The sequence below is a fragment of the Kitasatospora sp. NPDC088548 genome, assembly GCF_044753005.1.
In the GTDB taxonomy this organism is placed as follows: domain Bacteria; phylum Actinomycetota; class Actinomycetes; order Streptomycetales; family Streptomycetaceae; genus Kitasatospora.
In genome coordinates this window covers 113,867-169,064 of the sequence record NZ_JBIVMI010000005.1, presented here as the reverse complement: position 1 = coordinate 169,064, position 55,198 = coordinate 113,867, and the positions used below count along the sequence as shown (strand labels likewise).

General features: G+C 73.4%; 49 protein-coding genes, 1 tRNA gene and 4 pseudogenes (2 of these 54 cut by a window edge). 24 read left to right on the top strand and 30 right to left on the bottom strand.

All coding sequences use genetic code 11. The features are described 5' to 3' along the window. From ccsB to ACIP82_RS09900, 3 genes and pseudogenes are all read right to left on the bottom strand, one after another. Positions 1 to 982, bottom strand: a pseudogene (gene ccsB / locus ACIP82_RS09910) (c-type cytochrome biogenesis protein CcsB); it reaches 4 nt to the left of the window's first position. Positions 983 to 1,480: 498 nt separating this feature from the next. Then, positions 1,481 to 1,885, bottom strand: a complete 405-nt coding sequence (locus ACIP82_RS09905) for a MarR family winged helix-turn-helix transcriptional regulator (protein WP_400652745.1) — start codon at positions 1,883 to 1,885, stop codon at positions 1,481 to 1,483. Between the two features lie 209 nt (positions 1,886 to 2,094). Continuing rightward, positions 2,095 to 3,294, bottom strand: coding sequence for an MFS transporter (locus tag ACIP82_RS09900; protein WP_363608185.1), 1,200 nt, complete (start codon positions 3,292 to 3,294; stop codon positions 2,095 to 2,097). A 139-nt stretch (positions 3,295 to 3,433) separates the two neighbouring features. On the opposite strand from ACIP82_RS09900, the gene ACIP82_RS09895 reads away from it, so the two are divergent. Further along, positions 3,434 to 3,802: a transcriptional regulator gene (locus ACIP82_RS09895; RefSeq protein ID WP_363608184.1), complete on the top strand. Its 369-nt coding sequence runs from the start codon at positions 3,434 to 3,436 to the stop codon at positions 3,800 to 3,802. Positions 3,803 to 4,078: 276 nt separating this feature from the next. Then, positions 4,079 to 5,308 (top strand): alpha/beta hydrolase family protein, encoded by a 1,230-nt coding sequence (locus tag ACIP82_RS09890; RefSeq protein ID WP_400652608.1) that lies wholly within the window; start codon positions 4,079 to 4,081, stop codon positions 5,306 to 5,308. A gap of 55 nt (positions 5,309 to 5,363) precedes the next feature. Here ACIP82_RS09890 and ACIP82_RS09885 read toward each other — a convergent pair whose 3' ends face one another. The 3 genes from ACIP82_RS09885 to ACIP82_RS09875 form a co-directional block, all read right to left on the bottom strand. Beyond that, positions 5,364 to 6,503 carry a peptidoglycan recognition family protein gene (locus ACIP82_RS09885; protein ID WP_400652606.1) on the bottom strand — a complete coding sequence of 380 codons (1,140 nt, stop codon included), beginning with the start codon at positions 6,501 to 6,503 and terminating at the stop codon, positions 5,364 to 5,366. Between the two features lie 215 nt (positions 6,504 to 6,718). Beyond that, positions 6,719 to 7,339, bottom strand: coding sequence for a choice-of-anchor C family protein (locus ACIP82_RS09880; RefSeq protein ID WP_400652604.1), 621 nt, complete (start codon positions 7,337 to 7,339; stop codon positions 6,719 to 6,721). Positions 7,340 to 7,888: 549 nt separating this feature from the next. Next, entirely contained in the window at positions 7,889 to 9,562 is a 1,674-nt protein-coding gene (locus ACIP82_RS09875; RefSeq protein ID WP_400652601.1) for a trypsin-like serine protease, read from the bottom strand. A 761-nt stretch (positions 9,563 to 10,323) separates the two neighbouring features. Here ACIP82_RS09875 and merB point away from each other — a divergent pair. Beyond that, on the top strand, positions 10,324 to 10,983 hold the full coding sequence (gene merB / locus ACIP82_RS09870; protein WP_400652598.1) for an organomercurial lyase: 660 nt from the start codon (positions 10,324 to 10,326) through the stop codon (positions 10,981 to 10,983). 162 nt (positions 10,984 to 11,145) lie between these two features. Here the strand turns inward: merB and ACIP82_RS09865 are convergent, their stop codons facing one another. After that, positions 11,146 to 14,979, bottom strand: a complete 3,834-nt coding sequence (locus ACIP82_RS09865; protein ID WP_400652595.1) for a phosphodiester glycosidase family protein — start codon at positions 14,977 to 14,979, stop codon at positions 11,146 to 11,148. Between the two features lie 789 nt (positions 14,980 to 15,768). Between ACIP82_RS09865 and ACIP82_RS09860 the strand changes: the two genes are divergently transcribed. Continuing rightward, positions 15,769 to 16,167, top strand: a complete 399-nt coding sequence (locus ACIP82_RS09860) for a nuclear transport factor 2 family protein (protein ID WP_400652592.1) — start codon at positions 15,769 to 15,771, stop codon at positions 16,165 to 16,167. Between the two features lie 729 nt (positions 16,168 to 16,896). Here ACIP82_RS09860 and ACIP82_RS09855 read toward each other — a convergent pair. Then, a complete protein-coding gene (locus tag ACIP82_RS09855; protein ID WP_400652590.1) occupies positions 16,897 to 17,373 on the bottom strand; it encodes an ATP-binding protein in 477 nt (158 codons plus the stop codon). 361 nt (positions 17,374 to 17,734) lie between these two features. Between ACIP82_RS09855 and ACIP82_RS09850 the strand changes: the two genes are divergently transcribed. Together ACIP82_RS09850 and ACIP82_RS09845 are read left to right on the top strand one after the other, a co-directional pair. Beyond that, positions 17,735 to 17,959, top strand: coding sequence for a DUF397 domain-containing protein (locus ACIP82_RS09850; protein ID WP_400652587.1), 225 nt, complete (start codon positions 17,735 to 17,737; stop codon positions 17,957 to 17,959). Between the two features lie 439 nt (positions 17,960 to 18,398). Continuing rightward, entirely contained in the window at positions 18,399 to 18,698 is a 300-nt protein-coding gene (locus ACIP82_RS09845) for a hypothetical protein (RefSeq protein ID WP_400652585.1), read from the top strand. A gap of 536 nt (positions 18,699 to 19,234) precedes the next feature. Here the strand turns inward: ACIP82_RS09845 and ACIP82_RS09840 are convergent. Further along, positions 19,235 to 19,588 (bottom strand): beta/gamma crystallin domain-containing protein, encoded by a 354-nt coding sequence (locus ACIP82_RS09840; protein ID WP_363606113.1) that lies wholly within the window; start codon positions 19,586 to 19,588, stop codon positions 19,235 to 19,237. 355 nt (positions 19,589 to 19,943) lie between these two features. Between ACIP82_RS09840 and ACIP82_RS09835 the strand changes: the two genes are divergently transcribed. From ACIP82_RS09835 to ACIP82_RS09815, 5 genes are all read left to right on the top strand, one after another. Continuing rightward, positions 19,944 to 21,707, top strand: a complete 1,764-nt coding sequence (locus ACIP82_RS09835) for an alpha/beta hydrolase (protein WP_400652581.1) — start codon at positions 19,944 to 19,946, stop codon at positions 21,705 to 21,707. 259 nt (positions 21,708 to 21,966) lie between these two features. Then, complete coding sequence (locus tag ACIP82_RS09830) at positions 21,967 to 22,863, top strand: neutral zinc metallopeptidase (protein ID WP_363606110.1); 897 nt, start codon at positions 21,967 to 21,969, stop codon at positions 22,861 to 22,863. Positions 22,864 to 22,972: 109 nt separating this feature from the next. Next, complete coding sequence (locus ACIP82_RS09825) at positions 22,973 to 23,338, top strand: hypothetical protein (protein ID WP_400652577.1); 366 nt, start codon at positions 22,973 to 22,975, stop codon at positions 23,336 to 23,338. A 304-nt stretch (positions 23,339 to 23,642) separates the two neighbouring features. After that, entirely contained in the window at positions 23,643 to 23,846 is a 204-nt protein-coding gene (locus ACIP82_RS09820) for a cold-shock protein (RefSeq protein WP_042388274.1), read from the top strand. A 253-nt stretch (positions 23,847 to 24,099) separates the two neighbouring features. Continuing rightward, a complete protein-coding gene (locus tag ACIP82_RS09815) occupies positions 24,100 to 24,471 on the top strand; it encodes a hypothetical protein (RefSeq protein WP_363606106.1) in 372 nt (123 codons plus the stop codon). A gap of 147 nt (positions 24,472 to 24,618) precedes the next feature. Here ACIP82_RS09815 and ACIP82_RS09810 read toward each other — a convergent pair whose 3' ends face one another. Beyond that, the gene (locus ACIP82_RS09810) at positions 24,619 to 25,161 is read right to left on the bottom strand and encodes an MOSC domain-containing protein (protein WP_400652574.1); all 543 of its coding nucleotides are present in this window, start codon (positions 25,159 to 25,161) and stop codon (positions 24,619 to 24,621) included. A gap of 385 nt (positions 25,162 to 25,546) precedes the next feature. Continuing rightward, positions 25,547 to 25,756 (bottom strand): annotated as a pseudogene (locus ACIP82_RS09805) (NUDIX domain-containing protein); the annotation flags it as partial. Between the two features lie 249 nt (positions 25,757 to 26,005). Between ACIP82_RS09805 and ACIP82_RS09800 the strand changes: the two are divergent. After that, a pseudogene (locus ACIP82_RS09800) lies at positions 26,006 to 26,269 on the top strand (Scr1 family TA system antitoxin-like transcriptional regulator); the annotation flags it as partial. 286 nt (positions 26,270 to 26,555) lie between these two features. On the opposite strand, the gene ACIP82_RS09795 reads toward ACIP82_RS09800, so the two are convergent. From ACIP82_RS09795 to ACIP82_RS09775, 5 genes and pseudogenes are all read right to left on the bottom strand, one after another. Next, complete coding sequence (locus ACIP82_RS09795) at positions 26,556 to 26,780, bottom strand: hypothetical protein (RefSeq protein WP_400652755.1); 225 nt, start codon at positions 26,778 to 26,780, stop codon at positions 26,556 to 26,558. Positions 26,781 to 26,785: 5 nt separating this feature from the next. Next, positions 26,786 to 27,160, bottom strand: coding sequence for a hypothetical protein (locus tag ACIP82_RS09790; protein ID WP_400652572.1), 375 nt, complete (start codon positions 27,158 to 27,160; stop codon positions 26,786 to 26,788). 270 nt (positions 27,161 to 27,430) lie between these two features. Beyond that, on the bottom strand, positions 27,431 to 28,657 hold the full coding sequence (locus ACIP82_RS09785) for a macrolide family glycosyltransferase (RefSeq protein ID WP_400652569.1): 1,227 nt from the start codon (positions 28,655 to 28,657) through the stop codon (positions 27,431 to 27,433). Between the two features lie 362 nt (positions 28,658 to 29,019). Further along, positions 29,020 to 29,697 (bottom strand): hypothetical protein, encoded by a 678-nt coding sequence (locus ACIP82_RS09780; RefSeq protein WP_400652566.1) that lies wholly within the window; start codon positions 29,695 to 29,697, stop codon positions 29,020 to 29,022. Then, a pseudogene (locus tag ACIP82_RS09775) lies at positions 29,619 to 29,861 on the bottom strand (helix-turn-helix domain-containing protein); the annotation flags it as partial. The pseudogene ACIP82_RS09775 and the gene ACIP82_RS09780, both read right to left, overlap by 79 nt. A gap of 126 nt (positions 29,862 to 29,987) precedes the next feature. Between ACIP82_RS09775 and ACIP82_RS09770 the strand changes: the two are divergent. From ACIP82_RS09770 to ACIP82_RS09760, 3 genes are all read left to right on the top strand, one after another. Continuing rightward, entirely contained in the window at positions 29,988 to 30,416 is a 429-nt protein-coding gene (locus ACIP82_RS09770; protein WP_400652563.1) for a VOC family protein, read from the top strand. 314 nt (positions 30,417 to 30,730) lie between these two features. Next, positions 30,731 to 30,922 carry a hypothetical protein gene (locus ACIP82_RS09765; protein WP_363606095.1) on the top strand — a complete coding sequence of 64 codons (192 nt, stop codon included), beginning with the start codon at positions 30,731 to 30,733 and terminating at the stop codon, positions 30,920 to 30,922. Positions 30,923 to 31,290: 368 nt separating this feature from the next. Then, positions 31,291 to 32,004, top strand: coding sequence for a chitinase (locus tag ACIP82_RS09760; protein WP_363606093.1), 714 nt, complete (start codon positions 31,291 to 31,293; stop codon positions 32,002 to 32,004). 74 nt (positions 32,005 to 32,078) lie between these two features. On the opposite strand, the gene ACIP82_RS09755 is transcribed toward ACIP82_RS09760, so the two are convergent. Continuing rightward, the gene (locus tag ACIP82_RS09755; protein WP_363606091.1) at positions 32,079 to 32,930 is read right to left on the bottom strand and encodes an isocitrate lyase/phosphoenolpyruvate mutase family protein; all 852 of its coding nucleotides are present in this window, start codon (positions 32,928 to 32,930) and stop codon (positions 32,079 to 32,081) included. Between the two features lie 156 nt (positions 32,931 to 33,086). Here ACIP82_RS09755 and ACIP82_RS09750 point away from each other — a divergent pair, with 156 nt between their 5' ends. Further along, positions 33,087 to 33,638, top strand: coding sequence for a hypothetical protein (locus ACIP82_RS09750; protein WP_363606089.1), 552 nt, complete (start codon positions 33,087 to 33,089; stop codon positions 33,636 to 33,638). A gap of 76 nt (positions 33,639 to 33,714) precedes the next feature. Here ACIP82_RS09750 and ACIP82_RS09745 read toward each other — a convergent pair whose 3' ends face one another. The 4 genes from ACIP82_RS09745 to ACIP82_RS09730 form a co-directional block, all read right to left on the bottom strand. Beyond that, a complete protein-coding gene (locus tag ACIP82_RS09745) occupies positions 33,715 to 34,044 on the bottom strand; it encodes a hypothetical protein (RefSeq protein ID WP_363606088.1) in 330 nt (109 codons plus the stop codon). Positions 34,045 to 34,263: 219 nt separating this feature from the next. Then, the gene (locus tag ACIP82_RS09740) at positions 34,264 to 34,980 is read right to left on the bottom strand and encodes a hypothetical protein (protein ID WP_400652558.1); all 717 of its coding nucleotides are present in this window, start codon (positions 34,978 to 34,980) and stop codon (positions 34,264 to 34,266) included. 136 nt (positions 34,981 to 35,116) lie between these two features. Continuing rightward, positions 35,117 to 35,815, bottom strand: a complete 699-nt coding sequence (locus tag ACIP82_RS09735) for a histone deacetylase (RefSeq protein ID WP_400652556.1) — start codon at positions 35,813 to 35,815, stop codon at positions 35,117 to 35,119. 40 nt (positions 35,816 to 35,855) lie between these two features. After that, on the bottom strand, positions 35,856 to 37,280 hold the full coding sequence (locus ACIP82_RS09730; RefSeq protein WP_400652553.1) for an FAD-dependent oxidoreductase: 1,425 nt from the start codon (positions 37,278 to 37,280) through the stop codon (positions 35,856 to 35,858). 247 nt (positions 37,281 to 37,527) lie between these two features. On the opposite strand from ACIP82_RS09730, the gene ACIP82_RS09725 reads away from it, so the two are divergent. The 3 genes from ACIP82_RS09725 to ACIP82_RS09715 all read left to right on the top strand — a co-directional run bounded on the left by ACIP82_RS09725 (position 37,528) and on the right by ACIP82_RS09715 (position 39,961). Next, complete coding sequence (locus ACIP82_RS09725) at positions 37,528 to 38,118, top strand: isochorismatase family protein (protein WP_400652550.1); 591 nt, start codon at positions 37,528 to 37,530, stop codon at positions 38,116 to 38,118. 77 nt (positions 38,119 to 38,195) lie between these two features. After that, positions 38,196 to 38,726: a SigE family RNA polymerase sigma factor gene (locus ACIP82_RS09720; RefSeq protein ID WP_400652547.1), complete on the top strand. Its 531-nt coding sequence runs from the start codon at positions 38,196 to 38,198 to the stop codon at positions 38,724 to 38,726. A gap of 41 nt (positions 38,727 to 38,767) precedes the next feature. Continuing rightward, the gene (locus tag ACIP82_RS09715; protein WP_400652545.1) at positions 38,768 to 39,961 is read left to right on the top strand and encodes a hypothetical protein; all 1,194 of its coding nucleotides are present in this window, start codon (positions 38,768 to 38,770) and stop codon (positions 39,959 to 39,961) included. A 115-nt stretch (positions 39,962 to 40,076) separates the two neighbouring features. Here the strand turns inward: ACIP82_RS09715 and ACIP82_RS09710 are convergent. Further along, positions 40,077 to 40,150: transfer RNA gene (locus tag ACIP82_RS09710), tRNA-Met, on the bottom strand. Between the two features lie 163 nt (positions 40,151 to 40,313). Here ACIP82_RS09710 and ACIP82_RS09705 point away from each other — a divergent pair. The 3 genes from ACIP82_RS09705 to ACIP82_RS09695 are packed head-to-tail and all read left to right on the top strand — an operon-like array spanning position 40,314 to position 43,944. Next, the gene (locus tag ACIP82_RS09705; protein WP_400652542.1) at positions 40,314 to 40,835 is read left to right on the top strand and encodes a (2Fe-2S)-binding protein; all 522 of its coding nucleotides are present in this window, start codon (positions 40,314 to 40,316) and stop codon (positions 40,833 to 40,835) included. Continuing rightward, on the top strand, positions 40,832 to 41,827 hold the full coding sequence (locus tag ACIP82_RS09700; RefSeq protein WP_400652539.1) for an FAD binding domain-containing protein: 996 nt from the start codon (positions 40,832 to 40,834) through the stop codon (positions 41,825 to 41,827). Before ACIP82_RS09705 ends, ACIP82_RS09700 begins: the two co-directional genes overlap by 4 nt. Then, positions 41,824 to 43,944, top strand: a complete 2,121-nt coding sequence (locus ACIP82_RS09695) for a xanthine dehydrogenase family protein molybdopterin-binding subunit (protein ID WP_400652537.1) — start codon at positions 41,824 to 41,826, stop codon at positions 43,942 to 43,944. Before ACIP82_RS09700 ends, ACIP82_RS09695 begins: the two co-directional genes overlap by 4 nt. Positions 43,945 to 44,151: 207 nt before the next feature. Here the strand turns inward: ACIP82_RS09695 and ACIP82_RS09690 are convergent, their stop codons facing one another. From ACIP82_RS09690 to ACIP82_RS09665, 6 genes are all read right to left on the bottom strand, one after another. After that, the gene (locus ACIP82_RS09690; RefSeq protein WP_400652534.1) at positions 44,152 to 44,988 is read right to left on the bottom strand and encodes a thiopeptide-type bacteriocin biosynthesis protein; all 837 of its coding nucleotides are present in this window, start codon (positions 44,986 to 44,988) and stop codon (positions 44,152 to 44,154) included. Positions 44,989 to 45,005: 17 nt separating this feature from the next. Then, positions 45,006 to 46,205, bottom strand: a complete 1,200-nt coding sequence (locus ACIP82_RS09685) for a lanthionine synthetase C family protein (protein WP_363606074.1) — start codon at positions 46,203 to 46,205, stop codon at positions 45,006 to 45,008. Continuing rightward, positions 46,202 to 49,126 carry a lantibiotic dehydratase gene (locus ACIP82_RS09680; RefSeq protein ID WP_400652530.1) on the bottom strand — a complete coding sequence of 975 codons (2,925 nt, stop codon included), beginning with the start codon at positions 49,124 to 49,126 and terminating at the stop codon, positions 46,202 to 46,204. The genes ACIP82_RS09685 and ACIP82_RS09680 overlap by 4 nt, the downstream gene beginning before the upstream one ends. A gap of 245 nt (positions 49,127 to 49,371) precedes the next feature. After that, positions 49,372 to 49,539 carry an FxLD family lanthipeptide gene (locus tag ACIP82_RS09675; RefSeq protein WP_363606072.1) on the bottom strand — a complete coding sequence of 56 codons (168 nt, stop codon included), beginning with the start codon at positions 49,537 to 49,539 and terminating at the stop codon, positions 49,372 to 49,374. Between the two features lie 48 nt (positions 49,540 to 49,587). Further along, the gene (gene fxlM / locus ACIP82_RS09670) at positions 49,588 to 50,805 is read right to left on the bottom strand and encodes a methyltransferase, FxLD system (RefSeq protein WP_400652528.1); all 1,218 of its coding nucleotides are present in this window, start codon (positions 50,803 to 50,805) and stop codon (positions 49,588 to 49,590) included. 190 nt (positions 50,806 to 50,995) lie between these two features. Next, positions 50,996 to 51,412, bottom strand: coding sequence for a hypothetical protein (locus tag ACIP82_RS09665; protein WP_363606070.1), 417 nt, complete (start codon positions 51,410 to 51,412; stop codon positions 50,996 to 50,998). A gap of 328 nt (positions 51,413 to 51,740) precedes the next feature. Between ACIP82_RS09665 and ACIP82_RS09660 the strand changes: the two genes are divergently transcribed. Further along, complete coding sequence (locus ACIP82_RS09660) at positions 51,741 to 53,075, top strand: hypothetical protein (RefSeq protein WP_400652525.1); 1,335 nt, start codon at positions 51,741 to 51,743, stop codon at positions 53,073 to 53,075. Between the two features lie 8 nt (positions 53,076 to 53,083). Here the strand turns inward: ACIP82_RS09660 and ACIP82_RS09655 are convergent, their stop codons facing one another. Beyond that, positions 53,084 to 54,100, bottom strand: a complete 1,017-nt coding sequence (locus ACIP82_RS09655; protein WP_363609642.1) for an NAD-dependent epimerase/dehydratase family protein — start codon at positions 54,098 to 54,100, stop codon at positions 53,084 to 53,086. 329 nt (positions 54,101 to 54,429) lie between these two features. On the opposite strand from ACIP82_RS09655, the gene ACIP82_RS09650 reads away from it, so the two are divergent. Then, on the top strand, positions 54,430 to 55,080 hold the full coding sequence (locus tag ACIP82_RS09650) for an RDD family protein (RefSeq protein WP_400652522.1): 651 nt from the start codon (positions 54,430 to 54,432) through the stop codon (positions 55,078 to 55,080). A gap of 94 nt (positions 55,081 to 55,174) precedes the next feature. Here the strand turns inward: ACIP82_RS09650 and ACIP82_RS09645 are convergent, their stop codons facing one another. Beyond that, on the bottom strand, positions 55,175 to 55,198 hold the 3' end of the coding sequence (locus ACIP82_RS09645; protein ID WP_400652743.1) for a putative PEP-binding protein. The gene runs 1,149 nt beyond the window's last position; the window shows 24 of its 1,173 coding nt (coding positions 1,150–1,173); its start codon lies off the right edge, out of view; its stop codon occupies positions 55,175 to 55,177.

The window sequence follows — 55,198 nt, the reverse complement described above, 5'->3', positions numbered from 1 at the left end:
CCGACTCCGGCGTACGAATGCTTGCCAGTCACGAAGATGTTGACGCCGTAGTAGTTGAAGAGAATGCAGAGGAAGGCGGCCAGCGCCAGATACGCGGCCTTCCGTCCCTTCCAGCCACTGGTGGCACGCGCGTGGAGGTAGGCCGCGTACGCGATCCAGGTAATGAAGGACCACGTCTCCTTGGGGTCCCACTCCCAGTACTTTCCCCATGCCGCCTCGGCCCAGATGGCGCCCGCCACGATGGTGAAGGTCCACAGAGGGAACACCACGGCGTTCATCCGGTACGAGAACTTGTCGAGGGTTGCCGCGGCCGGCAGACGTTCCCAGACATGTGCCGAAGTCCCCCATGGGCCGTCCGGCCGGCCGGAAGCGCGCCGGCTCTCGTACGAATCCTTTCCCAGGAACAGTAACGTCGCCGCGAAAGCGGTGGAGAAGGCGCCGGCGCACGCTGTCGCAGCAGTGACGTGAATGGCCAGCCAGTAGGAGCGCAGGGCCGGTACCAGCTGCTCTGTGTCCGTGTACAGCACGGTCACCGCGCGGCCGATATGCCCCGGGTGGCAACCCCGCCGACGTGGAGCAGCGCCCCCAGCACAGCGAGGGAGACGCCGATCCGGCCGGCGAGGTCACCCCTGGCACTCGTCCCCGCCGCACCGGGCCCGTCTGTTCCGCCGCCGTCCCCTCGGCCCGATGTCACGCTGGCGGCTCCTGCACCGGCCAGAAGAGGGCGGACGAGGGTGGTGGTTCCCCCATCGGACGAGGCAACGGTCACCGCTACCTCGCGGCGCGCGGCCCTCTCCGGGGCGGTAACCGCGTCAGCGAGGCCGGTCTGCTCGGCCGAGCGACGCGCGACCGAGCCCGAGCTGCCGAAAGTCCACTCGAAGATGTGAGCAAACATGGCCAGGAGGTACACGGATACCGCAGAGTAGATCAAAACATTGGAAAAGCGGGCGAGTTGAAGGTCAACTGTTGCAGCCAAGCTCACCATAGGCTCCCTGAATAGCAGTCAAAGAGCGGGCAGGTCCAGGTGGTTGCCCGCCGCTCCGAGGTGATTCTTGCACGCACCCCCGGGTGCCCATGCGGCGCCTCCTCGTTCGTCGAAGATGCTCAACTCGTTGATGCTGTAAGATAATTGATTTTTACTCTGCTGATTCCGTGACCGGGTCCGTCCGGCGGATCGTGCGGCCCGCCCTCTGTCGCCCCACCCGCCATGGGGGCTCGCCGCCGGAAGACGCCTGGGTCGGCGCGACGATCCGGATGTGGATCGCGACCGTGGAAGCGACCGGACCGCCCGGTACAGGAGCCGGGCCGACCTCTTCTCGCTCTACCCCTCCTGGCCCCGGGACCGTGTCCGGCGGCGTCTGAGCGCCGGCGGCCCGGGGGGCCTCCGGCCTGTCGTGCGGGGGCTTCCCGGGCCGCCCGGAACGGATCGTGAACCCCCGCCGCCCTGTCCTTCGGGCCGGCACGCCCCGGGGGCGGGGGCTCAGGGCCCGGTGAACGGGCCCTGCTTGACGAAGCGCCGCAGGCCGCGGGCGAACGCCTCGGCCTCCCCGGGGGGCCAGGAGGCGAGGGTGGCGGTGATCCGCCCGGCCAGGCGCCGGCGCATCACCGACACGGCGTCGTGCCCGGCCGGGGTGAGGGCTAGCAGGGTGGCCCGCTGGTCGCCGGGGTCGGCCTCGCGGCGCAGCAGCCCGGCGGCCTCCAGGCGGGAGGCACGCCGGCTGACACCGGAGCGGTCGAGGTCGATCTCGGTGGCGAGTTCGGCGGCGCTGCGCGCCCCGGTGCGGGCCAGGCCGCTCAGCACGGGGTAGGTGGCCTCGTCCACGGCCTCGCCCAGGCCCTCGGTCAGCTGCCGGTACAGGTAGGTGCGGGTGCCGCGCTTGAGCAGGAGGGCGAGGGCGTCGGCGACGGTGTCCCCGGGAGTGGTCGAGGGCGAGGGGCCGGGGGAGGGGGTCCGGGTGCCAGGGGTGTGTGCGGGGTCCACCCCCCGATCGTAGCGTGCGTGGCGCACGCGTTCCTCGGGTAGGGTGCGAGAAGCGTGCGTAACGCACGCATTTTTCCGCCGTCCGCCCGCCGCCCGCCCGCCCGCCGCAGGCCCTATGGCCGGGCGGCGGGGGCGGGGGTGGGTGTGGCCGGGGTGGAGGTGGACGGGTGGGTCTGGTTCTCTCCGCGGGTGGTGGCTGCGGCGGTGGCTGTGGCCGTCAGGGCGAGGGCGGTGGCCGCGAGCGGGAACCAGCGTTCGCCCAGTAGTGCGATGGATGCGCTGCCGGCTGCGCCGCCGGCGGCGGTGCCGAGGTAGAGGGCGCTGCTGTTGAGGGAGATCAGCAGGGGTGCGTTGGCCGGGTCGATCGAGGCGAGCCGGTGTGGCAGTGCCACCGACACGGCCCAGCCGGCCAGTGGGGTCACCGCCGCGTATGTGAGCGCGCCGGGCATGCTGGCCGACGCCCAGGGCAGTGCGGTGAATGCGGCTGCCGCCACCGTCGAGCCCCACAGCAGTACCCGCCGCACGCCGATCCGGTCCACCAGACGCCCGCCGAGCCAGCTGCCCGCCACCGAGGCCAGGCCCGAGACCAGCAGGACCAGGCTCAGCCGCTCGGAGCGCCCGCCGGTGGCCGGGGCGACGGCGGTGGCCAGGTAGATGTAGACCGACTGGAAGGCGAGGAAGAACACCAGTGTGGTCGCGGCCGCGCCCAGCACCCGGCGTTCGCCCAGTGGGGCCAGCCGGGCCCGCAGTCCGGGTGCGGCGGCGGGCGCGGGCAGGCCGCGCAGCAGCAGCGCCAGTCCGGCGAACGCGGCCGCCCCCAGTGCGGTGACCAGCCACATCGTCAGCCGCCAGTCGGAGCGCCCGACCCAGGTGCCCAGCGGCACGCCCAGCGCGGTGGCCACCGTCATCCCGCCCAGTACCGTGGCCAGTGCCCGCCCGCGCCGCTCGGGGCCCACCAGTGTGGTGGCCACCGCGTTGGCGGTCGGGGTGTAGAGGGCGGCCCCGGCCGCCGCCAGCACCCGGGTGGCCAGCAGGAACCCGTAGCCGGGCGCGAGCGCGCTGAGCGCGTTGGCCGCGGTGAACACGGCCAGCGCGCTCAGCAGCAGCCGCCGGCGGGGCCAGCGGGCGGTCAGCGCGGCGAGCAGCGGTGCCAGCAGCGCGTACGCGAGCGCGAACACGGTGACCAGCTGGCCCGCCGCCGGGACGGAGACCCCTAGATCGCCGGCGACCGGGCCGAGGATCCCGGCGATCACCATCGAATCGGTGCCCATGGCGAAGGTGCCGAGGGCGAGCAGGAGCAGGCGTACGGGCATGGGTTCCCCCCTGTTGGACGAACGGGCAACAGTTTGACGCTCGTCAAACATTAGGGATTGGTGGATGATTGTCAAACCATCGCGCACCACCACCGCGCCGCGGGGAGCCGCCGCAGGAGCCACAGGAGGACGACCGGCCATGGAAGACGAACGGCTGCCCCAGCCCGACAGCGACGGCATCGACCTGGTCGCGGTGCTGCACGCCCTCGGCGACCCCGTCCGGATGCGCCTGCTCGCCTCCTACGCCGACGGCGCCGAGCACTCCTGCGACCCCCGCCACCTCGGCCTGGACCACCTCCACAAGTCGACCGTCTCCCATCACATGCGGGTCCTGCGCGAGGCCGGCGTCACCAGCACCCGTGTGGCCGGGCGCAACCGTTTCGTGAGCCTGCGCCGCGCCGACCTCGACGCCCGCTTCCCCGGCCTCCTCGACGCCCTCCTGGCCTCCCTGGCACCCGCCGAACCCCCGGCCGCCGCCGAGCCCGCCGGGGAGCCCCGCACGCCGTGAGCCCCCGGCCCGGGCCACCGGTCAGGCCCGGCCCGCCGGCGCCCACCGCCCCGCCCGCACACCGCCCCGCCCCGGCCGCGCGGGCCGGCCCCGCCCCCGGGGTGGCCGTCGCGCCGGCCCGGCGACGCCCCGCACCCCCTCGCATCGCACCACAGGCCTATGTCCCGGGTCGTACCCGCCGCCCCGATCCCCGGCCGTGGCCGGACGCGCCCGCCCCCGCACCCCGGGCACGGTGGAACCCGCACCACGCGCCAGCCACCCCGAGGACAGACCACCATGACGACCCGTCACCACAGGCCCGAGCGGACCCTGACCGCCGCCCTGCTCGCCGCCACCGCCCTCCTGACCACCCTCCCCACCACCACCGCCACCGCCGCCGCTGCGGCATCCGTACCCGCCGGGGCCGTGTCGATCCAGCTGGCCCTGCCCCCGCCCACCGGACCCCACCCCGTCGGCACCACCACCCTGCACCTGACCGACCCCACCCGCCCCGACCTCTGGGCCCCCACCCCCCGGCCCCGCGAACTCAAGACCCAGCTCTGGTACCCCGCCACCACCACCGCCGGCCACCCTGCCGCCCCCTGGGCGACCCCCGCCGAAACGGCCCACCTGGAATCCGACTACCTCGGCGCCCCCGCCGGCCGCCTCACCTGGCCGCTCACCCACGGCCACCAGGACGCCCCCGCCGACCACACCACCCGCCACCCCGTCGTCCTCTACTCACCCGGCTCACGCGGCGACCGCGGCTTCGACACCGCCCTGGCCGAGGAACTCGCCTCCCGCGGCTACATCGTCGCCGCCATCGACCACACCTTCGACTCCGGCGAGGTCGAATTCCCCGGCGGACGCCTCGAAGTCCGCAACACCGCCGCCGTCCACGCCATGACCGATGCCGGCATCGTCGCCTACCGCGCCGCCGACACCCGCCTCGTCCTGGACCGGCTGACCGCCCTCGCCGCCACCGGCACCAGTCCCGACGCCGGCCACCGTCCCCCGCCCCCCGGCCTCGCCGCCGCCCTCGACCCCGCCACCGTCGGCATGTTCGGCCACTCCATGGGCGGCGCCACCACCCTGCAGACCCTCCACGACGACCCCCGCGTCCAGGCCGGCGCCAGCCTCGACGGCCCCGTCTTCGGCGCCCCCGCCACCGACGGCCTGGCCCGGCCCGTCCTGCTCATGAGCTCCGCCTGGGACAGCCCCGCCCGCGACGCCATGTGGGACACCTTGTGGCCCGAACTCACCGGCTGGCGACGCCAGTTGAACCTCACCGGCTCCGGGCACCTGTCCTACACCGACTTCGAGCTCCTGCTGCCCCGGGCCCGGCCCGCCATCGCCTGGACCGCCGCCGACCTCGACCACTTCCTCGGCACCGGCGACGGCCCGCACGCCATCACCGCCCAACGCGCCTACCTGGCCGCCTTCTTCGACCTCCAGCTGCGCCACCGTCCAACCGTCCTGTTCGACGGCCCGTCACCGCGCTACCCCGAGATCGTCCTCCAGCGCTGAACCGGCCCGGGGCCGCCCGCCCGGACCACGGACGGGCGGCCCCGGCACACCCCGCTCAACCCCCGCGAACGGCTCGGCCCAGCGCCGCCACGTCCGCACGCAGCTGCGGCAGCGACGCGTACATCACCCCGCCCGGGCAGTCGGTGGCCAGCCAGTCCCGGTGACCGCTGATCATGTCCACCGGCCTGGTCACCCCGTTGACGGGATTGACGAACGTCGTGTGCGCCCGCGGGTCCAGCCCGTGCGCCCGGGTCAGCGCGCCCAGCAGCACCGTCAGCGAACGCCGGGCCGCTCCGGTCGGCGCCTGCCCGCTCAGCGTGCCCAGCAGCGCGATGCCCAGGTTCCCCGAGTTGAAGCCCGAGGTGTGGAACGCCGTCACCACGTTCCCGGCCGCGTCGTGTGCCGGGATGCCGTCATCGCCCGACCAGCGGCCCTCGTAGACCCGCCCGGCCTCGTCGATCAGGAAGTGGTAGCCGATGTCGCCCCAGTCCAGGGTCACCGCGTGGTACTCGTAGACCGCCCGCACACTCGCCGCCGGGTCCGGGTCGGCGTTCACGGTGTCCGTGTGGTGCACCGTCAGCGTCTGCAGCGGGTAGTACTTGACGGGGGAGTTCTCCACCCCGTCCTTGAACCGCTTCGACTCGTCCGCACCCCACGCGGCTCGCGACAGGTACTCCACCCCGCAGAACGACAGCGGACCGGCCACCGCACGGGCCTGCGCGCGCACCGGCCCGTGCGCCGTGTCGATCGCGGCGCTGCGCACCCGGGAGGCGCCGTCGGGCAGGTGCAGGTCGTAGCCGTCCGCGCCGCCGGCGGCGACCAGCGCGCCCGCGCCGGCGCTCTCGTGTCCGTCCGGGCCGCCGGCGCAGCCGGCCGGCAGCGGCTGCCACGGGCCGGTCTCGCCGGCGCGGTGGAAGCGGATCGAGGCGCCGCGGCGCGGCCCCTGCCAGCTCACGGCCGCGTAGCGGATCGGGAAGCCGGCCCGTACCCGGGTGGCGGCCGTCCCGGCCGGCGAGATGGCCCGGGTCTGCGGCACACCGCCCGCGAGCCCGCCGCCCGCGGCGCCCGGGGTCCCGGCGGCGGCGGCGGGCGCGGCGGCGGCGGACGCGGCGGGGGTGACGGCGAGGGCGACGGCGCCGGCGCCTATCGCCCCCAGGACGGTGCGCCGGGGCAGGGCGGGCTGGGCTTGGGGCATGGGCAGTCCTGTTCTGCGCGGGCCGAAACCGGCACGCGGGAGGCCACGGCCCGCAACCGGGGACGCCGTCCCCCCGGTGACGGTCGATCAGTACCCGAATCTACCCGCGGAAACGCTACTGCGGGTTCCGCTTTGCCGGACGTTCACCGAAGTGCCCCGTCGCCCGCTCCCGGCGGGGGCGGGCGGACCGTGCCGCCTGCCCCCCGGGGGCACGGTCAGTTGCAGGAGGGGCAGGGCGCGCACCGCTGGACCTGGACGTTGTCCACGACCGGTCCGGCGGCGCTGTTGGGGGTGGTGCTGGCGAACGCCAGCGTGGTGGCGGCGCTGGTCGCCACGAAGGTGAACTGGCGGGTCACGTAGCCCATGGCGGCCCGGTTGCGGCCGGCGGTGTTGAAGGTGAAGTCCTGGAAGTCCTGGCCGTCGACGAGGGCCTGGCCGGTCTTCACCGCCGGTGCCGCCTCCGGGTTGCCCGCGAGGGAGTACGTCACGGTGTAGGCCGCCCCCGGCACCGTGGTGAAGGCCTGGGAGACGGACCCGGGGGCGGAGCCGTTGAGGTCGACGGACTGGTCGCCCTCGGCGGCCTGCCAGAATCCGGCGCCGATCAGGTCGACCGATCCGCTCGTGACCTGCCAGGGCCCGATGGTCTGCCCCGCCACGAGCTCCTGGAAGGTGTTGGCCGCCACCTTGGGGGTCTCGAAGCTGCCGTCGTCGAAGCGGCTGAGGGCGGCCAGGCGGCCGCTCGGACCGGCGGCGTGGGCCGGCAGCGCCGTCGCGGCGGTGCCGGCGGCGAGCAGGACGGCGGTGACGGCAGCGGCGCAGGCGCGCGAGGTCAGCATGGGATCCTCCCAGGTGGAAGCCGTACGAGAGCCTGAAGTCGGCTGAACAGCGCACATCCTGCGGCCTGCCGGGAGACGGGGCCAAGACCGGTGCGCCGGCGCCTCGTGGTGCGGGGCGCCACCGGTGGGCTCTCACACGCCGGTTTGGCCACCCGCCGCCCGCCACCGGCGGCGCGGGGCCGGCGACCGAGGCCCCGGGGCGGGCGTTCTTCCGCCCGCACCACCGGGGCCCCGGTAGCGCGCCGGCGACGCGTACGCCCCGCCCGCGCCTCCAACACCCCCGGCCACGCGGACCGGGAGCCCCGGGAAGTCCCGGGCCGCGGCGACGCCTGCCGGAACGCAGCGCCGCGGCCGGGCAGTGCCACGGCCGCCCGCGCCCCGGCCACGCGGGCGCGGTGTCCTGCCGGGCCGCGCCCGGTCCGTGGCCGGGGCGGCCCGTAGCCGGGCCCGGGGCCATGTCGGTGCGTTCGGCGCGTTCGGTGTGTTCGGTGTGTCCGGGGGGCGGGCGGCCGTGTGGCCGTCCGCCCCCGGGCCTGTCGTGGGGCGGTGTCAGAGGGTGCCGGTGAGGGCGGTGCCGGTGTGGTTGCCGGTGATCCCCTGGAGGTTGAGGGCGGTGACGGGGTTCCAGCCGCCGTCGGCGAGGCGGGCGGTGGTCAGGACGCGGTTGTCGTTGGTGACGACCGCGAACTGGACGTCCTGGTCGACGGGTGCCGCGCTGATGGAGGTGGCGGTGACCTGGCCCAGGACGCCGCTCAGGGAGCGGAAGGGCTGCCAGGTCTGGTTCGGGAACCAGATGGTGTGGTACTGGTTGGCGCCGTTGTCGGTGAGGACGGCGACGTTGACGGCGTCGCCCTGGCGGGCCATGGCGACGGAGGTCACGGGACCGGTGGCGCCGGCCTCGGAGGCCACCGCTCCCCAGCCGCTCCAGGTCCCGTCGCCGGTGCGCCGGGTGTGGTAGAGCTTCCCGTCCGCGACGGCGGCGACGTGCAGGTCGTTGCCCACGCCGGCGGCCGCGACGGTGGTGATGCCGCTCAGCGGTCCGGTGGCGCCGAAGACCGGGCCGAAGCCGGCCCAGGTCCCGTTGGCGAGGCGGACGGTGTGGAAGACCTGGCCGCCCTCGGCCACCACGACGACGTGCAGGTCGCCGCCGACGCTGGCGGTGGCCACCTGGGTGATGTCGTTGAGGTTGCCGGCGACGGTGTTGACGTCGCCGAAGGGCTGCCAGGTGCCGTCGAGGCGGTGGATGGCGTGGTGCAGGCGCCCGTCGCCGCCGAGGGTGACGATGTGGGTGTCGCCGTTGATGCCGGCCGTGGAGGCGACGCGCACGCCGCCGGTGCTGCCGGCCTTGGCCTGGACGTCCTCGAACGGGGTCCAGGAGCCGTCGTAGAGGCGGGTGGCCTGGTAGAGGCCGGTGTCGCCCTTGACCAGGGCCTGGGTCTTCCAGCCCAGCGCGGTGGCGCGGACCTGCTGCACCCAGCCGGCGACGTCGTCGGTGCGGGTGCTGGTGGCGCCGGTGCGGGTCTCGGTGGCGGGGGCGCCGAGGCAGCCGCCCTGCCAGGAGAGGGAGGCGACGGCCACCAGCTCGGCCCTGCCGTTGGTCTCGCGGATGGTGGGGGCACCGGTGTCGCCCTTGCAGACGGCGGCGCCGTTGACCCCGGTGGTGTCGACGGCGGTCGGCTTGACGGTGTTGAGGGTGAACAGGCCGGAGTGCAGCTTGGTCGGTGCCCAGTCGGTGGTGGTGCGGCCGTAGCCGGCCACCCGCAGGCTCTCGCCCGTCGCCGGGGTGGTGGTGGCGAGGGTGAGCGGGGCTATGCCGTCGACCGGTGTGGCGAGGCGGGCCATGACCAGGTCGCGGTCCTGCCGCGGTACCAGCTCGACGATGTCCGCGGTCTTCCCGGCGGTGGTGGTGAGGTCGGTGCGGCCGATGGTGGCGGTGGTCTTCCACTTCGGGGCGCCGGCCGCCAGCGCGGTGGGCTGGGCCGGGTTGTCGGCGAAGCAGGAAGCGGCGGTGATGATCCAGTTGCGGTCCACCAGCGCGCCGGTGCAGGCACGGACGTTGTTGCCGATGTCCAGGCGGGCGGTGTAGGCGTAGGCGCCGTCGGCGGCGGGGGTGCCGGTGACGGCACCGGCCGGAGCGGCGGAGAAGGTGGTCAGGGCACCGGCGCCAAGGGTGGCGGCCAGCAGGCCCGCCCGGCGGGCGTGGGACGAGGTCTTACGAAGCATGAGTTCAGTTCCTAGAAACAGAGTGACTACGAAGTCAGATGATGAAGGAAGGCTTTCGGCCAGCCGGTGACACCGCGTCCGACGACGGCGGCCGGGGCTTTTCCGGGGCTCTCACCGACGCTCCGGGAAGCCGCCCATGGTGAAGCGAACTCTCCAGCACCTTCCTGCCCTTCCGGTCGGCCTGATCCATCAAGTCGGCAATGCCGGGCCAAAGTCTAGATCACCTGGCAAGCCCCCTAACGGATGTGAAGGAGAGTCACTTTGCCTGGCCGGCGGTCAAAGATCCACAATCGGAGCAAGGGGGATCATCGGTCAATATCGGGCATTGCGGTGAAGTGCCTGATGCCGTCCAGGTGCCCCCCGACCGGTCAACTGGATTGGAATACAAGGATTCTGATGAGAACCCTTCTGCCTGCTAACCAGTTCCCGTTATGATTGCCTCGCCGATACGCGGCGCAGCCACTTTGGGCGCACAGGGGGTCCTGCGAACGATCGGGGATGCACGGGACCGGTGTCGAAGGAGGCAGCGGCCACCGCCGCCGGCGGGGGACAGGGGGACAGCAGGCCCGGACCTCCGGCTCCGACACCCGCCAGGACCCCGGACCCCAGGACCCCGGAGACCCGAGGCGCCCCGCCGCAACCACCCGCCCAACCAAGCGCGTTCGCGCAGACACCCACCCGTACCGATGTCCACCCCGCCGGAGACCACACACTCTGACGAACTGTCACCACGCCTGCCACGCCTGTGGCATGCTGGCGCCGTGGAACTGGAACGGCTGCGCCAGAGCATCTATCGAACCTTCGCCGAGACCGGGCGCCCTCCGCAGCCCGACCAACTGGTGAGGACCCTCGGGCTGAACTCATCGACCCTGCGCAACGGGCTGCGCCAACTCGCCCTCACCCGGCACCTGGTGATCGACGAGCGCGACGAGATCGTGATGGCCCACCCGTTCTCGGCGGTCCCGACGGCCTTCTCCGTCATGAGCGGCTCCACCCTGTGGTGGGGCGGCTGCGCGTGGGACGCCTTCGCGCTGCCGCACCTGGTCCGCGGCGCCTCCCCGGCCCTGGTCGCCACCACCTGTCCGGCCTGTGACCGGCCCCATGCCTGGACCGTCACCCGCGAGGCCCCGCCCGCCGGCGACCAGGTCGCCCACTTCCTCGTCCCCACCACCCGGATGTGGGACGACGTCCGGCACACCTGCGCCCACCAGCGTCTCTTCTGCTCCACCGACTGCGTCGACAACTGGCTGGCCGCCACCGGCCGCGACCGCGGCTACGTCCTGAACCTGCCCACCCTGTGGCGTCTGGCCTCGCACTGGTACGAGGGCCGCCTCCACAGCCCGTACGTGCGCCGTGAACCCGCCGCCGCGGCCGGCTACCTGCGTTCGGTCGGGCTGACCGGTTCCTTCTGGGGTCTGTGACCCCCGCTCCCTTCGCGCCGGGGCCGTCGCCCGAACGGGCGGGGCCCGAACGGTCAGGGCCCGTACGGTCCTTGAACGGGCGGGGCCCGTGCGGGTGCCGGGGGACGGCGCCCGCACGGGCCTCGGTGGTGGCGGGCCGTCCTCAGCCGGCCGCGGGTGGTGTCACCGTGCCGCGCACTGGCCGGAGACGGGGCCGTGCACGGTGTTGGGGTGTCCGCCGTCGGTGGGGGCGGGGGTGTTGCCGGAGCAGTCGAGCGGTCCGTTCACGGTGGTGCCGGCGAGCAGGGTGGTGCCCTGGTTGAGGGCCAGGTGGGCCGGTCCGGTGACGGTGGACCACAGGACGGCGACCGGTCCGGTGCTGCCGCTGACCGAGACCGGTCCGGTGATGCGGGTGTCGCTCAGCACGACGGCGGCCGCGCCGCGGGCCGACAGCGGGCCCTCGACGGTGGAGCCGGTGGCCACCAGGGCGGCGCCGGGCTGGACGAGCACGGGGCCGGTGACGGTGGCGCCGTCCAGGCAGGTGACGCCGGAGGTGACGGCGAGCGGCTTGCTCCGGGTGCCGCGCACGGTGGTGGTGCAGACGGGCGCGGTGCCGACGGTGACGTCCTGGCGGGCGGTGATGCCGCCGACGGTGACGGTCAGCGTCGCGGTGCCAGGCCGCAGCCCGGTCAGGGTGCGGGCGGCCGGGTCGTAGGCGGCGACGGCGGTGCGCGGGGCGCCGGCGGCGGGGCCGATGTGTACGCGCTCGCCGCCCCACTGGGCGGTGACCGGCCAGGCCACCGGCACGGTGCGGTCGCCGTCCTGGGTGAGGGTCGCGGTGACGGGCGCGCTGTCGAGCAGGCCGAGCGCGGCGGGCGCCTGGAGGGCGACGGCGTCCGCGCGGGCCCTGACCTCGGCGCGCAGCCACGCGGAGGCGTCGTCGGGCACGGCGTAGGGGTCGGTGACCTTGCCGGCGGCGGGGTTGACGCCGAGCATGGTCCAGCCGGTGAAGCCGCCGCGTCCGGGTTCGGAGGCCGGGCCCTTGCCCGCGTTGCCGTTGATCAGGTAGGGCACGCCGTCGACGCTGCTCGCGTGGAAGGCCCCGACGTGGCCGGTGACCATGGCGGCGGACTTGCCGGCGGCCCGGAAGTCGCCCAGCCACTGCTCGACGAGGGCGGCCTCCTTGCGGTCGCCGAGCTGGCTGCCCTGGTCGGGCAGCGGGTCGCGGGTCGGGTGGTGCTCGAACAGCAGCAGGCCGGTGACGTCCGGGTCCTTCGCGGCGTCGTCCAGGGCCGAGCGCAGGCCGGCGACCTGGTCGAAGCCGCCGGCGCGCAGGCTGCCGAGCGAGCTGTTCAGGGTGACGAAGCGGGTGCCCTTGACGTCGAAGACCTGCTTGGTGTCGCCGAAGGCGGCCTTGAAGTTGTCGATGGTGCCGGGGCCCATCACCTCGTGGTTGCCGGGCACGTAGTGCCAGGGGATGCTGTGGCCGGTCAGCTGGTCGAACTCGTCGAGCAGGGTGCGGGCCAGGGCGAAGTCGGCCGGGGCCGCCTCGTCGACGAAGTCGCCGTCGATGACGAGGAGTTCGGGTTTGGCGGCGGCGATGTCGCGCAGGGTGCGGCGGGTGGCCTGGACGATGTCGCTGTCGGGGCTGCGGGCGATGAACTGGGCGTCCGACATGACGGCCACCCGCAGCGGGCTGTGGTCCACGGTGCCGCTGGTGAGCACGACCGGGTCGGTGATGTACGGGCGCGCGGGCAGCTCGACGTCGGGGGCGACCTTGACGCGCAGGTCGGACAGGGTGAGGGCGCCGGTGTAGGAGCGGCCGGCGCCGGTCTCCATCAGCCGGAAGCGCTGGAAGGTCAGCGGGTACTGCACGCCCGCCGGGACGGGGAACTCGACCTTGCGCCAGCCGGTCCAGGTGACCATCGGGGCGTCCAGGTTGGCGGTGACGCCGGCGGCGGTGCGGTACTGGATGCGCGGCCAGGCGCCGTTGCCGTCGCCCTCGATCCACATCGTGAGCGAGCGCGGCTGGCCGGGCAGGGTGATGCCCTGCGGGGCGATGGCGTACTGGCCGCGGGTGCCGGTGGACTGGGTGAAGTCGTAGGTCATCCGCAGGCCGGCGGTGCCGTCGTGGCCCAGGGCCGGGGCGACGCCGCCGCCGGGGGCGCGGTCGTTGCCGGAGGTCCAGGCGGCGGCGTCGGAGAAGTCGGCGAACGGCTTCTCGGCCATGCCGACGGTGACGGCGACGACGGTCTCCAGACCGGCGGCGGTCAGTTTGAGCGTGGCCGACCTCCCGTCGGCGAGCGCCTTGAGGGTGAGCGTGCCGTCGGGCGCGGGGGTGGCCTCGACGACGCCCTCGCCGCCGGTGACGGTCAGGTCCGCGGCCTCGACGGGCGCCTCGTGGCCCTGGGCGTCGAAGCCGGTGACCGCGACGGAGGCGGTGGCGCCGGGGGCCTCCAGGGCGACCGGGTCGGTGCCGGCGGTGATCCGCACCGGGGTGCCGAGCACGGTCAGCGCCAGGGCGGCCGGCTCGGCGCCGTCGGCGCTCGCGGTGACGGTCACCGGACCGCAGGCGCGGCCGGTGACCACCGCGTCGGTGCCCCGGCCGTCGACGGCGGCCCTGGCGCCGTCGGGGGTGGACCACCGCACGGCGGGCGCCGCGCCGGTGACGGGGCCGTAGGTCTCGTCGTGGGGCAGGGCGCGCACCGTGCGGTGCAGGCCGGGGAAGACCCGGGTGGCGGTGGACACGGCCTCGGCCGGGCGCAGCCGCAGGCCGCGGGCCTGCCCGGAGCCGGGGGCGCTGAACAGGCCGAGCCCGTTGGCCACCGCCCGCTCCCCGCCGTTGTCGGAGGGGCTGCTGACGGTGTCGGCCCGCTCGGTGCCGGGCAGGCGGGCGGCCATCGCGGCCGAGCCGCCGCCGTCCATGTTGAGCGCGTTGTGGGCGCCCATGTCCCGCATCAGCACGGCGAGGTCGGGCAGGCTGATGCCCGGGCTGTCGGCCTGGCGGCCGTCGACGGTGACCAGGTACATGCGCTTGTTGTCGGCGGAGAAGCCGACCGCGGTGCGGGCGTTGAGCTCGTTGCCGTCGTTGTCGCCGGGGCGGCGGGCGACGCCGTCGGCCACCAGCACCTGGTAGCCGCCGATGGCGACGGCGACCTCGCCGAAGGAGGCGCGCGGGCGGTAGCCGACGTCGACCCGGTCGCCGGGCCTCAGGTCGCGCAGCGCCCGGGCGCCGGCCTCGCGGCCCACCAGGACGGTGGCGCCCTCGGGCACCGCGGCGCCCACGTGGTCGCGGACCTCGGTGACCTTGCCCTCGCGCAGTTCCACCTCGGCGACCTCGCCGGAGCCGCCGGTGGAGTTCGCGCGCGAGGCGTTGCCCCAGGCGGGGGTGAACAGGCCGACGCCGTCGGCGGGCAGGCCGTAGGTGTTGACGCCGGCCAGCGTCACCTCGCGGCCGCCGGGCAGGTTCGCGTGGCCCGCCAGGAACACCTCGGCCATCCGGGCCAGGCCGTCGGTGCCGACGGTGACGGCCTGGTTCCAGCCCTCGACGGGTGCGTGGATCAGGCCGCCCTCGCGTGAGACGCCGACGCCCAGCGGCGCCTCGGAGGCGTTCATGTCGAAGTAGTCGCCGTTGATCGCGGCGACCGCGCCGGCGTTCCTGGCCATCTCGGTCACGCCCTGGCGGGTCGTCACCTTGCCGGAGGACAGGTAGTCCACGCTCAGGCCCTGGGTGGTGAGGTCGGCGACCAGCACCTTGCCGCGGATCCAGCCGCCGGCCCCGAGCCGGTCGAAGGAGGTCATGGTCAGGCCCGGCGCGACCGGGGTGACCTCGCGCCGGGTGACGACGGACTCGCCCGGCCGGTCCAGGACCAGCTCCGGGGTGCCCGCCGAGACGGCGGGCGCCGCGTGCGCGGTGGCGGGGACGAGCGCGGGCAGGCCCGCGACCAGGAGCGCGCCCAGCGCGAGCACGGCGGCGGGACGGCGGGACCGGGGCGTGCCGGTGACGGGGGGTGGCATCGGGGGGTTCAGCTCCTCGGACGGTTGCGGGTGCGGCGGCCGCCGGGCACGCGCGCAGGGCGCACCCGGTGGCCGCCGCGAACGGCGGGGCCCGGGTCCATGATCACCGGGCCGACCGAAGCCAATCGCCCACGAAAGACCTCCGCGCCACCGGACGGTGAACCCTCGCGTTCACCCCCGCGAACAAAACCCCCGGACCCCGCGCCAACGGGCCGCAGCCGGCGGGTATGTGTTCCGCGAGCGACCAGCCCACGACCCTCCGCGAGTGCATGTCGATCACCGTCGCCAGGTACGTCCACGACCCACCGGCTCACCTGATCTCGGTGGGGTGCCTGGCTGTAGTTGGTGTCTGGTGAAGTGTCGGAGGTTCTCGGGTGGTTGGCGAGGGTTGGTCTGTGGCGGGGTTGTTGGTGTGGAGGTCCGGGTGTGTCGATGGTGCTTGTCGGGCCTGGTGCTTGGCGGGTCTGGTGTGATGCGGTGGTTGTTCGGGTCTGCGACGGGTCGGCAGTCGCCGTGCTGGTCGGCCGTGCTGACGGGTTCGTTGTCGGGGTGCGGTGGGTCGGTCGGAGGGTGGGGTCGCTGATTTCGCCGGTGGTGGGCGGTAAGTCCTCGTTTGTGAGCAGGTGTTCGGTCAGCGGGTGTCTGCCCGTGTGGGTGACGGCGTCGGTGAAGGTGGTGTCCTGGTCGTGGATCAGGGCTGTTGCAAAGTTGTGTGATCTGGTGGGTGTGCTGGGCCGAAGTGGCTTCGACGCCATGTCCGTTGCTCCCTGCCGGTGTTACTGTCGCACCATGTCCAAGATCGAGATTGATGCGATAACCGCCGAGTTCTTCGGGGCTTTCGACAACCGCGGCGGCGAGGTCGCGGACGTGAGCCGGATCCGTCGGCTGGTCATTCCGGGTGGTGTGATCGTGCTGACCGGGCCGAAGTACACGGTCTACACCGTGGACGAGTTCATCGAGCCGCGCGAACGCCTGCTCGCCGGCGGGCGGTTGGTCGAGTTCTCGGAGTGGGAGACCTCCGAGCGGACCGAGATCGTGGGCGACATCGCGTCGCGCTTCGGCGAGTACCGCAAGGCCGGCGTTCTGGACGGCGAGCCGTTCGAGGGTGGCGGGACCAAGACCATCCAGTTCGTCCGCACCCCGGAGGGCTGGCGGATCGCGGCGTTCTCCTGGTACGACCAGCCCTGAGCGCAGCAGCCCGCGGGGCCTCACTGTTCTAGTTTCGACGGGGGCGAACGCGGTCCGGGTGATCGCCCGCAGCCCCTCGATCCCCAGGCCCGTCGCTGCCGGGGCTGTCGAAGCCGCCGTGTGGCGGGCTCTCTCGCTGTCCATGCCTGTCTGTGTCCGTTCCTCTTGCGTTCCGGCACGAGGGGGGTGGGGCCCGGCCCGTTCAAGGTGCCCGCACCCATGGGCAGGGCCCCGTCTGGTGTGCCGCCCGGTTGTAACGGACGGCTGGTTGCCGCTGGTGCCGGCGCGGTACGGCGCCCGCGCCCGCGGGGGTGTGGCCCCCAGGGGTGCCACAGCGCTCTTCCACGACCCGGCCGGTGACGAGCCGGGGGTTGGTACCCGGTGGCCCGCGTGAGCACCAGCGGGCCACCGGGGGTCTGTCCGCGGCGGCGGGGCCGCCGGGCCGGAGCCGGACCGTACGCGGAGGCCTTCGCGGCCTCCCGCACGTCCCGCACGTCCCGCATGTCCCGCATGTCGGCACGGTGTGGACCGATCAGCTCATCGACCTTGACCTTCACGAACTTCTCCACCAGGTCCACCAGGTCCTCAGGGGCCGGTGCCAGGTCGGCCGTGTCCTCCCGGCGCATCCGGTCGAACGCGCGCTCCTCATGCCGGTCGAACACCCGCGCGGTGTACCGGCCCCGGGCTGCGGCCGGTACACGGGCCGCTCTCGGCCGGCCGGCGACCCGCTCACGCGGCGGCCACCGGGCGGTGCAGCGCCGCCTGCCGGTGGAACGCCCGTACCTGTGGCGGCGGCCGCGGGCCGGCCACCCGCCGGTGGGCGTCGGGTGCGAGGATCCGCGGCCCGGGCCCGGTGCCGACCGATGTCGCCGCGGCCCCCGTACCGGTGGGAAACGGGTCCTCCAGTTCCAGGGTGAACCAGACCGTTTTGCCTCCGCCGACCAGCTGCTTCCAGCCGAAGTCGGTGGCCAGTGCCTTCACCAGGGCCAGGCCGCGCCCGCCGGAGTCGATGTCAGCCGTCTGTCGGACCTGCGGTGTTCCGTTGCCGGGGTCGGTCACCGAGGCCCGGAGCGCGCCGGTGTCGTCGGCCTCCACCTTGATCGGCAGGTCGTCGATGCCTTTCCCGTGGGACAGCGCGTTGGTGACCAGCTCGGAGGTGAGCGGCGCGACGTCATCGGCCTCTGACGGTCCCCGCTCCCGGCTCAACGGTCACGGTCTGGCGTAAGAGGTGCGCCGGAGTGTGCTTGTTGCCATGATGTGTCTGTCCCGTGTACGCGCGTGTGCACGGGACGGTGCCTTCTGTCGGCGCCATGTGGTTCTGAAACCGCCAGTTGTGATCACGGCGGGCCTGGGTGTCCACCGGGGGCGTCCGGCGATGCCGGGCCGATGCCGAGTCGGGGAGGGATCTGGGTGTCGTTCTCATCGAGGGTCTACTCGACGGGGTTCGGGTCGGTGGTCCCGCCAACGTGGAGTTCTTCCGGGCGAAGTTCAGGCAGGTTGCGGCCGAGGTCATGAGTGTCGACGCATCGCTTCGCTTCATTTCCGACCAGAGGGGCAGGTTCAAGGCATGATCCACGTCAGTAACGCCGCTGCGGCCGGGCTGGAGTTCAAGAAGTCCAGCTACAGCGGCAACAACGTCGACTGCGTTGAGTTCGCTACTCCCGGCGAAGCGGTCTCGTACGTGCGTGATTCGAAGGACCCCGGGGGTCCGGCGCTGGTTCTCACCGCCGGGGCCCGTGCGGCTTTCATTACGGCTGTTGCCGCGGGCGAGTTCGGCTTCGGTCTCGTCTGACGGTCCCCGCCCCCGGCTCAACGGCCGCGGTCCGGGGCAAGAGGGGTGCGCCGGACCGTGTTTGGGGCTGGTCCACTGTTCACGGCCGCGGTCGATCCGCAGGACCAGCAGCATGCCGAAGCCCCCTTATGGGTGACCGTGGCCGACACCCCCTGACGGGTGTGCTGCTGGCCCTGGTCGGCGTCCTCCTCGGCCGTCCGCGCAGCCCCGGACGCGGCGCCGGCCGGTGCGGTGACGGACCGGGACTCTGTGGCGGAGGGGTTCTCGCCGCCGTGTTCTCCCGCGCCGGCCCGGGCAGACGCGGCTGATCACGAACGGGTCCTCGGGCGCAGCCGTCCGGACAGCTCCGTGGAGCGGCGACGTCAGGTGGTGACGCCGCGTGCGGGCAGGAACCGGTCTCCCCGGCTGTCATATGATCCGACCGGACAGGGGGGGTGCCATGAGCACGTGCGGACGCGGTACAGAGTTGCGCGATGGCAGCTGCGAAATCGTGGGAGTAACAGCGGTCTACGGGTACTCGGTTATTCTGCTGCTGGGGATCGGTGCCGTTGCCGTCGGTTTCTCTGTGCTGCGGAAACGACGGTCGGCTCCACCGGTCGGTTTCGATCAGGTGTCGGCCGGACATGGCCGCCGGACGGCCGAGAAGATCGCTTACAGGGCCGTGCCCTATTTCCTGATGATCTGGGGATTCCTGTTCATTGTGGGCTGGATCGGCGCGATGGTTCAACGGCTGACCTGATCAGTTGTCCTCCGGCCCGGCGGCCGGCGTGGACCCGGCGGGCGAGAACCGGGAAAGAGTGTCCGCCCCGGCCCGGCGTTGGTGGGGGAGTGTCATCCGGATTCTCCGTGAGTGGTACGAAGTTCGACAGCGTGAATGCTCCCGGGGTGTGGACCCGGAGCGGGGTTCGCCGGTCCGCCGGCGGCGGACCGGCGGTGCACGCCGCGCACGTCCGCCGGCCACGTGCGGTCCTGCCTCTTTCCGGCACCCCGTACGGCGAAGATGTATTCCTCGCCAGGAACTCGGGAACTCAGGAACTCAGGAACTCAGGAACTCAGGAACTCGGTGACTCAGGAACTCAGGAACTCGGTGACCCGCAGGGCGGGGCGGACGTGCGGGTGTCTGCTCCGACCTGCTGGTTCATGGTGCTCGGGCGACGTCGTGCATACGGGGCGACGGCCCGCGCCGCACGGTGCGGGCCGTCGCCCCGGCGGCGGTGTCCCGGAATGGACAATCAGTGAGAACGGCCGTCCCGGGGCGGCCGGCCCGTTGACCCGTCACACGATTTCGATGTCCTTGACCTTCGGCGGACGGTTCGGGAAGGAGATGTCGGTCCACCGTGTGATCTTCACCGAATCGCCGTTGTCGTCGTAGTAGATCAAGTCGTTGTTCCCCGTGGAGATCCTGTCGACCCACCACCCGCCGAAGGAGGTCCTTCCGCCGTTCGCGTAGCAGTCCACGCTCTGACGGCCGCCGTCGTGCGACCAGATCTTCAGGAAGTCCTCCCCGCCTCGGCACTCGACATGGTCGATGGCGAAAGCGTTGCCGGTCGGCACGGTCAGGGTGAACGCGGCGGCCGCGGCGAACGCCACGGCCATGGAACGCGCGACCTTCTTCGTTTTTGAGATCACAAGTTCTCCTTGATTCGAATGCCGAACGGGGAGATCACTTCGCAACCGGCGTGGGCGGCGTCGTGTTGAAAAGCATCTCAATGACCGCTGCAGTGCGGCCATCACGTCTCGTTTCGTGCTTACACCAACGACGATCCTGTAGGACCGCTGTGCACGGCAATCCGCTTGCGGTCCCCGGCTGAAATCCGCCCCATAATGTCCGGATCGGTTCTGATTGGGGGAGTTGGCATGATTCGAGCATGATTGCCGGTGGCCGTGACTGCCGCCGTTGTGCGGCGCCGGACGACGCGATCAGCGAGGCCGCCCGGGCGCCGGCACCCGGGTGGAGACCGGACGGGGACAGGTGGAGGAACGGGTGGAGACCGGACGGGGACAGGTGGAGGAACGGGTGGAGACCGGACGGGGACAGGTGGAGGAACGGGTGGAGACCCGGGCGCGGGCAGTCCACCCACGGGTCCAAGCCACCGCCCCGCCCACCCCCTACCGTCCGAACCATGCCCCAACTCACCCACCGTACAAGGCCGTTCCGCCCCGCGCCGCGACCGCAGCCGCCGCGACCGCCGCCGCCCTGCTGCTCGCCCCCACCTGCGCCCCGCCCGCCGCCGCGGCCACCGCGCCCGCCCGCACCGCGCCCGCCCGCACCGCGCCCGCCCGTACCGCGCCCGCCCGTACCGCGCCCGCCCGCACCGCGCCCGCCCGCACCGCGCCCGCCCGTACCGCGCTCGCCTGGGGCGACTGCCCCGCGCCCACCCCCAACGCCAACGGCACCGTCACCCCCAGGGACCCGCGCCAGCAGTGCGCGAGCCTGCGCGTGCCGCGCGACTACCGCCACCCCGAAGCCGGCTCCATCACCCTGGAGATCTCCCGCATCCGCACCGCCACCCCCGCCCACCGCCACGGCGACCTCCTGGTGGTCCCCGGCGGCCCCGGCGGCTCCGGCCTCGACCACCCCAGCCGGATGGCCACCCAGCTGCCACCCGCCGTCCTCGACCACGACGACCTGATCGGCCTCGACGAACGCGGCATCGGCAACAGCACCCCCGTCGCCTGCGGCCTGCCGCCCGCCGACCGCTCGGCCGCCCTCGCCTACCCCTTCCCCGCCCCGGACGGCACCATCACCGCCAACCTCGCCCACGCCCACCGCGTCGCCGACAGCTGCGCCGCCCGCACCGGCGGCTACCTCGCCGACATCACCACCGCCAACTCCGCCCGCGACCTCGACCGCGTCCGCGCCGCCCTCGGCGACCCCCGGATCTCCTACCTCGGCACCTCCTACGGCACCTACCTCGGCGAGGTCTACGCCACCCTCTTCCCCGCCCGCACCGACCGCGTCGTCCTGGACAGCGTCGTCGCCCCCGGCGGCGAACGGCAGGCCCTCGGCCTGCTCGGCCAGGGCGCCGAGGACGCCTTCCCCGACCTCGCCGCCTGGCTGGCAGCCCACGACAGCACCCTCCACCTGGGCGCCGACCCGGCCGCCGTCCGCGCCACCTACGACCGCCTCACCGCCCGACTCGACACCACCCCCCTCGTCCTGGGCGACGGACGCGTCCTCACCGGCAACGCCCTGCGCACCGTCACCTACGCCACCCTCGTCTCACCCGCCTACTACCCGACCGCCGCCGCCGTCTGGCAACGCGCCGCCGCCACCCCGCCCACCACCCCGGCCGCCGCCTTGTCGGCCGCCGCCGACGGCCCGGCCGGCCCGCTGCCCGGCGTCGTCCCCGACAACTTCATCGCGGCCCAGGACGCCGTCCTGTGCGGCGACACCCCCTGGCCCCGCGACAGCGCCTACTACGCCGCCCGTACCGCCGCCGACCGCATCCGCCACCCGCTCACCAACGGCATGCCCGGCAACGTCTGGCCCTGCGCCTTCTGGCACTACCGCCCCGCCGAACCCCCGGTCCGCATCACCGGCGCCGGCCCCCGCAGCATCCTTCTCCTGCAGGACCTGCGCGACCCCGACACCCCCCTCACCGGCGCCCGCCGGACCCGGCGCGCCCTGGGCCACCGGGCCGCCCTGCTCACCGTCGACGCCGCCGGCCACGGCGTCGACTTCGCCGACCCGCGCGTCCGCGACCCGCTGACCGCCTTCCTCCTCACCGGCCGGCTCCCCGGCTGACCCCCGACCCGGCTGACCCCGGCCCGGCTGACCCCCGACCTGCCGTCCGCCCGCCGCCCGGGACACCGCCGCGCCGCCCCGGCGCCCACGTCCCGCGCGCCCCACGTCCCGGGCCCCGTCCCACGAACCGGCCCACACCCCCCGTACCCTGGGCGAACCGCCCCTGACCAGCGCACCCGCACCCGCGCCCGGGGGCACGGGCCCCCGGCCACCGTGGCCGGGAGGTGACAGACGGACCGTCGCGCGAGGATGGGCAAGGATGCAGTTCGACGACCAGGGCGACCTCGACACCTCACAGGTCGACGACCGGCGCGGAATCCCCGGCGGGAAGATCGCCATCGGCGGCGGCGCCGTGGGCCTGATCGCGGTCCTGTTCGCCGTCCTGCTCGGCGTCGACCCCGCCGTCCTCGGCCTCACCGACGGCACCTCCGGCTCCGGCTCCGCCGCGGGACCCCGCACCGCCGGCGAGGTCCAGAAGACCTGCAAGAGCGGCGCCGACGCCAACCGCCGCCAGGACTGCCGCATCGTCGCCGTCACCAACAGCCTCCAGGACTACTGGCGCGCCGAACTGCCCCGCCACGGCACCGCCTACCGCCCCGCCGAGACCGTCCTGTTCACCGACCGGGTCTCCACCGCCTGCGGCCCGGCCACCTCCGCCGTCGGCCCCTTCTACTGCCCCGGCGACCGCAAGGCCTACGTCGACCTCGGCTTCTTCGACGAGCTCTCCACCCGCTTCGGCGCCCGCGGCGGCCCCTTCGCCGAGGCCTACGTCATCGCCCACGAGTACGGCCACCACATCCAGAACCTCACCGGCACCACCCAGAAGGTCGGCGGCGACCGCCAGGGCCAGAACAGCGCCTCCGTCAAACTCGAACTCCAGGCCGACTGCTACGCCGGCGTCTGGGCCCACCACGCCACCACCACCCCCCAGCCCTCCACCGGCCGGCCCCTGATCAGCGCCCTCACCGACCAGGACATCGCCCAGGGCCTCGACGCCGCGGCCGCCGTCGGCGACGACCGCATCCAGAAGCAGGCCACCGGCCGCGTCGACCCCGACACCTGGACCCACGGCTCCTCCGACCAGCGCAAGACCTGGTTCACCACCGGCTACCGCACCGGCGACATGGCCCGCTGCGACACCTTCGCCCAGCGCTGACCGACGCCGCCCACCCTGTCATCCGTCAGGGACCGCGGCCGCCCCGGCGCTCCTACGCTGCTGACGACCGGCCAGGTCAGGCCGGTCGTCACCAGCAAGGGAGACCCTCATGCGCAGGATCCTGCACGCCGCCGCCGCGCTCGCCCTCGCGACCGCCGCGATCACCGTCCTCACCGTCACCGGCGCCCAGGCCGCCGACGGCGGCTCCTGGGAGAACTGCCCCTACGGCGCCGTCTGCGTCTACCCCCAGGACTCGCCCGCCACCACCCCCACGGACGTCTTCTGGAGCTACGGCGCCCACAACCTCAGCAACCAGCACGGCAACCACTGGGTCCTCAACAACCAGTCCGGCGGCGCCCACGCCCACCTGTGCACCGGCTACAACGGCACCGGCTGCGGCTACGACATCCCCGCCCAGAACGGCGTCCACGCCGACCTCGGCCCGATCAACTCCATCACCCTCGACCGCCCCTGACCGGCCCGCGCCGCCAGGCCGGCACCCGGCCCGCCCCCCGACCCGGTCCCGCCGCCGGGGGGCGGCCGGGGCCGGGCGCCCCGCCCCGAAAAAAGAGGCCCCGGAAAATCCGCCGTTTCGCTTTGCCGCCTGCTACAGTCGTTCTTAGTTGCAGTTTTGGTTCCCATGAACTCTGTGTGCGCCTGCTGGTTGTAACGGCAGGCGCATTTTTGTTTCCCGGCTCTTCCCCGGGCGGGTCATCATAGCGGCGACACGGGACCTGCGAGGTGCGGGTTTCGGAATGCCCTTTGAAGGAGAATTTTTAATGGCTAATGGCACTGTGAAGTGGTTCAACGCGGAGAAGGGCTTCGGCTTCATCGAGCAGGAGGGTGGCGGCCCGGACGTCTTCGCCCACTACTCGAACATCAACGCCCAGGGCTTCCGTGAGCTGCTCGAGGGCCAGAAGGTCGAGTTCGACGTCACGCAGGGCCAGAAGGGCCCGCAGGCGGAGAACATTCGCCCGCTGTAGTTCCTGCCGCTGCACGGCTCTCGCCGGACAGCACGGGGCCCGTACCACGCGATCGCGCGGTACGGGCCCTTCGGCATACCCGGCCGGCCCCGCAGCCCGACCCCGCAGCCCGGTCCCGTGGCCCGGCCCCGCAGTCAGGTCCCGTGGCCCGGTCCCGCGGCCCGACCCCGTGGCCCGGTCCGGGCGCCGCGTCCCGGCGACACCCCTCCGGCGCCCCTGGCCCGGCGCAGGCCGCGACGGTTAGCCTGGCGGCATGTCCAAACCGGATCAGCTGCTCACCGATATCGCCACCATGGTGGAGTCCACCGGAAGCAACCAGATGCCCGTCACCGTGGTCGTCCCCGGCGCTGTCATCACCGGAAGGCTCGCCGCCGAGGCGGTGTGGCGCGAACGGGTCGCCGAGGTCCTCGAAGCCTCCGAGCACCTCAAACCCTTCGCAGCGCTGTTCACCGACCCCCCGGACGCCTCCTCGGCCACCACCGGGCCGGCGACCCATCTGCACCTGCACGTCGCCAAGATCCTTCAGGGCAGCTACGGCCTGCCCCACACCGGCGGCATGTACCGCATCGCGATCAAGGACGTCAGCAGCTGGAGCGTGGGGGACCTCAGCTACTCCGACCAGTGACCGGCGGCCGCCCTGCCCCTGCCCCTGCCCCTGCGCCCCGTCACCGGGACGGGGCGCAGGAGCGGTCCGCCAGGACGGGAGCACCACGGGCCCCGGACCGGTGACGCGCCCCCCGCCCCGGCCTGACGGCCTGCCCGGGGGAAGAGCTCAGACCCGGTCGAGGGGCCGGTGCGGCCCGTCCGGGAGCTCCACCGTGACCGCGTCGCCGGGACGCACCACGCCGCCCGCCCGGACGACGCCCATGATCCCGGCCTTACGCACGATATTCCCGGCCTCGTCACGGCCGACGACCTTCTTCAGCAGCCCGTCCCGGAACTTGTCGATCTGCAGGCAGGGACTGCGCAGACCGGTGACCTCCACGACCGCCTCGTCGCCGATGCGCAGCAGCGCCCCGACGGGCAGGCCGAGCAGGTCGACGCCCCTGGTGGTGATGTTCTCGCCGAGTTCGCCGGGCGCCACGTCGAATCCCTCCTCGCCGACTTCGGTGAAGAGCTCCTCGTGCATGAGGTGGACCTGACGCAGGTTCGGCCGGGTGGGGTCCTGCGCGACCCGCGAGCGGTGCCTGACCGTGACGCCGGCGTGCACGTCCCCCTCCACACCGAGCCCCGCGAGCAGCGTGATGCCGGCCCGGTTGGGTTTGGTGAACGAGTACTCGCCGCTGCTGCTGACGGCCGTTACCGTCCCGCTCATCCCGCGAACCCCCTCTTCGGCAGCGGTGGTCCGCCAAGAGCCTAGCCTGCGGTTCCCGGGGCACAGCGCCCGTGTTCGGTCGAGGTGTCCGGGCGGCGGGAGGCGGGGCTGTCGTCCGGCCGGGCGGCCGTTGACCAGGACGGGGGAGGCCCGGCTGGACAGCCTGGTGCCCAGCGCCGCCCGCGCCCTCCGGTTCCGGTCGGGGCGCAGGACCGCGTGCAGGTCGCCGGGGCCGACCCGCCGGTGTCCGCGCGGCCCGCTTCCGCGGACGGGCGGGACGGCGACCCGGGCCGCCTGCCGGCGGGTGAGGGTGCCGCCGTCGAAGACCAGGCCCAGGCCCCCCGGGACAGACGTCCGCGGGCACGAAGCCGGCCGTCAGCAGGCGGGTGACGGGACGGCCGAGCCCGGTCTCGACGCGCAGGCGGCGTGCGGCGGCCCCGTGGGGCGGTTCGTCGGGGTCGGCGCTGCCGCCGGGGAGGAACAGGCCGTCCTTGTGGTCCGGGTCCACCAGGAGCACACGGTCGTCCTCGTCGGTGACGAGAACGGAGGCATCCCGGTCGGCGGCCGGGCGGGCCGCGCAGGATACGGGTGCCACCGGACGTGCGGGACCGCATGGCCGCACTCCTGCGTGAGGGCATGTCCGGCTCCGGCAACGCGAGTTGGCGGCGGAGCGGGGTCTGGCGGCGCGGTGCGGCGGGCGGGGGCGCCGCCGCACGGGTCACGAGGCCGCGCGTTCGGCCAGCGCGGCGGGGTGCAGACGGGAGGCCCGGTTCCGCGCGGCGAGCTGCTCTGGTGGAGCCGGAAGAACGGGGCATTCATCGCAGGGTTCGCGGAGCACATCCCCATGGAACGCGAAGCCGTCTACGTCAGGCTGTCCGAGACGGACATGGCGCCGGGCATCCTCCAGCACCTCGACTACGCCACTGCTCACGAGTCCGGCACCGTCCGGCGCGGTGAAGCCGCCCCGGAACAGGCGGAGGATCGGCTCAGGTTCCTGACGACGCGACAGCGGAAGCCGGCTGATCCGACACCCGTCCATGTCGTCCTGGATGAAGGAGTTCTTCGCCGGCCGATCGGAGGGCCCGCGGTCATGGCCGAACAGCTCGGCCACCTTGAGGAGCCGACCGAGAGATCGCACATCATCATTCAGATCGCGCCCTACCGGCCTGCCGAGGAGCGCCCGGCTGTCGGACGCCGGCAGCCCCGAAGCCCCGCCCCCGGCACAGACAGTCGAACCAGCAGGCTTCCCGTTCACTGTCGCACAGCAACGCTCGACGGCGCCTGGGCGTTCATACGATCGGTTGCAGCGGCGCAGCCGGGTCGTGTGGCCCGGCTGCGCGACCCGGGTTCCTTCCTCTCGGCGTGCGCGACCCGGGTTCCTCTCGGCGTGCGCGTCAGCCGGTGGCAGCCGCCCGGTACGCCGCCAGGGCAGCCGGGAGGACGGCCTCCACGCCGGACAAAGGCTTCTGCGTCACCACCTTGTGCACCGCGAGGATCACGTCGCCCTCGCGGACGAAGGCCGTCTCGGTGATGAAGGGTTCCGGGTTGTCGGGGAAGGCCGAGGTGATCCGGAGCACCAGGCCGTCATCCGCCGGAACGCCGGCTTCTGCCGTGGACACGGCGTTCACCGTCGGGGAACCCCGACGGGGAGCGTGTCCGTGCAGGAGGCGCAGCGCTGCGCGGTGCTGCGGATGGCGGCCAGGACGGCGGCGGCCTGGCCGGGCGCGTAGCGGTCGAGCGACTCCTGGCCGAACCAGCCGAAGCCGTCCGCGTCGACGGAAGGCTTCTCCAGCCCCACCGCCACGTCCTCCAGGGGCCGGGCGCGGGCCGTCAGGAAGTGGCCGGGCGAGAGTCCCGGGCACGGCATCGACGCGATCGGGGCGCCGGAGGCCGGTGTGCCGGCCGTGGCGGAGTCGGTCTCGTCTGTCAGCAACTGGAATTCGGAGGGGAGCTGGCCGGCTGTCGGCAGACCTTCGCGCAGCCGGTCCTGCAGGGGCACCGCAGCGGGGGGCGTGCTGCCCGCGGCCTGTGCGGGCCAATGGTGCGAACAGGCCGACAGGCCCAGTACTGCCCCAACGGCGACGGCCGGCACGGCAGCACTTGGACGCACCGGATCATTCCCCCCCCGGCCTCATGATCCCCGCGCCCTCGCACATTCCGGAGGAGTATCTCCACCTTCGTGACGGCCGGACCGTCCGCTCGCGGCAGCCGGCCCGGCCTCGAGAGGCGCTCGAAGCCGGGCCGGCGGCAATCCCCGGTCGGACCCGCCTCAGCGGGCGGCGGCCTCCGCGCCGTTCGCCGCCTGCCCGGCGGCCTCCGCGAGGCTCAACTCCTCCTCGATGAGATCGGCCGCCCGCCGCGTACCGCCCTCGGCTCGCGTCTGCGCACGCAGCTGCGCCAGGCGGCGGGCCACCTCCGGATCCGCGACGAGCTCCGTCAGCGCTGCCAGCAGCGTTTCCCCCGTCGCCTCCGCTGTGTCGATCCGGCGGGCCACGCCCAGTTCCACCAGCCGGTCGGCGTTGGTGAACTGGTCGACGGCCTGTGGGACGGCGATCATCGGCACGCCGGTGTACAGGCCCTCGCTGCTGCCGCCCATGCCCGCATGGGTGACGAACGCGTCCGCCTGTTCCAGCACCGCCAGTTGAGGCACCCAGGAGTGCACCTCGACGTTGGCCGGGATCTTTCCCAGTTCCTTCGGACCGGTGTACTTGCCGATCTGGAGGACGACGTGCCAGCCGGGCAGGTCCCCGTAGGCCGCCAGACACTGGCGGTAGAACTCCGGCCGGCGTGTGAACGAGGACCCCAGCGAGACCAGCAGCACCTTCTCCGCGCCGGCCGGACGCTCCCAGCGGCTTTCCCCCGCCCGCCCGGCGAAGCAGGGGCCGACGAAGGTCACCACCTCGGTGTCGACCCGGTCCGCGTTCGGCTGCATGGCCCGTGGAACCGTCGCCAGCACCCGCGCGGGGCGGCCCAGGAAGTCGGCCGCGTCCGTGGTGGCCGCCCCGTTCTCGGCGAGCCAGCGCGCGCCCTTCGCCAGGAAGGCCTCCGCGCCCGGCAGTTGCCACAGCTGTGCTTCGACTTCCTGCTTGTGGCCGTCCCAGGCCACATAGGTCGGGGACAGCTGGACGATCGGCCTGCCCTGTGACTCCGCGAGGACGCGTGCGACGTAGCCGCCGATGTCGTACAGGTAGAGGTCCGGGCGATCGTCGTCGTAGGCGGCGCGCAGTTGCGGGAGCGCCTGGACGGCGTCGTCGAGGAAGACGTCCATCGCGCCGATGGGGTCCTCGGGCCAGGCGTTGTCGTCGACCGGCAGGCTTGAGCGGTACGGCACGAACTCGGCGCCGGTGGCCGAGATCAGGTCGGCCACCGCCGAGTCGTTGGCGTACGTCACCCGGTGCCCGCGAGCCACCAGCTCGCGGATGATCTCAAGGCTCGGAAGGACGTGGCTGACGGCCGGGATGCCGACCATCGCGATATGGGCACGGCGACGGGTCATGGAAGATCGAACTCCACTTCGGGTCTGCGGCGAAAGGGAATTGGCGCAGCGCCGCGTGAAACCGTCCCGCCGGCCGAGCCTGTCGCGGGAGGGCGCGCGGGTGCGCGGCACGGGATCGGGGCACTGCCCCGCCCGGCGTCAGCCGTAGATCTGGAAGAAAAGCCACATGGCCCGGAACCCTAGCCCGGCCGGTTTCCCGGCGCATCCGCTTTTCCGCGTCGCGTTCCCCGTCCGCGGAGCCCGCGGACGCCACCGGCGGCCACCACGCCGGGCCCTCGGCATGCCCCGCGACCACACCCGCACAGCAGAACACCGCCAACGCCGTCAACCCGGCTTGGCGGAGCCCGGCCGAAACGCGCGGGCTAGTGGTCCGGGGGCCGGGCGAGCAGTTCGCCGGTGGCGGTGTCGGCCGCCGTCTGGGCGAGCAGCAGCACCCCGGGCTCGGCCACCGGGCGCAGCAGGGAGAACGTCAGCCGCAGCACGTGCGCGGCGTCCCCGGTGTCCGTCACCTCGACCGTGGTGGGCCGGAAGTCGGCGACCGTGCGGCACTGCCACCAGTGCGCGGCGTCGGGCCGCTCCCGGTGGAGGAGCCGGACGATCTCCGAGGCCCTGGGGTCGTCCGGGACGTGGCCGACGGCGGTGCGGAACTGCTCGTACAGGCCGCGCAGCAGCGGTTCCCGGTCGGCGATCCGGTAGCGGCCGCCGGGCCCGGCGGCGAGTTGCAGCAGCAGGTTGCGCCGCTCGTCGGGGAGCTCGCCGGGATCGCCCCACAGGCGGCGGTGGGCCGCGTTGCCCGCCAGGATGTCGAACCGCTCGTCCATGACCAGCGCCGGGGTGGCGTGCCAGCTGCCGACGAGCGCCAGCGTCTGCGGCCCGGCCCCGGCCCGTTCCGGCCGCCCGGCCAGCGGGGGAGCGGGGGAGCGGGCAGGAACCCGGCCAGCGCCAGGGCGTGCCGGTGGGCGTCCGGGTCCATCCGCAGCGCCCGGCAGACCGCGTCGATGACCTGCCGCGACGTGGCCACACGCCCCTGCTCCAGCCACGTGTACCAGGCGACGCTGACGCCGGCCAGCGCGGCGACCTCCTCGCGCCGCAGCCCCGGGGCACGGCGCCGGCCGCCGCTGCCGAGGCCGACGTCCTGCGGGCCCACCTGCGCCCGCGCGGCCCGCAGATGGGCACCGAGCTCACGGCGCAGCGACACGTCCATGCCCCGATCCTACGAGGCCGCTCCTACGAGGCCGCTCCTGCGGGGGCCGGGGCTGTTCCTATGAGCAGGGCTCACCCCATGAACGGTGGCCTGCCCCGGCCGGGCGGGGCGCGCGAGGCTGACGGCATGACAGCAGAACAGCAGACACCCCTGGTGTGGCGGCGGCGCAACGACTCCTCCCACCTGACCGAACCCCGCGTCCTCGTCCGGGTCTTCCTGCGGCCCGACGGCCTCGACGAGGGCATCGCCTTCTACGAGCGGCTCCAGGGCACCGAGACGGACGCCAGGTTCTCCTTCGGCCCCCTGCGGCTGGCCACCGTCGGCGCGTTCCTCCTCATCTCGGGCACGGAGGAGGACCTGCGGCCCTTCCGCGCCACGGCCGGCACGCTGCTGGTGGACGACGTGCAGCCGTACTACGACCGGCTCGTCGCCGAGGGCGCGCAGATCACCTTCCCGCTCCAGAAGGTCCCCACCGGTGCCGGCTTCAACGCCCGCCACCCCGACGGCACGGAGGTCGAGTACGTCCACCACCGCCCCACCGCCCAGGGCGACTGAGGACCGGTGCGCCCCCGCACGCCGCCGGTGTGCGGGGGCCCGGACCCCCGTCCCCCGGAAGCCGGGTGACGCCCCGGACCGGCCCGCCGTGCCCACGCGCACCCCTTCGCCGGGCGGCGGCCCGCGCCGGTCCTGGCCGGAACGGTCCGGGGACGTTTCCGTCCACCGGAGAACCCTTCCGGAGGGCCGGAGCCGCGACGAAGCTGGTACTCGCCACCAGGGAGCACCGCCCGGGAGGCACACCGGACGAAGCGTCACCGCGGGACGCGAGCACCGGAATCCACCGCCACGTCGCATCCGAAGGGGATACCACCGTGTTCCGTACCACCATCGCCAGGGCCGCCGCGGTCACCACCCTCGCCCTCGCCCTCGCCGGCCTGGTCCCCGCCCTCGCCGCCGCCGAGGCAGCCCCGGACCGGCCCGCCACCACCACCGCCACCACCGCCGTGCCGACCCCGGCCCCGACCGCCACGCCGCTCCCGCCCGGCGACATGATCTGGGGCTGACCACCCGCCCCGGCCGCACCCCCCACCGCACCCCCCGCCGCCCCGCCGACCGCTGCTCCTGCAGGGCAGCCGTCCCCGCGGACCTCCGGTTCCGGCCCCGGCGGCCCCGGCGGCCCCGGCGGCCGCGGTTCCACCGGCGCCGCGATCCGCACCTGCCGCCGGGCGGCGGCCGGGTGGCGGGAGCCCGCGCACGCCCCGACCCGTCGTCAACCCGGCGACCGGTCCTTCAGCGAAAGAGTGGTTTCGCTCAGACTTCCCCGGCACCCGGGAAATCCGCGCGACGATTGCCCCGGTGTTTCGCCCCCGAATCACCGGAGCGTCCGTCAGGTGAACCCACGCGGCACGTCCGCGCCGCCGGAGGAGTGAAGATGTCCGCATTCCGCGTCCTTGCCGCCATGACCTCGGCCGCCGTCACGGGTGCGCTGGCCCTGGCCGCCCCGACGGCCGCCTCGGCCGCCGCCGGCACATTCGTGGTCAGCCAGGCCCAGTTCAACCAGATGTTCCCGAACCGCAATTCCTTCTACACCTACCAGGGCCTGACCGACGCGCTGAGCGCCTACCCCGGCTTCGCCGCCACCGGCGGCGACACGGTCCGCAAGCGCGAGGCGGCGGCCTTCCTCGCCAACGTGAGCCACGAGACCGGCGGCCTGAAGTACATCGTCGAGCAGAACACCGCCAACTACCCGCACTACTGCGACACTTCGCAGCCGTACGGCTGCCCGGCCGGGCAGAGCGCCTACTACGGGCGCGGCCCGCTGCAGCTGAGCTGGAACTACAACTACAAGGCCGCCGGCGACGCCCTGCACATCGACCTGCTGAACAACCCGTACCTGGTGGAGAGGGACGCCGCCGTCTCCTGGAAGACCGGCCTGTGGTTCTGGAACACCCAGAAGGGCGCCGGCACGATGACCCCGCACGACGCGATGGTCAACAACAGGGGCTTCGGCGAGACGATCCGCAGCATCAACGGCGCCCTGGAGTGCAACGGCAACAACCCCGGCGAGCGCCAGGACCGCATCAACCTCTACCAGAACTTCGCCGGCGTCCTCGGCACCGACGCCGGCGGCAACCTGTCCTGCTGACCGGGCCGCGCCCCTCTCCTCCGCACCGCCCGTACCGCCCGCTGCCCGCCGCCGGCCCCGGTCCCGACCGCGGGTCAGCGGCGGGGCTCCGCCAGCAGCAGCGCGTTGAGCTCGCCGTAGGCGAGCCCGCCCTCCAGGGCCCGGCAGGTGCCGTCGGTGAGCAGCTCCCGGGCGGCGCGCGCGACCAGCCCGTACGCCGCCTCCGCGATCGAGGACCCGGCGCTGACGCGGGCGACGCCCAGCGCCGCGAGCGCGGACACGGCCCAACCCCCGGGGCCGGCCAGGACGTTCACCGGAACGGGCACCGCCTCCGTGAGCGCCGTGACGGCCGCCGCGTCCGGCGTGCCGAGCACGAACACCCCGTCGGCGCCGGCCGCCACGTAGGCCTCCGCCCTGGCCAGGGTCTCCCTCCGCCACACCGAGGGGTCACCGCCCGGCAGACGGTGGGTGTCGATCCGGGCGTTGACGAACAGCGGCACACCGGCGCCGTCCGCGGCGCCGCGGGCCGCCGCGATCCGCTCGCACTGCTCCCGGACGGGGCGCAGCGGGTCGGGGCCCGAGCGGAGCGAGTCCTCCAGGTTGATGCCGACGGCTCCGGCGGCGAGGACACCGCGCACGGTCTCGGCCACCCCGGCGGGGGCGGACGCGTAGCCGCTCTCGACATCGGCCGTCACGGGAACGTCGACCGCGGCGGCGACCCGGGCGACCAGGCCGAGGCCCAGGTCCCGGTCCAGGCGGTCGCCGTCGCCGTGGCCCAGGGCCCACGCGACGCCCGCACTGGTGGTGGCGACCGCGGCGGCGCCGGCCTGCGCCACGATCCGCGCGGAGGCGACGTCCCAGGCGTTGGGCAGCACCAGGGGCCGGCCGGGGACGTGCAGCGAGCGGAACAGCAGGGCCTTGTCGCGAAGCGTCGTCATGCCGGTCATTCCACCAGAACGGGACGGCGCGCGGCCGCCCGGGCGGTCCGCCGGCGCCGGCCCGCCGCGAGTCCTCCCGCGCCAGGGCGAACTCCACTCCCGGCCACGCCCGTTGACGCCGTACCCGGTGCGGGACGGTGCCCGGCCGCCGCGTACGCTGCCCGCATGTCCTCCGCCGACGCGTACCGCCAGGACCTGTCCCCGCTGGAAGTCCGGCTCAGGCCCTGGGGCTTCGCCCCTGTTCTGCTGGGCTTGTCCTTCCCGGTCCTGCTCTCCCTGCGGCTGCTGCTCGATCCCTCCAGCGGCCTCTCCTTCCCGCTGGGGTGCGCCACCCTCGCGTTCGGTGCGGGGGGTGCGGTCTTCGTGCTGACCGTGCGCCGTCGCCTGCGGGCCATGGGCTGCCTGGTGCGTCTGGATGCCGAAGGGGTCACCGTCCACGGCCGGCGCACCGTCCCCTGGCCGGACCTGAGCGAGGTCCGCTGGGGCCCCGGCGGCGGCCGGCGGCCGGCCGCCGTGGTCTTCGTCGCCCGGCCGGGCGTCACACTGCCCGCGCTGCCGTCGGTCCTGCCCTTCTCCCGGCCCGCGGCCCGGGCGGCCGCCCTGACCCGGCGGTTCGGCAGCCCCCTGGTCATCCTGCCGGGCGGCCTGGACACCACCGCGCCCCGGATACTCGCCGGTGTGCAGCGCCTCAGCGACGTGCCGCTGAGCACGGACTGAACCAGCCCCGCCCGCCTGCGCGTGCGGCACACCCATTGGCGTGCGCGACCGGTCAGGCGGTCAGGCGGTCAGGTGGTCAGCCGGACGAGGGCAGGGCCGACGGCTGCTGGAGGCAGGCCTGGGCGCGGCCGAGATCGCGGCGGGCGTGGGAGAGGTGCCAGTGCTGCAGGACGTGGGCGGCGCCGAAGAGCCGCGCGCAGGCGTCGAGACGGTGTGCGGCGCTCTCCAGCAGGACGGCCGCCGCCTGCATGCGCTCGTCGTTGTGCCGGGCCCGCCAGGCGGCGAGCTCGTGGGCCAGTTCGGCGAGTTCGCCCGTACCCGGATCCTCCGGAACGGGCGCGCCCCACCAGGCGAGCTGCTCGCCGAGGTGTTCCAACAGACGCTGGCGTGTTGCCGTCTCCCGCATCCTGGTGCCCCCGCGCTTTCCCGTACCCCCTCGGGGGCCCGTTCGGACTCCCGGCTGTGATCATCCCTCATCGGGCGGCCGTTCATGCGTGTTTTCGCGAACCCGACCCGACCGGGGGACACCGGGCCCTTCGCCCGGGGCCGGATCCGCGCGGGCACGGTGAGGCCGATGTGGCGTACGCCGTACGGCAGTTCGAGGACGGCGTCGGGCCGCGGCCGGTCACGGCCCGGGGCGGCGCCAGGCGGCGGCCGTGCGCCTGGTGGCGGTCAGCGCGGCGTAGCCCGTCGCCGCGTAGGCGAGCAGAACGAGGCCGACCAGCCAGAAGTACCCGGCGTCGGACCAGGAATGGCCGGAACCGAAGAGCTGGACGAGGGCCGCGACGACCGTGGCGAAGACGGCGATGAGCACGACCGGAGCCGCGCAGAGCACGGGCACGAGAGCCGCCAGCAGACCGAGCAGCGGCACGGCGCCGCCGTCGCTCCTGAGCACGAGGACGTAGGCGAGCAGCGCGAGAGCGGCGCACGTCAGCGTGTAGTACGGGCTCCAGCCCTCCCACCGGACGATCTCGTCGAAACCGCCGCCCGCGTCGTCGCTGAAGTTCGCGGCGAGGACGCAGGCGAACACGTGCGTCGTGTACAGCCAGGCGGCCTGGAGGCAGAGCACCGCCAGGCTCGCGCAGGAAGCCAGGATCCGCCGGGGGACGGGGACTTGGCGCACGTGCCGGATGCTGAAGCGCGCCGCGGCCAGTACCGTGCGGCCCGTGCGCCGGGTGGCCCGGTAGGTGCCGCGCCCCCACTGGTAGCACGTTCCGGCGGCGATCACCGCGATGAGGAACGACGCGACGGCGCCGGGGCCGAAGACGAGGTTCACGAGGCGGACCAGGGCGTCCGACAACTGCGGCAGATCGATGCCCTGGCTCTCGGCAAGGGTGGTCACCGGGTCGTTCTCCAACGGGGTGTCAGGCGGTGCGGAGCCTGACAGTGTAGGACCCGGCCCCCGGGCCGGGGAAACCGGGACCGGCACGGCCGTTCCGGTTCAGGGGCACGGCTCCTCCCGGCCGCGGGGGCCGTGGTCAGGGGTTGCGCGCGGCCTCCTCCAGGGCCGCGAGGACACCGGCCGGGGTCCAGTGCCCGGCGGCGCCGGGGCGGGTGGCCAGGTAGCCGGCGGCCCGTCGCGGGCTCCAGCCGTGGGCCTCGGCGAGGCCGGCGGCGAGGTGGCGGAGGTAGGCGGGGGAGGGCGGGCTGAGGTCGGCGCCGTCCAGCCGCCACGGCGCGGTGAGGGTCAGGACGGGCAGGCCGCCGAGGGTGCCGGGGCACACGAGCGTCTCGTACCGGCCGGGGCCGAACCGGTCGCGGCCGGTGCCGAGCACGGGTGCCAGGTCGAGGTCGGCGCCCGGCTCCCGGCGCATCTCCTGGGCGGCGATGTCACTGAGCTGCCCGGTGGTGACCAGATAGGCGCGGGCGGGCATCCGGCCGGGCCCGTCAGGGTCGTAGAAGGCCATCCCGCCGGTCCACACGAGCGACTCCAGGGCGAAGTACAGCAGCCCGGGCAGCAGCACCGGAGCCGTCCGTTCGGGCGGCCGGGTGTCCCGGCACCCGGGATACGTCCGGGCGCCGCCCGCGGGCCGGCCGCCGCGCAGGTAGCAGGCCAGCCGGCCGGCGTGCATGTTCGAGCCGTAGGCGGCGTACCAGACCCGGCCGCGGGCCCCGGCTCCCGCGGCCGGACCCGTCGGGCCGGCCGGCCGGCCGAGGGTCCGTCGTGTGTCGTCCATGGCGCACGACGGTATCCAGCGGCCCCCGGGCGGGCCACGGTCACCGCGCGGCGCCCGGCCGGTGGCCGCTCGCGGTGTTCAGGGCCTCCCAGCCGCTCAGCTTCACCCGGTCGCCCCGGCCGAGGACGGCCGCGCTCCGGTGCTCGCTCTCGTCGATGCCGAGCCACTCGGCGTAGGTCACCGGACGCACGCCGCGGGCGGCCAGCTGGTCGGCCAGCGGCGGCGCGGCCGGATCCGGCCGGTGCGCCGGCACCGCGCCCGGGGCCCGGTCGGCGAGCAGGGCGCGGACCGTCTGCGCGGCGTCGGCCCTGTTGGTCCCGATCACCCCAAAGGGCCCGCGCTTGAGCCAGCCGACGACGTACTCGCCCGGCCGCGGCCGGCCGTCGGCGTCCAGCACCCGCCCCTCGGCGTTGGGCACCACGGCGCGCCGCGCGTCGAAGGGCACCCCGGCCAGCGGGACGGACCGGTAGCCGACCGAACGCAGGACCAGCTGCACGGGGAGCACCTCGTACACGCCGGTACCGACGGCCCGGCCCGGCTCCGCCGGCACGGTCCGCTCCAGGCGCAGCGCGCTCACCCGGCCGGTGCCGAGGATCTCCACCGGCCGGCGCCAGAACCGCACCGACACCCGCCGGGGCCCGCCCCGCCGCTCCCGGCCGGCCCAGTCCGCGAGCACGGCCAGGTTGCCCCGCACCCGGCGGTCCGGCGCCGCGGGGCCGCCGGCGTCCCCGGCCGGGGCGTCCCCGTCGAGTTCGCCGCGCGCCGCCTCGACGGTGACGTCGACGCCCGGCAGCTCGCCGAGCTCGCGCAGCTCCCTGGTGGTGAAGCGGGCCTGGGCGGGCCCGCGGCGGCTGATGACGTGCACCTCCTCGACCCGGCTGGCCGCCAGGGCCGCGAGCACCGGCTCCGGCACGTCGGTGGCGCCGAAGTCGGCGGCCGGGCGGGCCAGCACCCGCGCCACGTCCAGGGCCACGTTGCCGGCCCCGATCACCGCGACCGCCCGGGCGCCGAGGCCGAACATCGCCGGGTCGACGTCCGGATGCCCGCAGTACCAGCGGACGAAGTCGGCGGCCGCGGCACTGCCCGGCAGGTCCTCGCCGGGCACCCCCAGCGTCCGGTCCCGGGCCGCGCCGGTCGCGTACACCACCGCGTCGTAGCAGGAGAGCAGCATCTCGCGGGTCACCTCCCCGCCCAGGCGCAGGCCGCCGAGGAACCGCACCCGCGGGTGTTCGAGCACCCGCCGCAGGTAGTCCGCGATCGACCTGATCGACGGGTGGTCGGGGGCGACGCCGTAGCGCACCAGCCCGTAGGGGGTGGGCAGCCGCTCCAGCACGTCCACCGCGACGTACGCGGCCTGCTGGACCAGCGCCTCGGCCGTGTAGAGGCCGGCCGGACCCGAGCCGACCACCGCCACCCGCAGGCACGGCGCCCCCTGGGCCCGGGGCGGGCACGGGAGAGCTGTCATGGCCTCCTCCTCCCGCCGCGGCCGTGAACGCCGCGCCCGCGCGGGCGCGGCAGGCGGGCGGCCGGATGCGGAGGGCCGGGTACGGACGGGTCGGATCGACGGGCGCCGTCGCCTCCATCGTCGCACCCGCCCCGGCCGCCCCGCACCGGAGCGGTCGGCCGGGTGAATGAGCGGGCCGTCGTGCGCCCGCCCGCGGCGGCGGGGGCACGGATGGGGCGAAGGGTTCCCACGAAAGAAAGGCCCTACCGTGAGCCGCGCACTGATCGTCGTCGATGTGCAGAAGGACTTCTGCGAGGGAGGAAGCGTCCCGGTCGGGGGAGGAGCGGACCGGGCCGCCGCCATCGCCCGCCTGGTCCGGCGCTCGGCCGGCCACCGGTACGCGCACGTCGTCGCGACCCGCGACCACCACATCGACCCGGGCAGCCACTTCTCCGACCACCCGGACTTCCAGAACTCCTTCCCCGCGCACTGCGTGGCCGGCACCGAGGGAAGCGCCTTCCACCCGGACTTCGCGCCCGTCGTCCCCGAGGCCGTCGACGAGGTCTTCTACAAGGGGGCGCACTCCGCCTCCAAGAGCGGCTTCGAAGGCGCGGCCGAAGACGGCACGTCCCTGGCGGACTGGCTGCGCGCGCGGGGCGTCGGCAAGGTCGACGTCGTCGGCATCGCCACCGACAACTGTGTGAAGGCCACCGCGCTGGACGGCGTACGGGCCGGCTTCGCCGTCCACGTCCTGCTCGACTACACGGCCGGGATCGCCGCCGACAGCACCGACCGCGCGATCACCGAACTGCGCCGGGCGGGCGTCGTGCTGAGCGGCGAACCCGTCGTCCTCGGCTGAGCCCGCCCGCACCGCGGTCATCCCGCCGTCCATGGGCGGGCTGTGACGCGATCGCACCGCCACCGCGTTGGAAGGGCATGAGGCACACGACGGAGCACGACCCGGCCCCCGACCGGCCGGCGGACTTCCTGGAGTTCGCCGCCGGGCGCGGTCCACACCTGGTGAGAACGGCGTTCCTGCTCACCGGCGGCGACGCCCATCTGGCGGAGGACCTGGCCCAGGAGACGCTGGGCCGGATGTTCGCCAGGTGGCGCACCGTCTCGCGGCTGGCGAACCCGGCCGGCTACGCGCAGACCACCCTGGTCAACACCTTCCTCACGCACAAGCGGCGCCAGAGCAGCGGCGAGCACGTCACCGACACGTTCTCCGAGACGCCGGTCAGCGACGCCGACCCGCTCCTGCGGCTGACGCTGCTCCGCGCGCTCGCCCAACTCCCGCCCCAGGACCGGGCGGTGCTGGTGCTCCGGTTCTGGGAGGACCGCAGCGTGGAGGAGACGGCGGCGGCCCTGAAACTGCGGGCGGGCGCGGTCCGCACCCGCAGCGGACGGGCACTGGAGCGGCTGCGCTCCGTACTCGGCACCGAACTCGCAGAACTGGCCACGAAGTGACGCCGAACCCGTCCGGACCCCAGCCCGAGGAGAGCCGCACCATGCCGTACGAGGACGATCTCGCCAACGCCCTGCGCGGGGCGGCCGAGCTGGCCCCTCGGCCGCACCTGGCCGCGTTCGCCGCCGGTGCCGCCGCCCGTGGCCGGGTGATCCGCCGGCGCCGGCGCGCCGCCGTGCTGGCCGTGTCCACGGGGATGGTCCTGCTCGCACTGACCGCCGCCGCCGTGCTCCCGGGCGGTGGTGGCGGCGGCGTCGCTCCGGCCGGCGAGCAGCCGATCACCGGCGCCTTCATGGAACGGACCGTCCGCACGCTGCTGCCGCCCGGGACGGTGTCCGACGCCCACGGCGCGGGCCTGGGGGAGGTCCAGCCGCCACAAGCCGGCCCCCAGGTGGTCTTCGTGTTCGACGACGGCCACGGCCCCACCCGGCTCAGCCTGACCACCGAACGGGTGGCCCTGCCGGTCGACGCGAGCACCGAGGGCACCGAGTGCATGACGGGGGACCAGCCGGGCGAGTGCGAGCGCACGGTCCGCCCCGACGGGACGATCGTCCTGGTGCAGTCGGCCACCGGGCGGCCGGGGTCGGCGGACCGCACCCGGACCGTCCTCGCCACCGGACCGGACGGACGCCGCATCCGCCTGGACGCCGTCGCCGGCGCTCCCGGACAGACGGCCACCGCGACGGACATCTCCATCACCGTGCCGCAGATGGTCGCGATCGTCACCAGCGGCGACTGGGACCCGGTGTTCGGCGCACTGGTCGCCCCGAAGTACCCCAAGACCGCCTTCTCCGGCCTCCCGGCGGCCAGGATCGCCGAGACCGCCGTCGCCCTGCTGCCCCAAGGCGTGACGGCCACCGTCCCCGAAGGCCGGTTCGGCGACGGCCAGTCGGATCTGACGCTGGCCGGCCGGGACCGCCAGGCCCACCTCGGACTCACCGCGCAGCGCGGCGCCGTCATCACCCGGGAGGCCTTCGAGTCGAGCGTCGATCCGAACTCCCGCGTCCGCACCGCTGACGGGACCTCGGTGGTCCGCCGCGAGGTACAGGCGGACTCGGACGAGAACGGCCCGGTGCTCTCCTGGGCCGTCGAGGCCCTCCACCCGGACGGCACCCGGGTGAGCGCCGTTCAGACCGCCCCCGGCGTCTGGCCGGACGTCCCGCCGCTGCCCGGACGCGAGGTGCTGACCATGGACCAACTGGTCACCCTGACGGCCTCCCCGACCTGGCGCGGCTGACACCTCCCCACCGGGGGCCGGGCACCCGATGACGGACCACCGGCCCCCGCGGAGCGCTCGCACGGACGAACAGCGACGGGCCCGGCACACTGTGTGCGCCGGGCCCGTCGTTTCGTAGCGGGGACAGGATTTGAACCTGCGACCTCTGGGTTATGAGCCCAGCGAGCTACCGAGCTGCTCCACCCCGCGTCGGTAACCACGACAGTACGGCACACGCCGCGCATTACCTAACGGGATCCGGACCACACGCCCACGAAGACCGGGAAACCGGCAAACCGGGCGGCTGCGGCGAACCGGTGGTCCTGCCGGCCCACGGGCGTCCGCCCCGCCCACGGGTGGAATGCCTGGGCGCATGAACGCCACCGACACCGCGCCGACCAGCAGCGCCATCACCCTGACGGTCAACGGCCGCACGCACACCCCGACCGTGGACCACCGCTCCACCCTGCTGGACGTGCTGCGTGAACAACTCGGCCTCACCGGCGCCAAGAAGGGCTGCGACCACGGCCAGTGCGGCGCCTGCACCGTGCTGCTCGAAGAACGCCGGGTCAACAGCTGCCTGCTGCTGGCCGTCGCACAGGACGGCGCCGCCGTCACCACCGTCGAAGGCCTGGCCGGCCCCGACGGGCCACACCCCCTGCAACGGGCGTTCGTCGAGGAGGACGCCCTCCAGTGCGGCTTCTGCACCCCCGGCCAGCTCTGCTCGGCCGCCGGCCTGCCGGCGGAGACCACCGCCGGGGCCGACCCGGCCGACGAGGCGACGATCCGCGACCTGCTCAGCGGCAACATCTGCCGCTGCGGCGCCTACCCCGGAATCATCCGCGCCGTACAGCGCGTACTGGCCGCCCGGACCGCCCCGCAGGCCCACGCATGAGGCCCCTCGGCTACACCAGGGCGACGGACGTGGCCTCCGCCGTCGCGCTGCTGGCCGCCGACCCGGGCGCCCGGGCCCTGGCCGGCGGCACCAACCTCGTCGACCTGATGAAACTCGGCGTCGAACGGCCCGCCCGCCTGGTGGACATCGCCCGCCTCCCGCTCGACCGGACCGAGGAGACACCCCGGGGCGGCCTGCGGATCGGCGCGACCGTCCGCAACACCGACCTCGCCGCCCACCCCCTGGTCCGCGACCGCTACCCGGCGCTCGCCCAGGCCCTGCTCGCCGGCGCCAGCGGCCAGCTGCGCAACATGGCCACCACCGGAGGCAACCTGCTCCAGCGCACCCGCTGCCTCTACTTCCAGGACATCACCAAACCCTGCAACAAACGGCGGCCGGGCTCCGGCTGCCCCGCCCGCACCGGCGTCCACCGGGACCTCGCGGTCCTGGGCACCTCCGAGCACTGCGTGGCCACCCACCCCTCCGACCTCGCGGTGGCCCTCGCCCTGCTGGACGCCGTCGTCCACCTCACCGGCCCGGACGGCGACCGCACACTGCCGCTCACCGCCCTCCACCGCCTGCCCGGCGACACCCCCGAACGCGACACCGAACTGGCACCCGCCGAACTGATCACCGCCGTCGAACTGCCGCCACCGCCCGCCGGCGCCCGCTCGGCCTACCGCAAGGTCCGCGACCGCGCCTCCTTCGCCTTCGCGACCACCTCGCTCGCCGTCCTGCTGGCACTGCGCGACGGACGGGTCGAAACGGTCCGGCTCGCCTTCGGCGGCCTGGCCCCCAAACCGTGGCGGGCCCTGACCGCCGAGGCCGCGCTCCGCGGCCGGCCCGCCACCGCCGCCGAGTTCGCCCAGGCCGTGGACGCCGAACTCGCCCCCGCCCGCCCGCTGCCCGACAACGCGTTCAAAGTACCGCTGGCCCGGCGCCTCGCCGTACGCGAACTGACCCGCCTCGCCCGGGAACAGGAGGACCGATGAGCACCGCCGCCACCCGCCTGGAGGCCTGGGAGAAGGTCACCGGCACCGCCCGCTACGCCGGCGACCACCACCCCCGGGCACTGGCACACGCCTGGCCGGTACCGGCCACCGTCGCCCGCGGCGACATCACCGCCCTCCGCACCGAGGCCGCGCTCGCGACACCCGGCGTCCTCGCCGTCCTCACCCACCGCAACGCCCCCGCACTCGCCCTCCCCGAAGACGGCGACCCCACCCTGCTCGTCCTCCAGTCCCCGCGGATCGCGCACCGCGGCCAGGTCGCCGCCCTGGTCGTCGCCGAGACCCCGCAGGACGCCCGCGCCGGCGCCGCCGCCATCGAGATCACCTACACCGCCGAACCGCACGACGTCGTCCTGACCGAGGACCACCCGGGCCTCTACACCCCCGAGACCGCCAACGGCGGCGACCCCGCCGTCCGCGAACGCGGCGACTTCGACACCGCCTACCGGCAGGCACCCGTACGGATCGACCGCACCTACCGCGTCGGCCCCCTGCACAACCACCCGATGGAACCGCACACCGCCACCGCCCACTGGACGGACGGACGGCTGACCGTCCACGACTCCAGCCAGGGCACCACCACCGTCCAGGAGACGCTCGCCGCACTCTTCGGCCTCACCCCCGCGGACGTCCTGGTGACCAGCGAACACGTCGGCGGCGGCTTCGGCAGCAAAGGCACCACCCGCCCGCACGTGGTCCTGGCCGCCATGGCCGCCCGCCACACCGGCCGGCCGGTCCGCCTCGCACTGCCCCGCGCCCACCTCACCGCCCTCACCGGACACCGCGCACCCACCCTGCACCGGATCCGCCTCGGCGCCACCGACCACGGCGAACTCACCGCCCTCGCCCACGAAGTGACCACCCGCTCCTCCACAGTCCAGGAGTTCGTCGAACAGGCCGCCGTCCCCGCCCGCATCATGTACACCTCCCCGCACAGCCGCACCACCCACCGGGTCGTACGCCAGGACGTCCCGACCCCCTCCTGGATGCGCGCACCCGGCGAAGCACCGGGCATGTTCGCCCTGGAAAGCGCCATCGACGAACTCGCCGAGGCCTGCGGCACGGACCCGGTCGACCTGCGCATCCGCAACGAACCCGCCCTCGAACCCGACAGCGACCGCCCCTTCAGCAGCCGCCACCTGGTCGAATGCCTGCGCGAAGGCGCCCGCCGCTTCGACTGGCCGCGCCTGCGCGCCCACGGCCCCCGCCAGGACGGACGATGGCTCCTCGGCACCGGAGTCGCCGCCTCGACCTTCCCCGTCCTGGTCTTCCCCTCCACCGCCGAGGCCGTCGCCCTCCCCGACGGCGGCTACCTGCTGCGCACCAACGCCACCGACATCGGCACCGGCGCCCGCACCGTCCTCGCCCAGATCGCCGCCGAGGCCCTCGACGCCCCCGTCGCACGGGTGTCCGTCGACATCGGGCGCAGCGACCTGCCGCGAGCCTCCGTGGCGGGCGGCTCCTCGGGCACCTCCTCCTGGGGATGGGCCGTCCACGAGGCGTGCGCCGGACTGCGCCGCGCGCTGGCCGCCCGGGGCCCGGGGCCGCTGCCCGCCGGGGGCGTGCGGTTCCGGGCGGACACCACCGAAGCCGTCCGGGCCGGCAGCGAGTTCGCACGGCACGCGTTCGGCGCGCAGTTCGCACAGGTGGCGGTGGACGCGGACACCGGGGAGGTGCGGGTGCGCCGGCTGCTCGGGGTGTTCGCGGCCGGCCGGATCCTCAACGAGCACACCGCCCGCTCGCAGCTCACCGGCGGAATGATCATGGGGATCTCGATGGCCCTGCTCGAACACAGCACCATGGACCCGGAGTTCGGCGACCACGCGGAACGCGACCTCGCCTCGTACCATGTGGCCGTCAACGCCGACGTGCCCGTGGTCGAGGCGTACTGGGTCGAGGAACGGGACACCCGGCTGAACCCCATGGGATCCAAGGGAATCGGCGAGATCGGCATCGTCGGCACCGCCGCCGCCGTGGCGAACGCCGTCCACCACGCCACCGGCGTCCGGATCAGGACGCTGCCGGTACGCCCCGAGCTTCTGCTCCCGCACCTGCCGGGCCAGCCGAGTCAGATGACCGGGGCCGGCCCGCACGGGTAGGCGCAGCACGGTGGTCCAGGACATCGCGTCGCGTTGGCCGTACCCCGGGTCGGCGCCGGGCCGTCGGGGAGCATCAGGCTCCCCGACGCCTCGCTGTCGCTATGCGCCGGCAAGGTCGTGGATGACCCGCTCGGTGGAGTCGAGTGCGGGGGACAAGGGGGAAGTAGCGGAGCGCGTCGGCGAGCGGGCCGGGCGGCGGAACGGCTGTCATGAGGCCTCTGGGGTGAGTCCGAGGACGGTGGTAGCGGCGGCCGTGGCCAGCAGTGCCTGGTGCTGGTGGGTGATGCCGAGCCGGTTGGCGTGGAACAGCTGATGACGGGCGAGGACAGCCCGCAGCCCGCGCCGGAGCCGGCCGTTGTCGGCGAGCACCCGCAGCTCCCGGCCGCATTCGGTGAAGGCGGCGAACCACGGCGCGGCGAAGGAAAGCTGTCCCACCGTGAGGAGCGTGGACGTGGGACCGGTGTCGGCCCGGAGCAGGGCGCCGACGCTGTTGCGGAGTCGGCGCCCGGGGTCGACGCCCCGGGCGGAGGGGCGGTTCTCCGCGACCGTGGCCCACGTGTCGCCGATCTCGTACCAGTCCAGGCCTGCGCCGCGCATCATCGCGATCCCGAGAAGCACGGACAACTCGCGGCGATGGTCCACCTGTTGGGCACTGTGAACGGCCCGCAGATAGGAAAGGGTGCGGTGACTGTCGAGGTGGAACAGCCGGTGCGTGACCTCCATCGCTTCCTCCCCGCCGAAGGCAAGCGTCTCGGGCTCGTAGATCACCGAGGTCCAGCCGGTGATCACGTTGCTGGTGCGGCAGTTCTCCAGTACCGCGTCCACGGCAGCAGTGGCGGCGTCGGCTCGCTCAGGGGTGGGCGGCTGGTAGCGCAGCCGCCATCGGTCGCCTTTGCGCAGGAAGTGCCAGGACGTGACGACGCCCTCGTTCTCCAATGCTGTCAGGGCGGGCCCGAGGTACTGTGCGGCGGACTTTTCGGCAGCACCGATGTCGGTCAGGTGCAGGTGGTAGTGGAGCCACGGGGGCTTGGCGGTGTCGGTCACGGCGGACTCCGTCCGGGTCAGGTGAGCAGCAGGCAGCTGTCCCACCCCGTGGTGGCAGGCTGGTCGAGGGTGAGGGTGTGGAGAGCGAGTGCGGTACCGGCCGCTCCTTCGAGCAGGCCCGCCTCGGTCGGGGAGGCGGCGAACGTGGTCATCGCGTCGGTGGCCGTGCGAAGCCTGGCAGCGGTGGTGACGTCGGCAGTGCGGGCGGCCAGGCGGCGGGCCAGGAGCCGCGTCCCGGCGGTGCCGTGGCACAACGTGTTGTCGGTGAGCCGGGCCAGCTGCTGCGGATCGGTCAGGCAGGCCAGCAGGGCGTGCTCGGCGAGCTCTTGACGGTGCTGGTCTCCGGTGGCGAGTGCGGCCAGGTGCTGGGCGTGGGCGATACCGGGGGTGCCGTAGCACCAGGACGGGCGGAGCGGGCCCTTCTGGCGGGTTCGGCCGGTCCGGTCCTCGTCGGGCGTGACGGCCTCGGGCCACCACGGTCCGGTGCCGGTGTCCTGCCGCCAGGTGTCCAGCCAGTGGGTGATCCGGTCGATCGCCTCCCGGTGGCCGGGTACCCGGATGCCGTCGGCCCAGGTCAGGGCGAGCAGGGCGAGCGGGCCGGTGATGCCGTGGGCAAGGCCGAGGTTGCCGTGGCCGCCGGGATAGTGCGGTGAGGGATCGCCGGAGGGCGCGATGTCGGTCCACCAGCCCGGCAGGTCGCGCAGGGGTTCGGCGAGGCGGACCAGATAGGTCAGCACGTCTCGCAGCAGGTGGCTGTCTCCGCGGGAGCGCAGGTTCACACCGAGGCCGGTCATTCCGTAGACGAGGTCGTACTCGGCGAAGATCGGCCGGTCCCGCCGGGTGATGCGCTGGTGGGCGGCGGCCAGCCGCTGTTCGGTCATCCGGTCGACGGTGGCCTCCAGCGCGGTGATCTGCCGCTCGTAGCTGCGGGGACCGCCGCCGGCGGCTGCGCGCAGGACGTGGGCGAGTGCCGGGGCACCGAAGAACAGGCCGGTCCCGGGGGTGGAGAGCACCGGTTGACGCAGGCATGCCGCGATCCAGGCGTGCACCGTCTCCCAGTCGCCGGCGCCGGTGGTGGCGCGGGTGATGTGCAACAGCGTGATGCCCGGGGCGCCCTTGGCCAGGGACTGCCCCCATTTCGCGGAGGCACTGTCGGGCGGGGCGATGAGCGGTTCGGTGAGCGCCGCGAGTGCGCCGCGGCCGGTAATGGTGATCATCGGGCCCTCTTCGGAGTGCGGGCGGTGTGGGTCAGGGCTGCGGCGCGGGCAAGCCGGTGGCAGGTGCGCTCGTGGTCGGGGTCGATGCCGATCGATCTCGCATGGTGCAGGTGCAGCAGCGCCCCGACTACCTCGCTCGGCTCCAACTCCAGCTGCTGGTCGAGAAGGTGGCGGTACTCGGCGAGGGCTTCGGCGCGTGCCCGCCAGGCCCGGGTCAACGCCCGGCCCCGGGCGGTACTCTCCGGCGCGGGCCAACTGCCCGGGTGCTCGGCAAGGGCCAGCGTCTGGCGGCACACGGCGCGGGGCAGGGCCTGACCGGTGTGGCGGGGTACGTGCTCCAGCAGCCACCGCAGTCCGGTGTCGGTCCCGAGCAACCCGGTGGCGATGGCGGCCATGCTCGCCGCCGTCACCGCCATCCGGTCGGCCTTCACCTGTTCGAGGTAAGCGAGTTGGGCAAGAACGGCCCGGGAGTCGGCGGCGAACACCTCCTCCGCCTGGCGCATCGCCGCGCCCCGGCCGTAGCGACCGGTCTCCGGCTGGTAGGTGTCCAGCTGGAGCCGGGTCAGCAGTCCGGCCGCGCGAAGTTCGGCCGCCCACACTCCGATCCGCTCCCCGGCCAGGGTGAACGCCGCCGCCTCCGGCAGCCCGATGCGCAGCCGCAGGTGCGGTTCAGGGTCGGTGTGGCGCAGGAACCACCACGCGGGATCGTTCACCCAGCGGTCCAGCAGGGCGGGCACCCGGGCCAGGATCTCATCGGCCCTGCGGGGATTGCCGTACAGACGGGCGTACAGCCACCGGGACGCCCCGGGCAGGTGCCCGTCCTCATGTCCGGTGACGTGCACGGCCCGCCGCCGGGTGAGCGGCAGGGGTGCCCGGGTGGAGTGGAGCTGGACGGTGATCTCGTGCGCCCGGCCCCCGCACCAGTCGTTCATCCCGGGGGCCGGAGCCTCGATGAGGGTGGCCGAGGTCTGCTTGTTGAGGTGGTCGCGCAGCAGGACCAGGTGCTCGGCCAGGCCCAGGTCGAGCGGCAGCTTCAGGTCCTGCTGGGTCAACTGCACCCTGGCCGGCGCCCGGTAGAGCGCCAGCCAGGCGCGGGCGGCTCTCTCCCAGTCGGCCCACGGCACACCTTCGGGTGGCAGGTCAGCAGCGGGAAGGTTCCAGCGCGCCGGGGACAGCACGACACGGCCGTGACGCAGCCGGGGCAGGAACGGCAGCTTCCCGGCGGCTCCCCAGTCGAAGCCGGTGAACACGGGGGTGAAGGCGTTGGTGATCTCGCACAGGAACCGGGCGAGGGGCTGGGTGTGCGCACGGAACTCGATCGCGTTCAGCACGCGCGGCTCGATCGGACGGCGGTCGGTGAGAGAGACCAGCCACATCCGCTGCTCGTCCGCGCACACCCCCAGCGCATCCAGCCGCAGCCGCCCGGCGCCGGGGCCGGGGCCGGGGTGCTCGCCGAGCGGCAGCACCGGCAGCAGCGCCGGCGTCCGGGCGACGTTCTCGACGCGGGCGAACAGCGGCGGCACGGACACCTGTACCGGCTCCGCGTCCGTGCGGAGCGTCGGCGCTCCGCAGATCGCCTTCTCGAAGGCGCCCCGGTCGGTGTCATCCAGCAGATGCAGGAAGCGGCCTGTGGTGGTCCCGGCGGCGCGCGGCGCGGCCACCACCGTCACGGTGAACGCGCCTGCGTCCAGCGACTCGGCGTCGCCGGCGGCAAGGTGAACGGTGAGCTCCGCGTGCGGCTGCACCGCGGCCGGACCCGACGCGGAGGCCAAGTGCTCCACCAAGCTGTCATCCAGGGCGAGTTCGTTGCCGCCTTCGACGGCGGCTTTCTGTGCGAGCGCGAGCAGCCGGGCATCGCGGCGCCCGAGCCTGGCCGCTGCCTCGGGCAGCACTGAGTCTCGGTAGCGGGCCGGAAAGCCGAGTCCGGTGTCGGGATTCACCAGATCGGCCACTGGCACTACCGCTCCGGGTCCGTACCGCTCGATGAAGCGGGCATGGTAGTCCAGCCAGACGGGATGGCCGTCGGGATGGGGGCTGAGCCGGGTCAGCAGCTCGGCGGCGCGCTCGGCCTCCCGGGCCACCCGCTCGGGCAGCACCGCCGGCCCTGCGGCCAGCCGCAGGTCGACCATCAGCGGCTGGCCGCCCTCGGCACCGCCTTCCATCGCGGCCGTGATCGCCGCCCGTGCCGTCCGCTGCTCCTCGGGGCTGTCGAGCAGGTTGTGCCGCTCCAGCCCGGTGTGAAGCCGTCGGAGTTCGGCGGTGATCCGGGCGGCCTCGGGGACGTCGTCCGCTCCTGCCTGCTCCAGGGTTGTGAGCAGGTGCCCGAGCGGGTCGGTGGTGGTCATCGGTGGCCGTAAGCCGCTCAGCAGCAGCTGCTGCCGGACCAGTTCACCCAGTATCAGCCGAACCTGCCCAGGGTGCGCGTTGGGGAACTGCTCCGCGAGGCGGCCGGCGAGCACACCAAGGGATACAGGTCCGGTGGCGCCTTCCAGGGCCGCCAGAACAGCCCGGGTGGCGCGCACCGACACCTCGACCGGCGCTTGGCCCGTCGGGTTTTGCTGAACCGGCAGCACGATCCGCTCTCCGCGCAGCACGCGCAGGTCGTTGGCCACCACCGACAGCCGGTCGGCCACCAGCGTTTCCAGCCGACCAGTGATACGGGCCAGCCACCGCGCGTCGACCCGGGCCACCGCACGGCCCGCATCCCACAGCGGGGCCACCGTCCGACTCCCGATCGGGCAGGCCGCCACCCCGGCGAACAGGCCGAACGGTGTCGCTCTGCCCTCACTCCGGAGCGCGTAGTGCATCACCGTGGCCGTCAACCGGCGCAGCCGCGCGGTGCCGATCGGGCCACCCGCGATCGCCGCGCGCACCCGGCCGGTCAGCTGCGCTCCTGCCGCCACCTCGATCGCGGACGCCAACTGCTGGTCGGACCAGGCGGTACGCAGCCAGGATCGCCAGGCCGCTGTGCCGACAGGGGTGCTGTCGGCGAGATCGGGCCATCGCGGCGCGGAGTCGGCGGGGCATGCCGAAGCGCGAATCAGGGCCGGTCCCACAACGCGGTACAAGGTGGTTCACCTCCGGAATCCGGGAAGGGCGAGGCCCGGGTGCGGCGGCTCTCACGGCGGCCGCACGCCGGGCCTCTGGCCACACGGGAGGGGAAGGGTCAGACGTTGCCGCCGCCACTGGCGCAGGCCGAGCCCGAGCAGGTACTGCCGCAGTTGTCGTCGGTGGAGCGCAGCAGGGCGGCGACCGGGTCGGCTCCCTCCACGATGCGCAGGTCCAGGTCGAAGTCGCCGTCCAGCGTGGGCGCGTTCTCAAGGGTGCGGGTCATGGTGGATCCTCCTGTTTCGTCGGTGGTGCTTGGTTGCCCGGCCGCAGGTCACGGCCAGGAGATCGTGAGCCGAACGTGTCGCTTGTCGATGACCGGCCCGTCCGGGAGCTGGTCGTCGGGGGTGCCGGCCGGGTGAGCGGTGAAGGTCGGTCCGGAGCCGGTGCGGTGCTCGCGGGTCCAGACCCCGACCTGCTCGGCGATGAGATCCGCCAGGCGACCCCTGTCGGGGCCGAAGCCATGTGCACCGAACTCGAACGTCGCCGGGCCGTTGCTGATCTTGCGGAGCGCCAGGTAGGCGAGGCTGTCACCGTCCACCACAAGCGGGCAGGCCATCCTGTTCGCCGGGGCGACTGTCCTGGTGTCCGACTCGGGGTCGACGGAGATCAGGCCGAAGCCGGGCAGGGAGCAGGCCAGCCACAGGTACAGCGAGTCGAAGGGCTCCTGGTTGCCGACCGTCACCTGCGTCCAACGCTCTGCCCGGGGCGTCTCCAGTACGCCCGCGAGACGGCTGGTGTCGGGCCGGTCGAGCTCGTCGAAGCGCAGCCCGACCTCCTTGGTGCCGCGCGGCAGCACCAGGTGCTCGTCGTGTGCGCCGGTGCCCTGCATCCTGACGAAGCCGCACACCTCCGCGCTGACGCTGACCAGACGGTCGCCGTCGCGGCGGAAGCTGATCGAGCGGGTCAGGCCGCGCATCCGCAGCGGCACGGTGATGGTCCCGCCCTCGGCGAGGCCGTCGGTCCAGGCGGGAGGCAGGTCCCACGCGCCGACCGTGACGACGACCCGGTCGAACGGCCCTCCGTCCACCGGCTCGGAGCCGTCGGCGAGCACCACCTTCACCCGGCTGTAGCCGGCCTCATCGAGGAACCTGGCCGCGCGGTCCGTGACGAACGGGTCGATGTCGACCGTCGTCACCTCACCCTCCGGACCGACGAGTTCGGCGAGCAGCGCCGCGTTGTACCCGCCGGATCCGATCTCCTCCACCCGCATCCCCGGCTGTACGTCGGCCTGTTCCAGCATCAGGGCCTGAATCTGCGCGGCCGAGACCGAACTCACCGCGAGACCGTGCCCGTCGCGCTTCGTCACCAGCGCGCGCACCGGCTCGTACGCCTCGGTCGGCGACACCTCGGGCGCGAAGACGTGCCGGGGTACAACCAGAAGGGCATCGGCCACGCGGTCCGTGCGGATCGTTCCGTCGGCACGCAGGGCGTCGACCATGGCCGAGCGCAACTGCTCGTCGGTCTCAGCGGTCTTCGGCAAGGTGGACATGGCAACTCCTCTTCGTAGGTGCCGCGGTGAACGCACCGCGGCGGGTCGGTCTCTGGGCTACATGACCATGAATGGCCTCCGGATGACGCCGAAGACGCTGGGGCGGAGCACGAGGAGGACAGCGGCGGCCGGCCGGAGGTTCAGTGAGGCTGCGGTGGCAGCCGGGAAGCTGCGGCCGAGGAGGACCGGTTCACGCGGCCCGGGCGGTCACGGCGCCCGGCCGGTCGCGGAACCTGATGATGTCGCCTGCAACAACGGGGCGAACCAGCCGTATACGGGAGACAGCCTGTATAGCGGCGAGAGGCCCGGAGAGGGACATCTGGCGGTCCCGTTCGGTCAGGCCCGCCGGTTGCATTTCCGCCCCGGCGGTGGCATGGCCGGAGAACGCCGGGGAGAGCGAGGCGACTGCGACTTCGAACCACACGTCCCGGCCTGCCACCTCCCCATTCCCGTTCGTCCTGTCGGTCCACCCGAAGCTCTCGGCGTAGGAACGAACCAGAAGGAGCCCGTCGCCCAACACGATGCCCGCCAAGACGGTGATTCCATGGAGCAGTCTGTTGCGAATGTCGCCAACAGCTTTCGTCCTTGTGGGTGTTGCGAATTTCATTGCGCATTGCATGACAGCCTCCGGGCCGTGCGTGTGGGGCAGCAGAGGGTGAAGTCCGGTCGCCCACCTGGCGATCACGTCTCGCTCCTGGCCGTTCAGAAGCGTCCGTGGTCCGCCCCAGCCTGATCCGCTGCGGCCACCAACAATGTCGGCGAAAGCCGCGCAGAACCAGAACACTGGGCACAACACTTGATACGTCATCAGTGAGCGGTAGCAACACTCGCTTACCACTCGTTAACACTTGTCGCGCAGGAGCCAGCCGGCGGCGAGACTGGTGGTAGGCGCCGGAAAGGGACACCTTGGCGCCAGCCTCAGGAAGGGGCCGACCTTGCAGACGCGCTTAGGAGAACTCCTCTTCAGCTCCGGCGAGACCACCGAAAGCTTCATCGAACGCTACAAAGCAACCGGCAAGGCCCTGTTCAAGGAGACCAACAACCGGGACTTTCAGACGCTGGACCTGTCAGTCATGACCGTCTCCCGCTGGAGGAACGGCGGTGTGAAGGGGTTGCCCCGCTTTCCTGCACCGGCGGTTCTGGAGCGGATGTTCCCCAGGCTCACCGCCAAGGACCTGTTCGCCCCGGCGGGCGGCAGCTCAATGCCGCCAGCCGTCGGGTCCGTGATCGATGAAAGCGATCTTGTAATGAATGCACGACGAGCCGCCGAGCACGCGAGCGATGCCGCGGCCAGCAACCTGCCGGACATGACGATCGACCAGGTTGAGGACGATGCCCTCGCGCTGGCTCGGGCCTATCACACCCATCCGCCGTTCGCCGTGTACGGGATGGGAAACGAGTTGCTCGCCACGGTCACGGCGATGCTTGACCGCACCCAGATCGTCAGGCAGCGGGAACGTCTCTACCTCGCGGCCGGCCAGGCTTCGGCAGTCTTGGCGACTGCGGTGTTCGACCTGGGGTCGATCACTGCTGCTACGAGCTTCGCACGGACAGCCGCCATGTACGGGGAGGTCGTCGACCATGGCCCTCTCAGGGCTTTCGCTCACGGAACTCTTGGGATTCTGGCCTACTGGGATCAGCGGCCCGCAGAGGCCATCCGACAGGTAGAGAAGGCGCAGAGTTTCCCTGGACTCGGCGACACGGCCCGCCAGCGCCTGGCGGTGATCGAAGCGAGGGCCTATGGCCACCTTGGTGATGCCAACTCCGCTCGCCTGGCCGCGACTGCCGCTCTGGAACCCGGCGATGGGAAGCGAGACGGCCTGCACGATGACGTCGGCGGTGAGTTCAGCTTCTCGCGCCGCCGCGCGCTCATGAGCAACGCCACGACGTTCCTTCTCGTCAAGGACGGTCCGGCCGCCGAGCAGTCGGCAATGGAATCGATCGCCCTGATGCGGAAGGTCCACGATTCTGGCCTGTCGACCCCTCAGGAAGCAACGGATCTGGCGCAGGCAGCCATCGACCTGAGCCACGCCAGGCTACTGGCCGGCGAATTCGATGGAGCCGTGGAGGCGGTAGCGCCCGTTTTCGAGATCCCCAAGGAGTGGCGGGTAGCCGGCATCACATCCCGTGCTGGGGGTCTTCGGCGCGCTCTCGCGTCTCCGGAGATCAGCGGACCGGGTCCTGTACGGGTGGAACTCGCTGAGCGGATCGAGGAGTATGTGGCCGTCGGCGCGCACTCCCAACTCGGCGGCACGCTGGCCATAGGCTGATCCGTCAGTCAGCGGACGCTGGCCAGCACGAGGGCTTCCTTGTCCTCGCTGATGCCGTGGGCGTGGCGCCTCGGGTGGTCAATTAGTTCGCCACCCTCTTGGAGCCACGCCCACGTTTCGTTGATCGTCTGCTCGATCGGCCGGAACCGTGCCCCGGCGGACACTGCCTTCTGAGAGCAGACGCTCCAGACACCCTGGTGCGTCCGCCACAGCGGCAGTTCGGTCCACTCCGTCACACCATGCCTGGCCAGCGCGTCGCTCTGGGCCCACACAGGTCGGCCGACCCCGCCCGTGACGCGCAAGCAGGCCTCAACAAAGTCACCGAAGGTAATTCCGATCGGGTGTGTGACGTTGAAAATGGCGCCCTCGGCTACGGCCGCCCGGTCCAGCGCGAAACCGGCAACGTCTCTGACGTCAACTGGCTGGATGAGTCGATCGGCCGGTGCGGGCGCGAGAATGCTGCCGCCACGAGCTGCCCGGCCGAGCCACCACGGAAGCCTCCCGACATACTCTTTAGGGCCGAGGATTACCCCCGGGCGTAGGAATGTCACGTCGTTCCCGAACATGGTGGTGACCGCCCGTTCACCGCCGGCCTTCTGGAACCCGTAGACAGTCGGGGACCCGTCCACACCCGTGTATCCGAAGGTCTCGTCGGCGTCAGGCGGGCAGTCAAGCATGGCGTCCTGTTCGGTCAGTACCGCGTGGGGCCACCCCCGATACACAGAGACCGTCGAGACATGCACCCAATGGCGAACCTGGGAACGCAACACCGAGGCACCCAGGAGTACGCCCCTCGGGGCCAACTCGGTCGAGGACGTGTCGATCACCGCGTCCCACGGACCATGACCGGCAAGACGGCGCAGATCTTCCTCCACCGTCCTGTCTCCCAGTACGTGATCAGCCCCGGGCGCCGGTGAACCGGACCGGCCGCGGCTGAACGTCGTCACTGACCACCCACGCGCCAGCGCGCCGTCCACCACCGCTCTGCCGAGAAACCAAGTGCCACCCATCACCAGAAGCCTCATGCGTCGATCCTGCCTGCTCAACCGCCATCTACGCCACCCTTGACGGAGGCTGGCCAGGTCGAGCCGGCGCGGAAGGTCAAGTCTCCCGTGTGCCACAGCGCGCAGCAGCGCCGTGTTCGAGGAAATTCATCACCGCACAGAGAGACAAGATCACACGTGACCTTTCACCAGAACGCCTACCGTGATGGCGGCCTCGACGCCGGGGCCTGGAGCGGCCGTGACGAGATCGCGAATCCGTGGTGTTCACGTAACGGTTGACCCCGCGGTCTTCCTAAAGGATCACCCAGCCGCTAGACCCTAGGGGACACCACCACGAGACGAGCAGGACGATGACGAACCCACCTCCCGGCTACGGCTACCCGTCAGAGCAGAACCCCTACGGCAAGCAGCCTCCGGCGCAGCCGGGCCACGGTGCCCCGCAGGGCCCGTACGACCCGCAGTCCGGCCCCGGCTACCCGCCCCCGCCGCCCGGTCCCGGCTACCCGCCGCCCGGCTCCGGCTACCCGCCCCCGCCCGGTTACCCGCAGGGCGGCGGCCAGATCCCGCCGTGGCTGGGCCCGGGCCGCACCCTGGCCGGCCCCGGTGACCGCTTCCTGGCCCGCCTGATCGACTGCCTCGTGCTGCTGATCCCGTTGCTCGTGATCCAGCTCACCGTCGCGTCCGCGGCCGGCTCGATCCTGGCCGGCGTCATCGGCGCCGTGGTCGTCTTCGGCTACGAGGCGGTGATGATGCTCACCCAGCTCCAGCAGTCCGTCGGCAAGAAGGTGATGAAGCTGCGGGTGGTCTCGGCGGCGCACGGCGGCCGTCCCTCCGACAACGAGCTCTGGACCCGCAGCGCGGTCTACGGCCTGCCCCAGGCGGTCTACTGCATCGGCTCGTTGTTCTCCCTGGTGAACGTGCTGTCGCTGCTCTGGGACAAGCCGCTGCAGCAGTGCTTCCACGACAAGGCGGCCAAGACCGTGGTGGTCAAGGAGGCCTGATCGGCGGACGGTCGCCGCCCGTGAGCCCGACGAAGCCCGGTCGCCCCGGTCACCCCGGCGGCGGCCGGGCTTCGTGCTCCGCGCGGTGGCGGCGTCAGGGCTGCGGCTGAAGGACCAC

What these genes read in the sequence shown, in the direction of transcription:
- ACIP82_RS09900 (WP_363608185.1), bottom strand. Translation starts at nt 3,294, where the DNA reads ATGCCCGTACGCCTGCTCCTGCTCGCCCTCGGCACCTTCGCCATGGGC.
- ACIP82_RS09895 (WP_363608184.1), top strand. Translation starts at nt 3,434, where the DNA reads ATGGAAGACGAACGGCTGCCCCAGCCCGACAGCGACGGCATCGACCTG.
- ACIP82_RS09890 (WP_400652608.1), top strand. Translation starts at nt 4,079, where the DNA reads ATGACGACCCGTCACCACAGGCCCGAGCGGACCCTGACCGCCGCCCTG.
- ACIP82_RS09885 (WP_400652606.1), bottom strand. Translation starts at nt 6,503, where the DNA reads ATGCCCCAAGCCCAGCCCGCCCTGCCCCGGCGCACCGTCCTGGGGGCG.
- ACIP82_RS09880 (WP_400652604.1), bottom strand. Translation starts at nt 7,339, where the DNA reads ATGCTGACCTCGCGCGCCTGCGCCGCTGCCGTCACCGCCGTCCTGCTC.
- ACIP82_RS09875 (WP_400652601.1), bottom strand. Translation starts at nt 9,562, where the DNA reads ATGCTTCGTAAGACCTCGTCCCACGCCCGCCGGGCGGGCCTGCTGGCC.
- ACIP82_RS09865 (WP_400652595.1), bottom strand. Translation starts at nt 14,979, where the DNA reads ATGCCACCCCCCGTCACCGGCACGCCCCGGTCCCGCCGTCCCGCCGCC.
- ACIP82_RS09860 (WP_400652592.1), top strand. Translation starts at nt 15,769, where the DNA reads ATGTCCAAGATCGAGATTGATGCGATAACCGCCGAGTTCTTCGGGGCT.
- ACIP82_RS09850 (WP_400652587.1), top strand. Translation starts at nt 17,735, where the DNA reads ATGATCCACGTCAGTAACGCCGCTGCGGCCGGGCTGGAGTTCAAGAAG.
- ACIP82_RS09845 (WP_400652585.1), top strand. Translation starts at nt 18,399, where the DNA reads ATGAGCACGTGCGGACGCGGTACAGAGTTGCGCGATGGCAGCTGCGAA.
- ACIP82_RS09830 (WP_363606110.1), top strand. Translation starts at nt 21,967, where the DNA reads ATGCAGTTCGACGACCAGGGCGACCTCGACACCTCACAGGTCGACGAC.
- ACIP82_RS09825 (WP_400652577.1), top strand. Translation starts at nt 22,973, where the DNA reads ATGCGCAGGATCCTGCACGCCGCCGCCGCGCTCGCCCTCGCGACCGCC.
- ACIP82_RS09820 (WP_042388274.1), top strand. Translation starts at nt 23,643, where the DNA reads ATGGCTAATGGCACTGTGAAGTGGTTCAACGCGGAGAAGGGCTTCGGC.
- ACIP82_RS09815 (WP_363606106.1), top strand. Translation starts at nt 24,100, where the DNA reads ATGTCCAAACCGGATCAGCTGCTCACCGATATCGCCACCATGGTGGAG.
- ACIP82_RS09810 (WP_400652574.1), bottom strand. Translation starts at nt 25,161, where the DNA reads ATGAGCGGGACGGTAACGGCCGTCAGCAGCAGCGGCGAGTACTCGTTC.
- ACIP82_RS09785 (WP_400652569.1), bottom strand. Translation starts at nt 28,657, where the DNA reads ATGACCCGTCGCCGTGCCCATATCGCGATGGTCGGCATCCCGGCCGTC.
- ACIP82_RS09770 (WP_400652563.1), top strand. Translation starts at nt 29,988, where the DNA reads ATGACAGCAGAACAGCAGACACCCCTGGTGTGGCGGCGGCGCAACGAC.
- ACIP82_RS09760 (WP_363606093.1), top strand. Translation starts at nt 31,291, where the DNA reads ATGTCCGCATTCCGCGTCCTTGCCGCCATGACCTCGGCCGCCGTCACG.
- ACIP82_RS09755 (WP_363606091.1), bottom strand. Translation starts at nt 32,930, where the DNA reads ATGACCGGCATGACGACGCTTCGCGACAAGGCCCTGCTGTTCCGCTCG.
- ACIP82_RS09750 (WP_363606089.1), top strand. Translation starts at nt 33,087, where the DNA reads ATGTCCTCCGCCGACGCGTACCGCCAGGACCTGTCCCCGCTGGAAGTC.
- ACIP82_RS09745 (WP_363606088.1), bottom strand. Translation starts at nt 34,044, where the DNA reads ATGCGGGAGACGGCAACACGCCAGCGTCTGTTGGAACACCTCGGCGAG.
- ACIP82_RS09735 (WP_400652556.1), bottom strand. Translation starts at nt 35,815, where the DNA reads ATGGACGACACACGACGGACCCTCGGCCGGCCGGCCGGCCCGACGGGT.
- ACIP82_RS09730 (WP_400652553.1), bottom strand. Translation starts at nt 37,280, where the DNA reads ATGACAGCTCTCCCGTGCCCGCCCCGGGCCCAGGGGGCGCCGTGCCTG.
- ACIP82_RS09720 (WP_400652547.1), top strand. Translation starts at nt 38,196, where the DNA reads ATGAGGCACACGACGGAGCACGACCCGGCCCCCGACCGGCCGGCGGAC.
- ACIP82_RS09715 (WP_400652545.1), top strand. Translation starts at nt 38,768, where the DNA reads ATGCCGTACGAGGACGATCTCGCCAACGCCCTGCGCGGGGCGGCCGAG.
- ACIP82_RS09705 (WP_400652542.1), top strand. Translation starts at nt 40,314, where the DNA reads ATGAACGCCACCGACACCGCGCCGACCAGCAGCGCCATCACCCTGACG.
- ACIP82_RS09700 (WP_400652539.1), top strand. Translation starts at nt 40,832, where the DNA reads ATGAGGCCCCTCGGCTACACCAGGGCGACGGACGTGGCCTCCGCCGTC.
- ACIP82_RS09695 (WP_400652537.1), top strand. Translation starts at nt 41,824, where the DNA reads ATGAGCACCGCCGCCACCCGCCTGGAGGCCTGGGAGAAGGTCACCGGC.
- ACIP82_RS09685 (WP_363606074.1), bottom strand. Translation starts at nt 46,205, where the DNA reads ATGATCACCATTACCGGCCGCGGCGCACTCGCGGCGCTCACCGAACCG.
- ACIP82_RS09675 (WP_363606072.1), bottom strand. Translation starts at nt 49,539, where the DNA reads ATGACCCGCACCCTTGAGAACGCGCCCACGCTGGACGGCGACTTCGAC.
- fxlM (WP_400652528.1), bottom strand. Translation starts at nt 50,805, where the DNA reads ATGTCCACCTTGCCGAAGACCGCTGAGACCGACGAGCAGTTGCGCTCG.
- ACIP82_RS09665 (WP_363606070.1), bottom strand. Translation starts at nt 51,412, where the DNA reads ATGAAATTCGCAACACCCACAAGGACGAAAGCTGTTGGCGACATTCGC.
- ACIP82_RS09655 (WP_363609642.1), bottom strand. Translation starts at nt 54,100, where the DNA reads ATGAGGCTTCTGGTGATGGGTGGCACTTGGTTTCTCGGCAGAGCGGTG.
- ACIP82_RS09650 (WP_400652522.1), top strand. Translation starts at nt 54,430, where the DNA reads ATGACGAACCCACCTCCCGGCTACGGCTACCCGTCAGAGCAGAACCCC.